Here is a 52,416-nt window from a genome sequence, read left to right as displayed (position 1 = left end):
CAAAAAGTGCTGCGGCAGAACGCCCATGCAAACACTCCTTGACGGAAAACTACTCTGGAAGAAAAAGGTCGGGCAGCTCAACTAACCTGACAACAGGCATCATCAAAACGGTACCGACTGTCAGATCAAGTCTGAACTACTACATCGACAAAGGTTGGCAAAGCCTGACGCACCGCCAACAAGAAGTTTTTACGCAGATTGCCGTGCCTGCCACAAGCCTCGAATGCAAGCTCTGTGGAAACGACATAGAGCCTTTTGAACTTGGCCTCGGTGGAAAATATTGTGGAGCGTGTGATAACCTAATGGCAAAGAACGATTAAGCCGCGTAAAAAGGAGATAAAATGCTCTATCTCACCGACGGAAATGAAAAAATTATAACAAGCTACACTGTATATGGGCATATGTATGATATTGGAGCCTACAATATTATACACTTAACACTCACGACAGATAAAGGGAACATAGCATTTGAATTGTGTTGTGATTCTAATACGGATTCAGCGACAGCCATGAATGCCATCATACAAGCTACATCTAGCGATATAGCATTTTCACTGTATAGTGAACGCAAATACATGTTTATATCGTCAGTCGATAGCATATCTGGCGACACGATTGATAGCTCATTAATATGCAAGGTGACCGGGTGTATGATACAGCCGACCTAAACAGTACATATTTTTCAAAATCCCGCATCCTGTAGAGTTCACGCTGGATGCGGGACTTCTTTACACTCCACCCGTACTCAAGCGTGTTGCTGCCCCTCATACACGCTGGCCGCAGCAGCCAGAAAGCCCGAGCGGGTCATGCCCGCGGCCCTGGCCTTGCGGTCGATCATCTCCAGCTTGTACTGGCTGAAGGACACGGCGATTTTTTTAATCTGCGCGTCCAGTTGGGGTGCCAGCACCGGGTGCAGCTCCGTGCCTTTGGGCAAATCGCCCATATCCAGCCTTGCAGCCTGTTCGTGCAATTTGACCATAGCCTCCGCTCTGGAACTCGGAATTGGAATGGGGTCGCCATCATCAGCCAGACATTCCAGATAACCAGCCAGAGCCTCAGCCGCCATGGAAAAAGCCTCTTCCAGACTGTCCCCCTGCGAATTGCAACCGGGCAAATCGGGGAAAAGCACGGCATACACGCCATCTACGGGGATAAAGCCCGCGTAATACACTGCCATGGTGTCCTCCTATTCGGATTCGATATACAGGGCATAGTGAGCTGCCAAGGGGTACCCCCCTCTAGCGCATGCTCACTCCTGATTGTTGTTCAATGCTTTTGAGCGTCCAGGGGTTCAAATCTCCCGGGTGGAACGGCACCTGCACCTTGCCCGGCTTGGCGGGGTGTTTGTAGTTCCGGTGGCTTGTCTTGCCTCCGGGCTGTTCCACCCAGCCATCCGCTTCCAGCCGTTTTTTCACTTCCTTTGGCTTCATGGTACCTCCCTGTTGAAAGTACAGTATATAAAAACTCCATACCTGTCAAGATTGGTATGGAATTTTTATATAAAATCACACACAGCGCACGGTCATCGTTGGTCAACTGCCCACCGAAATGGAATCCACGCCCCGGCGCTTGGCTTCTTTCACTGCTGCCCGCTTGGCCTCGGTGAAGGTTCCGGTATGGAAAAACATATCACCCTCTCCCATGTGAAAGGCCCAGGTTCCACAGCCCTTGGGGCACTTACGGTGCGCACAGATGTATTTGAAGTAGGACACCCTGACGCCGGAGAGAATGCTGCTCACCGTCATGACTACGCCCTCGCTTCCTTGCGGGCATACTTGACCAGAACGGGGTTGGTGCGGGTGGAAAGGCCGATCCAGTTGCCGTCCTTGTCATAGCCGCGGGCAGCCAGCTCGAATTCCATCATGGCCTGCATATCGACCTTGCCGTTGGCGACCGCACACAAAAAATCCTTGCTGAAGAAGCTCATGCCGCCGAAGTCGTGATCCAGAGAGAAGTTCAGTTCGGGGTTGACAATCTTATCGTATGACATGGCTAACTCATTGAATTAGTTGTGTTCCGTTGTGTTGAAGGGACTACAACTTAGCTTTCGCAACTGGTCAAATTCTTTGTTGAACTTTCCAAATCTTTCTTTTTCGGCTGCCTGCACAGCACGAACTTATCCAGCATGGCCATGAGGCTGCGGTGCCCGTCGCAGTGGCGCATATAGCCCGTAAATGACGCCACCCGGGCGCGGATGAAGTCCAGATCAATCTGCCCCGCGCCGTATCGGCGAGCCATACTCCTGAAGGAACGGCGGGCGCGGGCCACCGTGCGCTTGCGCGGGAGCACATGGCTTGTCCAGTGGCGATATCCACAAAGCGGATGGGCCAATGAATGGCATGTAGGCGCGTCCAAAAGGCATCATCATCGCTCTTCATCTTGGGCAGTTCGTTCGTCAGAAAGAAGAGCAGGTGGGTCTGCTCCCAGCTCGTCATCAATTTGTCGTTGATGCCGCGGGCCGTGATGATGGAACCGCCCGTCAAGTCCTTCAATTTGGACATGGCGATCTTCTGGCCGGACTCGGCCTCCGAGGCAAATGCTATCTTGGCACCGCGCAGGGCCATGATGTCCGGTTCCGGCTGCGAGCTGGAGCGTTGAAAACTCTGCTGCAACAGCATGGCCGTGGGTATCTTGATGGCCAGAGCGCCGCCGAGCACCTTGCGCACCACCTTCATCAAGGTGTCCTTCCCGTTTCGCCCCCGGGGGCCATGGAAAATTGCCCAGATGTGGTCTGGACGGCTTCCGAGCAGGCCATATCCCAGCAAACGAAGGATGTACTGCACCATCTCTTCGTCACCGTCGAAACTGGAGCGCAGGAACTCGAGAAAGGTGGGGCTTTTGTTCGCCAGCCCCTTCCACTCAGTAGGGCAAGCGTTCAGAATGAACTGTTCCGGTTTCCCCGGGGATTCCTCGCCAGTGCGCAGGTCGATGACACAGTTCGGGCAGGCCAGCAGGAACTCCTGTTTGTCGAGTTCCTCACCCTCGATGCAGAGCGGTTCGTCAATGGTGGCCGCGCAGTCCAGCAGATTTTCCCGGCCAGCCCGATCCCGCAGCACGTTGAGGCGCTTGCGCACCAGCTTGGCCATATCCGATCCGTCCTCGGCATCATCGCACTCCGTGAGGATGCGCTGATACTCCTCACAGATACGTTCGACCGCCGCCAGGGAACGCCGGGAATTGATGTCTTCCTTCCAGTGATTCTCGGCCCAGTGGAGCCAGCGGCCCCAGCGCTCAACAAAGACAAATTTCCCTCTGTGCATCTGCGCGTACAGGGTGGCATCGCCCACGCGATTGCCAAAAAGGCACGTTCTAAGAAAATCTATGGGGATTTTCTTTTCCTGCGGCTTATCGTGAGCGGGAGCTGAGGACTGTTCCTCATCAACCCGCGCCAATACTTGCTTTTTGATGTCGTCAGGGCTTTGGTTTTGATCGTTCATATGTCCTCCGCCTTGCTATGGGTTTTCCGGTTGCGAACCTGCGAGAGTCCGTTTGTCCGCCCGGATTTTCCGCAAAATCTGAATGAACTCCGGGATGCGCGCACCCTTGCCGCTGAAAATGGGCCGGAAGGACCCACAAGGCAGGAGGCGAACATGGGAGCATTTGGCTTGTCTCTTAGAGAGAGGGGTGGAAGGGGGGCGAGGGTCGCGCCTTCTGGGACGGGCTGCGCCCTAAAAAGGAAGCAGCCGCCATGCTCCCTGCTGACGGTCAACACGAACGCAAAGGACGCACGTTGAACGTAGAGGAGCCTGGCGGCTGCACAAACAGATACAAACCAAGGGTACTGGACGGAGCTTCCCTGAAAGGTGGGGCTATAGTGGGGCCAACGGTGGAATAGCAAAAAACAAAACGGGCTAAGAGAACTCGTAAATTCTCTTAACCCGTTGATTTTCTTATGGTGCGAAGGGGAGAACAGATTGTGAAGTCATCTATTTGTTTTTATTTGAATAAAAAATATTAAAAATTTTTATACCAACGTCCATACCAACAAACTGGATTTATTACCGGAGTTCGAATCTATTTCGGGCACCCCACTATGGTATTTTATAAGCCATTTTTGTCCATATACGTCTATTCTATCCCATTTTTCTGGAAGCTGCAAAGAGCCTTACCACTTGACTTGACACCTATTGATAGTACCATGAGTCATAAACAATAAACGCCGTAAAATCTTAGAAGCCATATTTGCCGGTTCGGTCAGCCCTGCCATTTCTTGGGCCGACATTGAGGGCGTATTCAAAGGGTACGGTGGTGTCATCAAAGAAGGGCGAGGTTCGCGAGTCTGGTTTATTTGGGAAAAACAGGTAGCCGTGTTCCACCGCCCTCACCCGTAGCCCACTACCGATAAGGGCGCGGTCAAATCAGTAAGACGCTTTTTTGCGAATATTAGGATTGAAGCCATGAATACACTCACCTATAAAGGCTATCAGGGACGTTTTGAATACGATTCTAATGCCGATATTTTCCACGGCGAAGTCCTGCATCTCAATGACGTCGTGACCTTTCAAGGCCGGTCCATTGATGAGCTGAAACAGACGCTTGCGGATTCCGTAGAGGATTATTTAGCGCTTTGTTCTGAAGTAGGCAAAGAACCTGAAAAGCCGTTTTCTGGCCGATTTAATATTAGGATTTCGCCAGAATTGCATCAAAAAATTGCAAAAAAGGCTGCCGATGCTGGGGTAAGTTTGAATAATTGGGTTCTTACCAAATTAGAACAAGGCGTTATTTAGGCACAAATGTCAGATCTCATCATACTCGCTTTTATTTAATTTTCACGTAGGAAGAATAGTATAATGTCAAACGAAATAATTTTTATATCGCCGGGCTGGTGGGAAGTGGGGGCCACGATAATTGCAGGTTTATTAACTGCATTTTCAACTTTTGGCGCAGTAATATATACTAATAACCGCACAAAAAAACAATTGAAAGAACAAGCAGATAATTTTGAAAAAGTACGTAAAGACGAATTTAAACAAAGTAAGTATGTGCTGATAAAAGTTTCTCTTATGTTGCAAACATTTAGCAACATACTTGATATATTAATAGTGAATAACGATTATAATAGAATATTACTTTTTTCAGGTGAAGATGGTTTTGATTTTTATGATGATTTTAATAAACTATCAAATCAAAAATGTAGAATTTTACAAATTGAGAATAATTCAGATGTAGGAATTAAAGATATTATTGCAACAACTAATACTGAGTTGAGGAATCTTGATACTGATTCAGTTTATAGATATTCCACAAAAAATGAAATAAGTTTCTTGCGTAGTTATGAAAAAATAATGATAAGACTAACAAACCAAGAACAATTCGAGAATATCATCGATATGAACAAAAACTCTATTCAAAGTTTATTAAATTTTATATGTAAAATTGAGTATTCGACTCTTGCTAATCAACGTATTACGTATGCCTATGAAATAGAAATACGTAATGATCGGCGTATTGAAATAAAGAAAGATGGAATTGAATCAATTGTTGATTTTGATGATGCAATAGATTTGAATACAAGTATTTTTAGAAATTTACAAGATAGTATTTCAGTAATAGATAGAAGTGATTATAGTTGGGAAAAAATGGGAAAGGCACAAATGAGAGGTATGATGACTCAATTTTCTCAACAATCTTCTCAAGAGATAAATACTAATACCACACAACCACATGATGAGCATAAATATTAAGATCGCTACAATATGTCGAGTTCCGAAGAAAACTGATGATGTAGACAGGCAAGAAAGGTAGTTTTCTGTGTCCATAATTGGCATGTTGGAGCGGTAGACAAAATTATTAGGTTATAATTGGGTCAGCGGTATCTGTTTTTATAATTGTTTTTTTAGTTTGTACTTGCCCCATCAGCTCTCCTCGAAACGCTCTGATCAGGATGGCCTTTTTCATCAGGTCGATCTGATTATACCTTGTCCGACCAAAAGGCAAAATCATGCGCTCTCTTGGAGCCGGTTTTGCCCGCGCCAAGCCGGTTCCGGCGTACCTGCCGTCGGCCTGCTGCTCCGGTTGCAGCCCTGCGTCGTGTCTTTGAACATGTACCGGGAGCGGCAAAAGGGACTTTGTAGGTACAGCCGTTTGTAGTTGACACTTGTTTTGTTAGTTAACTATGTAAAAATAAAAGGTAAAAAATTTTAAGAAATTTTTAATACCCTAAAATCTACCCGGCAGAAATTGGGATGAAAAAATACGTTCCAGAATGATATTGGTCTTTAAAGCCAGCCAATAAAATAGCTTGAACGCCCCACCAATAGAAACAGGTGAGGCGTTCAGGGGGTAGACCATATTTAGGATGTTAGAGACGTAACTGTAAGAGAGAGTATTAGCGCATGGATTCCGCCAACTCAGGATATTTTTTCATGAGTGGGGTGCATCTATAGCGGGTCGCCCAGAATATGGCCACGGTTGCCGCCACGAGACAGATCAGCGCTCCGAAGACGGAATAGTGAATTCCCATTTCGGATATAAACAATCCGCAAAGTGCTGTGCCGATAGCCGTGCCGGAGTTTGCCGAGGTCAGAAAAAGTCCGTTGGCGAACTCGGGCGCTTCAAAAGCGGCGTTGGCTATCATATACTGACTGTTATTGCTGGAAAGGCCGGTGAGGATGCCGAACAGCAGGACGATTCCCAGCATGGGGATAAAACTGTCTCCAAGAAGAAACAATGATGCCAGCACAACGGTCAGCGCGAAGGGGGTGAGCCTGATCGTCCAGTGAGCATCAACGGCAAGCAGTTTGCCTGCAAGGACATTTCCCACGATATTCGCCGCTCCATAGATGAAGAGAACAATGCTGATAATGGTAAACGGCAGTTGTGTAACGCTCTTGAGATAGTCCGAAAGATAGCTGAAAAAGCCGAATACGGCCCCGTTCGTGAAAACAACAGCGCTCACGGCATACCAGAGAACGGGTTTCTTCAGCACCCGCAATTGTTCCCCATAGGAAAGCCTGCCTGTCACCGGCATGGTCGGAATGCACACGAGGGTGGCCAAAAACACCATACCGTTCACGGCGGCAAAGAAAAACATTGCCATAGCGTAGGACGTTTCGCTGGCAATAAAGCTGGCGGCGGGAACTCCCAGCACCATCCCGGCGGAAACGCCGATGAAAACCTTTGCGACCGCTTTGGGCGCGTCTTCTTTGGCAACCGACGTGGCGGCTACAGTAAAGGCCATCGAAACATAGACCGGGTGGAATATCGCCGGGATAGCCCGTGAAACCAGCAGAACAGCAAAGCTCTCCGTAAACATGGAAACGACATTGCTGATGATGAACACGCCAAGGGCTGACAGCATGACCGTCTTTCGGTCAAATCGTGAAAAAAGCATGGGTGTGATCGGACCGCACACGGCGATCACCAAAGCGAAAACCGTCACCGTCCATCCCGCCTCCGGCACCGAGACCTGAAAAGTATCGGCGATCAGGGGCAACATGCCGATGACTCCCATTTCAGTATTCAGAATGCCGAAGACGCCAAAGGTCAGAATAAGGACAAGCAGGCCGCTGCCGCCTTCTGTCTTGTTATGCATATCAAACTCCTTTTTTCAAAAGTCCGCTTCAAAGTAGTTGTACGACTTGTTGGCGTCGTACTCCAAAGTGAGATAGTCTTTGTGGATTATCATAGCAAATACTTATATCAAATATGATGATATAAATTTTCACAATATTACTAACACAAGTATAGACATCCAATTATGCATAAAAAAAGCGAAACCGCAACAACATACGGTTTCGCTTCTAGAAAGGGCACAAGTCAGAATCTACAAATTGGACTTGAAGAAAGCCTCGATTTTATCGAAAGGAATGACATCTATCTTGTCATACAGGTCCGTATGACTGGCATTAGGAATAATCAGCAGTTCCTTGTTGTCGCCAGTGAGCTTCTTGAAGGCGTCTTCGCTGAAGTAGCGCGAATGGGCCTTTTCACCGTGGATGAGAAGCACCGCGTTGCGTATCTCGCCCGCGTAGGCCAGCAGCGGCATATTCATGAACGAGAGGGGAGAGGTGGCGTTCCACGCTCCGTTGGAATTGATGGAACGGGGATGGAAGCCGCGCTTGGTCTTGTAGTAGTCAAAGTAATCCTTGACGAACTGCGGTTCATTTCCCTTAAGGGAGGCGGGCAGCCCTGCCTGTGATGGAGCAATGGTTCCGGATTGCGCATCCTTGGTGCGCTGTTCGTTCAGCTGCCTGCGGGCCTCATAACGTGCATCGGCGTTCATGGCGTCAAAGTAGCCGTTGGCGTTGACGCGGCTCATGTCGTACATGGTGGAGGCGACCGTCGCCTTGATGCGGGTATCCATAGCCGCCGCATTCAGCCCCATGCCGCCGAAACCGCAGATGCCGATGATGCCGATGCGCCCCGCATCCACGTTCTCCAAGGTGGTAAGGAAATCCACAGCCGCGCTGAAATCTTCGGTATTGATGTCCGGGGACGCCACATGGCGCGGTTCGCCGCCGCTCTCTCCCGTGTAGGAGGCATCAAAGGCGAGCGTCAGAAAGCCGCGCTCGGCCATCGTCTGGGCATAGAACCCGGACGCCTGCTCCTTGACCGCGCCAAAGGGGCCGCTCACGGCGATGGCCGCCAGCTTGCCTTCGGCCCCCTTGGGCATGTAGAGGTCGCCCACAAGGGTGATGCCGTAGCGGTTGGTGAAAATCACCTTCCTGTGGTCAACCCTCTCGCTCTTCGGGAATATCTTGTCCCAGCTTTGTTCCAGCTTCATTTCTTTGCCGTCCTTCAGAATAATGGTGTCAGGTGTCCCGTTGGTCGCCGCCCATGCGCTGCCCGCAAGGGCAGTCATTCCCAGAAAAATCCCTGCCGCCACTTTCTTGCTCATGTTCATGGTATCTCCCCGGTTTTCAGATGGACCGGAAAAAAGGACGTTGGCCGCCTTCCTTCCGACGTTTTTTCCCGTTTACCCTGAGCAAGGAATCATGGCAAATACTTATATCAAATAGGATGATATAGATGTAAAGAATATCATTTTGCGAAAGAAGCGGAACCGTCCGGGGCAGGCCGGAACAAAAACGTCATACCGCCTTCAGGCTCTTCAGGAGGACGGCTCAGACCGTTTCTCCGAAAGCCGCCTGGACTTTCTGGAGAAATACCTCAGCGGCGGGGGAAAAGACCTGATACTTTTTCCAGACGATGTTCAACCCCGACTCCAGCCTGGGCTCCAGAAAGCGGAAACACAGATGACTGTGTTCCGAAGTGTTGACCAGCCCGTCCAGAGTGACGACATGGCCTACTCCGCTTTCGGCGAGGAGGGCTGCGTTATAGACGAGGTTGAGCGTCGCCACTACATCCAGCTTTTCAAAATCGTCCTTAAACCACTCGATGAATTCATTTTTTGCCGACGTGCGGCGGATGGCCTGCCGCGAAAGGATAAGCGGCTCGCCGAGCAAATCCTGTCTGGTGATTGCCTGCCGTGCGGCCAAGGGGCTGTCCTTGCGCGTGACGACCCCCCAGACGTCCTTTTCAGGCAGGTTGACGTAGTCGTATTTGGAGAGATCGGCGGGCTGGATCAGGACGCCGAAATCCAGCAGCCCCTTGTCCAGCCGTTCCGCCACGTCTTCCAGATTGCCGCTGTACAAGTGGATATGAATATTCGGGTAATCCTTCCGCAGCTCATGAATGACCTCGGCGACATGCCGCATGACGCGCGTTTCTCCGGCTCCGATGTGAACATCGCCTTCAACGCTTTCTTCCTTGACGGCAAACTCCGCTTCCGTCTTTTCAATCATGTCCACAACCTCTTCCGCGCGCTTGCGCAGGCGCATTCCGTCAGGCGTCAACGAAACGCTGTGGCTGTGCCGCACAAAAAGTTTGGTTCCCAGCTCTTCCTCAAGGTCTTTGATCTGCCGGGAAAGCGTCGGCTGCGTCACATGCAGAAAATTGGCCGCCCCCGTCACGCTCCCCTCTCTGGCAACCGCCAGAAAATACCGCAATACCCGTAACTCCATAGCGAGAGACCTCCCTGGCCGGATTGATCGTAGTTTCTTAAGAAATGCCTGTCAAGCATTTCATATTATTTGATATAAGTATTTGCTATTTATAAGGGGCAATCCTATTTTCCCATCAGACAGGAGGTGAAAGGGAGTGATTGATCCTCAATTTGCGGTGGACCGCAACCTGAACGATGCGGGATGCGATGAAACGACCCAAAAGGCTTTTCTGGAATTATGTGCTCTGAGAAAATGGAAAGAAGGAATCCATCTTCTCCAAAGGCATAGAATGACGCTGCTTGATGATGTTCATGAAGGCCAGAAGAAAATTGACGCCCTCGACTTTCTTCTCTTCAAGATGCGGCATGATGCCGATAGATAAAGCCCATAGTTCACAGAGATACCCTCTTACTCTGTTCAGCAAAACAAAACCATCATTTGAAGGATAGTGTTATGAATAAAACATTGATTGCGTACTTTTCCTATCAGGGGCACACCCATCAGCTGGCACAGCACATTCAGAAAGCCACAGACGGGACGTTGTTTGAAATCAAACCGGCTCAGGCATACCCGGACGATTACGATACCTGCGAGGCCCAGGCCAAAAAGGAAACCCGCGAAGGGTATCAGCCGGAACTGGCGGAAAAGTGCGACATCGCACCGTACAGTACGATTTTGCTCGGTACGCCCAACTGGTTCAATACGATGGCTCCGCCTGTCGCCGCCTTTCTGGCTGCCCATGATTTCACCGGGAAAACCATTCTTCTCTTCTGCACCAACGGCGGGGAAGGAATGGGCCATATCCTGAATGATATTAAAAAGTTGGCAAGCGGTGCCGCCGTAGGGGACGGCCTTGAGGTGTACGAAGGCGGTCTGACTGCCGCGGGGGAAAAAACCGCCGCGTGGCTGAAGAAAAACGGCCTGGGGAGGAAGTAATGAACGCCGTCATGAAGAGCCTGCTGGCGCACCGTTCCATCCGTTCCTATCAGGACAGGCCCGTTTCCGAGGAAGACCTGACCCAAATCATACAGGCCGTGCAGGCCGCTCCGAACTGGGTCAATGTGCAGCTTGTTTCGGTCATCGCCATTAAAGACGCTGAGCGGAGAAGTCACCTTTCCGTCTTGTGCGGCAATCAGAAACATATTGCCGAAGCTCCGGTTTTCCTTGTGTTCTGCGCCGATTATTATCGAACCTGGCTTGCCTGTAGAGCAAAAGGGCAATCCCTGGATACTGTTCTGGAAGATATGGATACCGTCCTTGTCGGCGCTCACGAAACGGGCATTGCCGTGGGAACAGCGGTTGCCGCAGCCGAATCTCTGGGGCTGGGAACCGTCGTCATCGGCGACATCCGTCAAAACCCGCTTGAAGTCATCGCCGAATTGGGCCTGCCTCCCTATGTTTTTCCTGTCCTTGGCCTTTGCATCGGCTATGCGGCGGAAGACCCCGGACTGAAACCCCGTCTGCCCATGCGGGCGATGTTCTTTGAGGAGCGGTACGATACCAACCTCGAAGACGCGCTGAAGTTCTATGACGCGCAGTATGCCGAATATCTTAAGATAAGACCTTTCAACAATCGCGTCGGTACCTGGACGGAGCTTGTCAGCGATTTCTACAGTACCCCATATCATTATGCCTATACGGAGGAAATGCTCCAGCGGCAACATTTCCTTGGAGGAGCGGCGTCCCCCGCGCAACGTTGAAGGTCATCGTCACAGGAGAATCATTATGGAAAAACGTATGGTTTTTTGGAATACGACGCCACGTCATACCCGGCGTGACGCATTGAAGGGGCTTGCCGGACTCGCCGTCGCCGTGGGGGTTCTTCCTCTTGCGCCTCTTGCTGCCGTTGCGGCTGATTCCTCCCGCAACATCCTCATCGCGTATTTTTCCCATACCGGCAATACCCGGACCGTGGCCGAGATGATCCATGCCGCCGTAGGCGGAGACATGTTTGAAATACGGGCTGCGGAACCCTATCCGTCCGAACATTCCGCTACGGAACGCAGGGCAAGAAAGGAATGGGAAGACAATGCGCGCCCGGCTCTGGCCATAGAATTTCCCGTCGATATGAGCGCCTATGACGCCATCTTCATAGGGTACCCGAACTGGTTCAGAACCACGCCCATGATTGTCCGTACCTTTCTTGAACAGTTCGGCTTTGCCGGGAAAACCCTCGTTCCCTTCTGCACGCATGGAGGGAATGGGCTTGCCGACTCTCCGCGCGATATAGCCCAAAGCTGCCCGCAGGCAACTCTTGTCGAGGGTTTTGCCGTCCGTGGTTCACGTGCGGCAAAGGCCCAGGATGATGTCCTGGCCTGGCTTCAGGAGAAAAACTTTCTGACCCGATAGACCGTTCCGTTTCTTTCCCCGCGACCTCAGACCACAAGATAATAAGGAGTGATAACCATGCGTATGAGCTTTCATTTTTACAATCCTACCCGGATAGTGTTCGGTTCCGGCACACTGAACGAACTTGGCAATCAGGCTTTGCCCGGCAAAAAGGCTCTGCTTCTGATGTCCTGCGGCAAGTCGGCAAAAGTGAGCGGTGCCTATGACCGCACACTGGAGCAACTGAAAAAGGCGGGCGTGGAAGTGGCCGAATTTGCCAAGGTCATGGAAAATCCCCTGAAAGATATGGTGATGGAAGGCGCGGCCTTTGCCAGAGATAACGGCTGCGACTTCATCGTCGCCCTGGGGGGCGGGGCCGTGCTGGATTCCGCAACGGCCATTTCCGCCATGGCGACCAACGAAGGCGACCTGTGGGACTATGTCTGCGGAGGCACGGGCAAGGGCAAACCGCTAAGCCGTCCCGGTCTGCCTGTGGTGACGATCACGCTTACGGCAGGAACGGCCTCGGAAATCAACTGCTGGGGCGTTATTTCCAATCCGAAAACTCAGGAAAAAATCGGTTTTGGCGATCCGATGCTCAATCCTGTTCTCGCCATTGTGGACCCGGAACTGATGAGGACGATTCCTGCGCGTTATACGGCATATCAGGGCTTTGATGCGCTGTTCCACAATACGGAAGTCATGATGTCCAACGGCGTGAATATCCTGAGCGAAACCATCGCACTGTCGGCCATCAGCAACATCGCCATGTACCTTCCCCGTGCGGTCAGAGATGGTCGTGATTTGGAAGCGAGGGAACATATCGCCTATGGCAGCACGATGGCGGGCATGACCATGCAGTTGACCAGCACAACCGCCCAGCACAGCATGGAACACTCCATGAGCGCCTACCACCATAATTTGCCTCATGGTGTGGGCCTGATCATGATTTCCAAAGCCTTCGCCGAATTTTTCATGGAACGTCATGCCTGTGACGCTCAATTTGTCAAAATGGCAAGAGCTATGGGTATGGAACATGCCGATAAGCCGCGAGATTTCATCACGGCCCTTGTCGGGTTGCAGGAAGCCTGCGGCGTCGCTGATTTGAAAATGAGCGACTACGGTTTTACGCCGGATGAGTTCATGACCTTGGCCAAAGGGGGGCGCTCCATGCAGGGAGGGCTGTTCGCGGCCAATCCCTGTGAAATGACTGATGAGGATTGCGCCGCTATCTTTGAAAAGTCCTATAGATAGCCTATCAACACGATTGGCGGACGTTTTGAGGGGCCTGTGCTCCAGCTCGAAAACGTCCGCCAAAAAATCAGAAGAGCATCATGAATATTCTGGTATTGAACGGAAGCCCTCGTCCCAAAGGCAATACGAAGCAAATGGTTGAAGCCTTCCGAGAGGGTGCCCTCGCATCCGGGCATCAGGTAAGCATCGTGGATGTCTGCCGTAAAAAAATCAATGGCTGTCTGGGATGCGAACATTGTCATACCAAGGTCCCCGGAGAATGTATTCAGAAGGATGATATGCAGAATGTCTACGCGCTTCTTCCGGATGCGGACATGCTCGTCTTGGCATCCCCTATCTATTATCACGGCCTTTCCGGACAGTTGAAATGCGCCATCGACCGTCTGTACTCCATCGCGTATCCGTCAAGACCGCCTCGTCTGAAAAAGATTGCCATGATTTTAAGCTCCGGTGACGCTGATATGTATGATGGTGCCCTCTTCTCTTTTCGCGGGGATTTTCTGGGTTTTCTCGGCTTGGAAAATATGGGTGTCTTTACGGCGCACGGGAAAGAGAACGGTTCCGCAAACAAGCTGCGTGAACTGAGAGACTTCGGATTGTCGTTAAAAGAAATAGGAAAGGAAGAATAAATATGGACATGGTTCCGTTGAACAATGGTGTGAACATGCCCATGCTGGGCCTCGGCACGTATGCGCTTCGCAGCGGGGATTGCGAACGCTGTGTGCTGGAAGCTCTTGAGCTGGGCTACCGTCTGTTTGATACGGCCCAGATGTACGGCAACGAGCGGGAGGTGGGGAACGCGCTCAGGCGCGGCGGCGTACCGCGCGGCGAGATGTTCGTCACCACGAAACTGTATCGGCCCAGCGCATCCTATGCGAGAGCGAAACAGGGCATTGAAGCCTCACTGAACGCCCTGCAACTCGACTTCATTGACCTGCTGCTGATTCATGAGCCGTACCGGGAAGCGGAAGAAATGTATCCCGCGCTGGAAGAGGCCTACCGGGCCGGGCGGCTCAGGGCCATAGGTGTTTCCAATTTCAACGCATCCCGCTACGAAGCGCTCCTGCGTGCCTGCACGGTGATTCCGGCGGTCAATCAGGTCGAGGCCCATATCTTCTTTCAGCAAAGGGGACTGCTTGAGGAAATGAAAAAACACGGTACGCACATGCAGGCCTGGAGCCCCTTTGCCGCCGGGAAAAACGATTTCTTCAGCAATCCCGTACTCCGTGCCCTCGGTCTCGCCCACAACAAGACTCCAGCGCAGATAGCCCTGAGGTATCTGGTCCAATTGGGCATTTCCGTGATTCCCAAATCGTCTCACCGGGAAAGGATGAGGGAAAACCTCGGCATCTTCGATTTTCAGCTGCCAGACGAGGACATGCAGCGGATACGCGCTTTGGACGGGGGAAAAACCCTGTTCGGCTGGTACTGAGCGAACGGAAGACATACCCCGTCCCCCTCATCAGGCAATCAGGAGGCCACATGCACCGACGCGATTTTCTCAAATTTCAGGCCGCTGCGGCGCTTTCCATCGGTGCTGCCGCGTTGAGCTTCCCGCCCCGGCTTCTGGCTGATGCTTCTCCCGATATCGCCGTGGTCAAGGGCGGCCCGGCGGCCGCGACCAGAGCCGCCGTGGAGCTGCTCGGCGGCATGTCGGCTTTCGTCAGGCCCGGCCAGAAGGTGGTCATCAAGCCCAATATGAGTTTTGCGGCGGATGTCGCCAGCGCAACCAATACTCATCCCGAAGTGGTGCGCGAACTTCTGGTCATGTGCCTGGAAGCCGGTGCGGGAACAGTCCGTATCCTTGACCACGCCTTCCAGAGCGGAACGCAGCCGCTTGAGCGATCGGGCATCCTTGACGCCTGCAACGGCGTAAGGAACGGCGTCTGCCACAACCTCACCCATGAACGCTATTATCAGGAAACCACGCTCAATGATGCAAGGGACATGAAAACCAACGCCGTCATGAACGACGTGTTGGACGCCGACGTGCTCATCGCCGCGCCTGTGGCGAAAACCAACACGTCCACGGGCGTCAGCCTGTCGCTCAAGGGCCAGATGGGATTGATTCTGGACCGTAATGTCATGCACTGGCGCTACGACCTTGACACGGCCATCGTCGATCTCGGTTTCAGGCTGAAGCCTGCGCTGGCGGTGATCGACGCATCCCGCGTCCTCAGCACCAACGGCCCTTATGGGCCGGGCAAGGTGCTGACGCCGGGAGAAATCATCGCCTCCGCCGACCCGGTCGCCGCCGACGCCATGACGGTCGCCTCGTATGAATGGTATGGCCGCCGTATCCAGCCGCGTCAGGTGGCTCATATCGCCCAGGCTCACGCACGAGGGCTGGGGCGCATGGATATTGAAAACATGCATGTCCGGCGTTTGAGCCTGTAACCGGAAAAAGGGCATCGTATGGGCGGCAAGTTGAGACGATTTGTGCAGGCGAGCTGTTTGGTTCTTTTTTGTCTGCTTCTGGGAACGGCTGAAACTGGGAGTTTTTTCGGTCTGCCGTCAGACCTTTTCCTGCGGCTTGATCCCCTTGTCGGTACGGCGATACCTCTGGTCACCCGAACCCTTATCCCGGCTCTTTTTCCCGCCGTGTTTACCATCCTGCTTGCCATATTGGCCGGGCGCATTTTCTGTGGCTGGCTCTGTCCGATGGGAGCGACGCTGGACATTTTCGGAGGTGCAGTTCGCCGCCTCCTGGGAAGGGGAAAAAGCGGTAAGCGCCACGTTTCGGCCCCTGTGCCGCGAAGCCTCAAATACCTTATGCTGGCCGTAATCCTGGCCGCCGCTCTCTGCGGAGTAAATCTTGCCTTCTGGGCAAGCCCCATTCCTCTGACGACACGGCTTTATGCGCTTGTCCTGCATCCGCTGGGGCTGGAGGGCATCGGTCAGGGCCTAGAAGCGGTCTCGCCGCTTCTGGAACGGGCTGGAGCGATCGATTGGTTATACTGGCACCCGGACACACGATATTTTTATACTTCATGGTTTGTAGGCGCATTCTGGTTTGCCCTCATCGTGCTGGAGAGCGCCAGGCCGCGTTTCTGGTGTCGCTGCCTCTGCCCGGCCGGGGCCTTGTTGGGGCTGTTTTCCCGGTTCGCATTCTGGAAGAGACATGTTTCGACAAACTGCACTTCCTGCGGGCGCTGCTCCGCACAATGCCCGGCGGGGATTCTGAAAGAAAATCCCGCGCTGTCGCAACCTTCCGAATGCCTGACCTGTCAGACATGTGTTTCCGCGTGTAGCCACAAGGCCGTTTCCTTCGGCTTTGGCAACAGCCCATCAGCATTCTCTTCCCCACATCACCCCATGCTTCCCGCGCGGAGAGCCTTCTGTGCGTCTCTTGCCGCCGGAGCGGCTCTTGCGGGTCTTTCCCATGCCGATGCCTTATGGCCATCAACGGCATCGGGAGGTCTGGTCAGGCCACCAGGCAGCCGCCCGGAAACGGACTTTCTAAACCGCTGTCTGCGCTGTGGGGAATGCATGAAAGCCTGTCCCACAGGAGGCTTGCAGCCGATCTGGTTTCAAGCCGGTTTTTCCGGGATGTTCACACCATTTCTTGACCCTCGTTCCGGCGCGTGCCGACCGGACTGCGCGGCCTGCGGGGCCGTTTGTCCGACGCAGGCCATACACGCCCTGCCGCTGGAAGAAAAGAAATGGGCCAAAACAGGCACCGCCGTCATTGACCGGAAAACCTGCCTCGCCTGGGCGGAAGACAGGCGCTGCATGGTGTGCAAAGAAAACTGCCCTTACGGCGCGGTGGATGTCGTCGTGCAGAAAGGACATAGAGCCCCGGTGCCGGTTGTTCATGAAAAACGCTGCTACGGATGCGGGTTCTGTGAAAAGCACTGCCCCAAATCTCCTCCGGCCATTGTGGTTGAGCCTGTGGGCGCGCTACGCCTGAACGATGCCTCCTTTGAAAAGACGGCCAAAGCGGCGGGGCTGGAGCTTGAACCCGGACAACATCAAGGGAGAACTGCTGAAAGTAATGAGGGAAAGCTGGGTATCCCTCCTGGTTTTTTGGAATAACCTATCCTAATCGTGAGAGAGAAAGGGAGAATAACAGCGTACCAAGCATTATAAAAAGTACCGCAATGCCCCCATTCTTCCACCACCCTCTCTTGGCTTCAGCGAACCTCTTTGCGGTCAAAGCACCACAAAATACTCCCCCCGCGAGACACAGCCCGCTGATAAGCCAGCCGGAGGGCATGTGCAGGACTGCCGCCAGAGGCATATCCCGCCCGGTGTCGATACGGAAGCCTGCCCAGAGCATCAGGCTCCCGTAGGCCAGCAGGCAAATCAGGGCAAGCAGCCACATCGGCACCAAGCTGTCGTATTGAATCTTTGAGGCAAGGTTTCGCGCCTCCTTCACCACGCTGGCGGTGAGTCGGGCTTGGGCTGCGGCAGTCTCCTTTTCGGCGGCAGCGGCCATGCCGTCCATGATGGCTCTGGACGCTCCGGCGATTTTTTCCGGCAATGCCTCATAGTAGACGCGCTGATATTCCATCGCGGCCAGCAGCGGCCAGAGGGCGTCATCCTCCCGAAGATGCAACCTGCTGCCGACCTCCCGCAAACGGGCCGCTTCCGCCTGGGACAATTCCCTGCCGCACGCCTTGCCGAGCTCAATCACGCTATCCATGCTCATGACGCTTCTCCCATAACGGATTCAAACATTTTCGCGCAGAGCGTCCGCCAACGCTGCAATTCCGCCCGTGTGCCGAAGGGCATTTCAGGCTGGGCGGCGCGGATGGACATGCGTTTGGAATAGAGCCAGTCGGCCACGCGACCGGCGACCGCCGGAAAGTCCAGCGTCATGCCGTTTTTCTCCACCGCTTCCCGCGCTTTGGAACTGTTATACATATCAAAACGCTGTGCCTCGCCAAAGTACAGATTCCGGCAGACATGGATGGACACGTCCGTGAACACTTCCTGAAAGGAATGCAGAAGCTCTATGGAATCGCGGTGCCGGTTGATTATCCAGAAAACAGTCAGCTCGCGTTGCATTTCCCGCAGAGCTTCCTTCATGATGTCCCCATAACTCGCTGTGCTGGTCTTGGTGCGGGCGGCGGCATTGATGACCACGGCGTAATCCGGGTAGTTCTGCACGCTGTCCAGCAACTCCGCCCACCCGTCGGCATCGTCCAGACTGTTCAGACGGCAGAGCAGATTCGGCAGGGCAAGGTCTTTGTGCGCCTTGAACACGTCCGGGTTGTCGGTATCGGTATCCACAAGCAGGATGTTCGCGTTCCTGTTGAGAAGATAGTCCACGAGGGCGAAGGAAAAGAGGCTCTTGCCGACGCCGCCCTTGCTGCCGCCCACATAGAAAACGCTGGCCTGGATGTTCATGATCAAAGCTCCGTATCGGGTCTGTCCGGCGTGTAGTAGGCCGGAGTTTGTTCCTGTGATTGAGACACGGCGGGAGGAGCCGCGACAGGTTTCACGGTTTCAGGCCGGGGCTTCGGCTCACGCTTTCGCGGCGTCGCCTTTTGGGGAAGCACCTTTGCCCGGATGACGGGCACCGGGATGGCCACGTTGCCCTGGGCCATGATTTCGGTCAGTTCCCGAAGCGTGTAGCCCTTCTCAAGCGCTTTCAGGATGTTGGCGTTGAGCAGTTCGGCGGCTTCCTCCCGCGTCTTGCCGAGATTTTTGTCCGGCAAGTCGTCAAGGATTTTCCGCATGGCATTGATGTCTTTCACCGGAATACGTTTGAACTTTCCCATGAGCGTCGCTCCCGCCTTACCGCATCCGCATACGCGGCTGACTCCGCTGTTCCCGCTCTATGCGCCGTTTTTCAAGGTCGCCAACAAGGTCTGCAAGCTGCTGTACACTTCGCTGACATCGGTGAACAATCGTTTCAAGGTGCGCAGTTCCGCCTGAAGCAGCATCTGTTTTTCCTCCTGCGTCTCCAGCCGTGTGCTGAATGCCGTCAATCGGGCGTTGCAGTTCTCCTCCATCCGTTTCAGACTTTGCATCAACATCCGTTCTGTTTCGGTCATGAATGGTATCCTCCGGAAGCTGGGGCAAAAGGAGGGCTTCCTCGTCAGGGAGCTGTTTCCATTTTGCCGGATAGCGTTTGATGTTGCAGGTGGCGCGCTTTTCAATGACGCGCTCAAAATCCTGTTGCAGACGGGCGACCATGCGTCGCGCCGTCTCCTTCTTCTTTTCTTCGGATTCGTTCTCCGGGGCGGCTTTGGGCGTCCATCCACTGGCGTAAAAGCCTCCCCTGAAGCGCATTTTCATGCCGCTGCCCGGGGCAATGACACTGATGTAGTCCCTGCCTTCGCGGTTGATGCGCAGCCCCTGTTCCTTCAGGGCGTTCAGAACATCTTCCCGGTCCCGGACAAGTCTCCGCGCCACTTTCTCCTTGAGAAAGGCATGAATGACCTCTTTGGCCCGGTCGCGGTCGCTTTCCATGATTTCCTTGCCCCATCTCGCCATTCGCGCCTTGAACAGGTCGGCCTTTTTCGGAAGCTCGTCCCGTGCCCGTGCCGGGTCGTCGGGACGCGCCCAGCCCTCGCGCCAGTTGAAGAGGTCGCGGAAGACGTCAAAGCCCTTGTGCCAGCCGGGCGGGCAGGCGTTGAAATCCTTGCCGCTGGAAAGTTCTAGTCGTGGAATGAGGAAATGCAGCTCATGGTGTCCGGCATGGGTATGCCGTACCCACAAAATATTTCTCTGGTCAGGTTCCAATCCGGCGAAGGCCACGCGCTCAAAGGCGTCCATGACTTCCTCTTCCTGTGCCTCGCTGATCTTCTCATCCGGGTGCCATGACAGAACGCCGGAAGTGAATTTCCATCGCCGCTCTATGCTGTCGATAAGCGCGCGGGTCATGGCGGGATCGCCGCGCAGCACCTGGGGCGGGGCTGTGTCTCTCCCCGGATAATCCGGGCGTACAAGATAGCGGCTGGGCTTGTCGCCTTCCCCGATGCCGTGCGGAAAGACTTTCATCAGCATGGCTTCGCCTCCGGTTCATCTTCCGTTGAGGCGCATGATGCGAACTCGATAATGCGCTGTTCGATGCCCGCCAGCGCCGTCAATACCTCCACGGCTTCCGCCGCCCGCTTATAGGTGTTGGCCCATTTCGCAAGTTGGTTGATGTTTGCACCGATGCGGGCCAGTTCTCGCAGTCGTCGTTTTTCTTCCGGCGTTTTCCGCAGGCGGACGCCAAGGCAGGTTTGGCGGATGTAGTCCGACATGCTCATGCCGTGCAGCCCGGCATTGAAGCGGAGAATGTCACGCTCCTCCGGGTACACGCGCAGGATGACGGCGGCGTTGCGGACGGGCTTGACGCGCTTCACCGCTTTCCCTGCCTTTGGGCTTTCCCGGGTTCGAAGGGGCAGCGCCCCTCGCCAGCCGTGCAGTATGACGCGGAGCGTCTATACGAAACGTAGGCTGGCCTTCGGAGATAATGCCGGACGAATGAACAGGCATCCGTGCGAAAACGAAGACGCATGATGCGGGCATCAGGAATGTGGCGGGTGCGTATCAGACGTGAAGCGGAGTTGTATCCGGCGTGCTGCTGATAGGTATGACGACGGCACCGGGTAAACATCCGGTTCACAAGAAGACGGTATGCGGCATGAGCCTGAACACCATACGAAACACCTCCGGCCAGTGTCCGGCTCAAAGTGTAGTCAGCATGGTGAGCGGGCCGGGGCGGGTCCATGAACGCATGACGGACGGTAACAGCGCATGTATCGGGAAAACTCTGTGGAGCATAAACCGGGGCGACCTTGTGTGTATCGTGTCCGCTACGTGTCTGTATAGGGGAGAGCCTTGAGAGGCGAGAAATGCCTTTCTGTTTTACGGTCTTGGTGTTCCTGAAGAACAAATTTCTTTTGGCGAGTCGCGGATATTCAGTCGAGCTGCGACAAGGCAACAGACGTTCACTATATCTCCGAAAGGAACCGGACTGCTGGATATCGCTATTCATGGCTGCCGTCCTTACCCACGCTTTCGATGAACGCCTTGATGTCTTCAACTCGCCAGACTGTTGTGCGAGGGCCAAGTTTCACGGGCTTGGGATAGCGACCGGTACGGCAGCCTTCCCACCAAGCGCTCTTGCTTATGGGAATCAGGGCGATGACTTGAGGAAGACGAAGAAAACCACACGAGGGGATTTTCGTATCAGATCGTGACATAAAAACTCTCCTGAATCTTGCTGAATTTCAGGAGAGTCTGGCACATGTCACAAGATTCCCGTGAGGGAATCGGACGGGAAAACGGCAGGAAAATCTAAAAAAGACGGGAAAACAGCAGACTGGTCATACCTTGAGTATGGAGTATGCATCCGCTTCCTTGAGGAGCATATCCATCAGATTGCGATAGGATTTTTCGTCCCTGTACTCTTTTTCCGCAAGCAGGCGGCCCACATGCGTCTTCCGGCCCTGTGGGGCTTTATGGCCTGCCTCGGATTTTTGGGGACCGCACCAGTACAGCAGAACGTAGGCGATCACCGCGAGGGGATACTTCTCTTTCATGGCGTCACGGACAGCCGTGTCGGGTCTTCCTTCCCAGATGGCGCCAGGAACGTAAAAAACGAGTTTTCCATCCTGTGGCGACCGTTCACATGTGGGAAGTACCGCCGCTTTATCAGCAACAGCCGATTCCGGCGGAGCTGCCCGTAAAACGGATTCCACAAGGGCGCGGGTGATGCCTTTTACTTCCCGGCGCAGGGGATAATGACGGAGATGCCTGATAGCGGAGTCTCTATCCACCATTATGGTATCGACAAAGTTATGCGCAATAAAGTGGTAGCTTGAAACGGGAATGGAACATACCGGCTTCTCAAACAGTGCCGAATCCGGTGAATACTGCTCGAAAATATTTTCTGTGTTCAGCCTATCCAGACTGTTGAACAGAAATTCTCGTTCCTTTGAAAATATGGACTCCATATCTTCATAGGACTCTTCAAGAATAGATGTCAGTCCCGGTTTCAGCACATTGACATGGATATTCAGGGAGAGCCTCCTGAAAAAGTCCATGATGTCATGGGCGAGCAGGTATGTTTGAAATCTTTTGAGCGACAGGTCCAGCTGAGGCAACGTCGGGCTTTCCATTTTGTAGACGGCCTGACGAGCATCCGCAAAAGCCCGCCAGAATGTCTCATGCGTCCTGTTCCATAACTCCACGGGAAACACGGCGTCGGGCCAAAGGGACTGAATAAGCTGTTCGACTTCATTGGCGGTCAGATCGTATGCCTGCCGTACCCTGCCCATGGATATTTTTTGCTGGTCTGACATGGGGAAAAAATAGCTCAAACATCGTAGCTGGACAATATGGAAACGGGCGGCACGAATTTTCATGGCAAAAACTCGTGCTGCCCGTTTAAATATGAAAGGCATTGCTCAGCTATACCACTCCCGGATTATATCCATGTCGTCGTAACCGGCCTGCCTCATACGCTCCTTTTCTTCTTCGCTCCAGCCGGTGTCGTTGCTCGTCACCTGGGCTTCTCCTTCTATTTTCCCAATGGAGATACAAACCTCACGATCGGACCTGGCCTTCTCTTTCATACTTCCTCCTTGCTTCTTTTCTGTTGTGTGTTGCGTAGTCTATCCAGATAATCCGCCCATGCCTGCATAAGACGACACCGTTCATCCATATATTCCGCGCGATTGTAGGCAAGGCGAACGGTGTCCGGCTCCTTGTGCGCAAGCTGCGCTTCAATAACATCCGCTCGGAAGCCAAGTTCATTGAGTCTTGTGCTGGCCATTGCCCGGAAGCCGTGCAGAGTCATGGTTTCCTTGCCATAGCCCATGCGCCGCAACGCGGCCAACGGCGCGGCATCGCTGATGGGAGTAGTGAGTGCGCGGGCGCTGGGGAAAAGCAGTTTTCCGTTGCCGGTATAGGCGTGAAGCTCATTCAGCAAGACCAGCACCTGTTTGGACAACGGCACCACATGCTCGCGCCGCATTTTCATGCGCGATGCCGGAATGATCCATGTGGCGTTTTTGAAGTCAAACTCGCTCCAGTGCGCAAGCCGCAATTCCGAAGGGCGAGTGAAAACGTAGGGCAGGATTTTCAGGCAATAGACAACGGAGGTATAGCCGACATAGGCATCAATATCCCGCAGAAGCTGGCCAATATCGTCCGGCAGGGTGACGGCGGCGAAATGCGTTGTCTGCACCGGCGTCAGGGCTTCGGTCAATCCCGCCGCCACATCATATTTCACGCGGCCTGTGATGCGGGCATAGCGCGTCACCTGTCCGCACAGACGCATGAGCTTGTGGGCTGTTTCGTGATGGCCGAGACGCTCGGAAGGCTGGACAACCTGCAAGAAGTCGGCAGGTTCAAGCTGAGTAATGGGCTTGCCGCCAATGGCCGGGAAAAGCGTGTTTTCCAGATAGCGGCGCAATTTCTTGGCGTGCTTTTCGGAGAGCGTCGGCTCGTACTTGGCGAACCACTCCCGTGCCACAAATTCAAAGGTATTCCGTTCTTCCCGCTCTTTTGCGAGTATGGCTTCTCTGGCCTGCTTTTTCTCCTCGCCGGGGTCAATCCCCTTGGCAAGTGATTCTCTGGCTTCATCGCGTCGATGGCGGGCATCTTTCAGGGAAACTGCCGGATATGCGCCAAAGCTTAAAAGTTTCTGCTTGCCCTCAAATCTGTAGGCCATGCGCCACAATTTGCTGCCTGTGGCCGTCACATGAAGGTACAGGCCGCCGCCGTCAGAAAGCTTTTGCACCTTGCCGTTGGCCTTGGCGTTCCGCACAGCGGCATCGGAAAGTTTCATGTTGGTATCCTCCAAAACAGTCCAAAAGTGTGCGGCAAAAACCAGAAAAATATACCTCCATCTGTTTGAATTCAAAGAAGATTTATAGAATGCTGGTATTTCGCCGTGCCGAAATGGCGTTGTGGTATTGGTACCTGCGAATCTACCAACGATTTTTGGGGGTGTCCACGTGGGTACTTGGTTTTTACTGGACAAAAAGAGAAGGCCGGAATCACGTTTTTATTAGTGATTCCGGCCTTCTATGGACTATTTTGGACTTCTTGTTGGTGCCGAAGGGGAGACTCGAACTCCCACTCCCTTGCGAGAACTAGACCCTGAACCTAGCGTGTCTACCAATTCCACCACTTCGGCGCGAAGATGTATTTAGCCTAAGCGGCACCGGCTGGCAAGTATTTTTTTCAAATCAGGCAAAAAAAATTTCCATGACTGCCGCAAATCCTTACGAGTCGCCAAAGTGCAGAAGACGAAAGAAATTCGGCGGCGCGCATGGAAGACGGAGGCACTCTGCAAACGGCAATCTCTGTCGCGTTTGACAGAGTTCGCATCTTGGGGATAGGGGAAGATCAGACACAAATCGTGCATCTTCGCACGGATAGCGCGCATTTCTATTTTCCAAAGGACATCCCATGCAAAAACTGCAAAAAGGTTTCTGGCACTATCTTGAGCTCTGGCGGGCGCTCTTTCCCCGCCGCCGTCCGTTGCGCTGGCGCGGCGACTGGCTGCAAAACGGCTATTGCCGCGACTGCCGTTACTGCTGCGGCCCGCAGGACTCCAACGTGCCCTTCCCCATGGCCCTGCTGCCGGGACAACTCCGCCCCAACCTCAGCGATGATTTCTACCTGCTCAACGCGGATACGGCCTATCTGGACGCCAGGGGCTGCAAGTCCGACACGGACCACGGCTGCCGCCTCATGCGCGCACAGCGGCCTGTGGCCTGTGGGCTGTTCCCGCTGGTGCTGGCCAACGGCGGTCTCTATCTCTATAAAACCTGTCCGGCCGTGATCTTTACGCCGCTGGACCGCCTGGCCGACCTGGGCCTGGAGGCCGCCCGCCGGCTGAGCGGTTTCAGCCTGGAGGATCTGCGCCACATCTCTCTGGAGCTTCCGCTCCGGACTCTGGCGGAGCATTATATCTCGCTGAACATCACGCTTTTTGACGAAAACGGCGTGGAACTGCGCCTGAATTGAAGGCGGGGCGGGCTTACCAACCGGGCAGAAATGTCCGGCTGGCATAGTCCTGCGGAATGCGCAAAAAATCAGCCAGCGGCAGGGCCAGATAGCGGGCCAGAAGGCATCTGTTCAGCCCGGCATGCCCAACCAGGACCAAAAGCCCCTCGGGATAGCGCGCCCGCCAGCGCTCCAGAGCCGCCAGGGCCCGTTGCTGCACCCGGACGAAACTTTCGCCGCCGGGCGGGCTGAAATGAGCGAGATCCCGGCCGCGCAAGGCGTACTGACCGGGAAAGGCCCGCTCCACCTCTGCGGGCGTCAGCCCTTCCCAGGCTCCCAGGCTGACTTCGCGCAGATTCGCGTCCGCATGCATAAGCAGGGGCCGCCCGGCAGCGGCGGCAAGGATAGCCGCCGTCTCCCGGCAACGGGACAAATCCGAACTCAACAGAGCAACAAGGCGCGGATCAGCCAGCACCGGCGCAAGGTCTACAGCCAGAGCCCGAATCTGGGCGCGCCCGGCTTTGCTCAACGGCAAATCGCGCGCCCCCACGAAGCGCCGTTCCGGGTTGGGCGGCAATGCGCCGTGGCGCACGAGCCAGAGGCCCCGCTCCGCCGTCACGCATCCCCCCCGCTGCTGTTCGGTCCGGCTTCCGGCTCCCCGTCTATGGCCTCGGGCAGGGCTCCAAGGGCCTGCCGGGCGATATCCGCCGGGGACCGTCCCACTTCGCGGGCCAGACGCGCCTCCAAGGCTCGGGCACGGCCCAGACGGCCCCGGATGGCCGCACAGGCGGCGGGATCGGCGGCATAGAGAGCCAGCTTCTGGCCGAAACGCCGCTCCAGCGGCACAAATTCCCGGCCGTAACAATACTTGTCCGCCAGATAGACCAGTTCGCGCTCAGTCAGTGGTGCGGTGTCGGGTACGCTCAGATCGCGATGATCCGCCACCAGCGCCGCGGCCACGGGCAGGCCCAGCTCCGCCAGAAAGCGGCCTCCGGCCTTCTCGTGCTCCGGCAGGCCCTTGCAGATATCGTGCAACAGCCCCCCGGCGCGGGCCAGCTCGGGATCCGGCCCGGTCCCGGTCCAGCCCCGCTCCACCCTGCTCTCACGCAGAGCCTGGGCCAGGGCAGCCGCCACGGCGCTCACAGCGCTGGCATGGCGCAAGCCGCGCTCAGGAACGCGGCACAGGCGCAGCAGACTCCAGGCTTCGGCGGGCCACAGCGCCTCCCGCGAGGCGGCCAGCCTCCGCAGACGGGCGTAATCCTCGGGCCGGTCCATATCTTCCAGAATAAAGGAATCCGCCACCGGCACAGACCGCCGGGGGAGCCCGGCCAGAGCAGCCCGCAGGCCGCCCTCGCCCTCCCCCCGCGCATGGGCCAGGATATGTTCCCGGCACGCGGCGGGCAGCAGCGGCGGATGGCCTTCCTTGCCCTCATAGGTGGGAATCAGTACGGAAGGTAATCCGGGCCGAGACTCATTTGCCGACGCGTCCAGCAGCGCCGCCAGGGTCAGAGAGCGGACCAGAGGCACGTCCACCGGATGCACGAAACAGGCGGCGCAGTCCTCAGGCACGGCACGCAGCCCGGCGCAGGCGGAGGAGAACATGCCCTCTTCCGGCCGGGGATTGCGGACGACGGTCAGTCCCAGTCCGCGCGCCGCCGCCTCCACCTCTGCCGCATGGAAACCGCTGACCAGCAGAATATCTTCCACGCCCGCGCCGCGATAACAGCGAACCAGTCCCTCCAAGGCGGAACACGGCGCGCCGCCGGACAAAAGGGGCAAAGGCAGCAAGGCCTTCACCGCTCTCATGCGTGATGCCCGGCCCGCCGCCAGCAGAATGGCGCATGCCTTCACGATCCCGCTCCTTCAGAAAAACGCGCCGCATCCAGCTGTTTCGCCCGTGACGCACCGCCGCCCTTGGCCGGATGAACCACACGCACTCCCTGCCCCGCGTCCATATCCAGCCGCCCCTGCAACGGCCCCAGACGCGGCAGAGGGCTGCCGCAACGGCAAGGCCCCGGCAGCAAACTCGCAAGGTCGCCGGTACGGTACCGGATCAGCGGCATGGCCTCGCGGTGGAGCGTGGTCAGCACCACTTCGCCCGTTTCTCCCCAAGGCAGCGGTCGCCCGTCGCGCGGGTCCACCACTTCCAGCAGGGCGTCCAGAGCCCGCAAATGATAGCCGTCGTGAGCCGGGCATTCCACGGCGCAGCCGAAGCCGCTTTCCGTCAGGCCGTAGTGATCCAGCAGCTCGCAGCTCCAGGCCACGCGCAGCCGTTGCTTCAGCTCCGGCTCAAGCCGGTCCGTGCTGGAAAGCACTCCGCGCAGGTCCGGCGGCGCGACCCGCGGAAAACTGCTCAGCAAGCCTTCCAACTGCGCGGGAGCGGCCACCAGAGCCTGGGGCCGGTGCTCCGCCAGCCAGTGGGCCCGCGAGGCATCCCCGGCGGGGCTCATGTCAACGGCTATAATTGAGGGCAGCCCCTCCACCAGGACGCCCGAGGGGCCCAAGGCTCCCCTCAGCAGGTCCGCCACGCCGTCGGGGCGCTCCGCCCCCGGCAGAAACACGGCCAAGCGCTCGCCCTCACGCACAAGTTGCCCCATGCCCACACGGAAAAAGTCGCGGGTGCGGTCCAGATCGCGCTCCGTAAAGGCCAGGCGCTTGGGCGCGCCCGTGGTGCCCGAGGTTTGCAGGCTGACCATGCGTTGGACGTCGCCCTGCGACACACAGCAAAAATCCCTCCAGTCACGCAGATGGGCGGCCGTGGTGAACGGCAGACGGGCCAGATCCTCGGGTTCGCGCATCTCCAGATCGCAACCGGCCAGATGCCGGGCGTAAAAGGCGCTGTGCCGCGCGGCATGGCGCAGAATACGGTTCAGGGCTTCGGTCCGCGCCGCGCGCAGTCGTACCGGAAGCGCCGCCATGCTTTCCGCGCCGCAGGCCTGGGCCAGCCAGCGGTCCATGGGATGAGGGCGAGGGCCGGAGCAGCGCCCGCAATTCACGCCCAGGCCCCGCTGTAGAGACGAGCGCCGTCGCGGGCCGTGAGATTGTGCAGGCAGAAAGGCACCAGCCGCCCGTCCGCCTGGACCACATGGATGCAGCAGCCGCGCACCCGCTCCAGATCCAGACTGCAGGCATCCTGAAAGGCCATGGCTGAAACGGTGAAACGCTGTTCCACCCCGGCCCGGTTCAGAAAGCGGCTGAAATCATCGGCAAGGTCCGGAAACCTCGCGCCGCCCGGCGTGTCCGTCTGCTCCCGTTCGGCTCCCTTCCAATGCAGGGCCACAAACCGCCTGGCCTTGCGCGCGCCTTCCGCCGCCGGAGGCGGCACGGGAGAGCAACAGGACTGCCCGGCCTGGGGCAGCCATTCCAGCGCGGTGCCGTCAACGCCTGTGCGGCGATAGGCCGCGCTGAAGGAACAGAGCGCATGCTCGCAGCCCGGCGGGTGAAAATGCTCCATCCGGACCAGTTCCGGCGCCTGCCGCACCAGCGCGGCCATAACTTCGGGCAGGGTCAGCCGGGGCGCGTCGCTCAAGGCCCAGGGATAACGGCCGAACGAGGACACCGGCTGAAAATGCACGCCGCGCACTGCGGGCCCCAATGTCAGAGCCAGGCGGAGCAAATCCCCCACTTCACCGTCGTTGACGTGGCGAGCCAGGGTGGCCACCAGCACCACGCCCAGACCGGCGGCGGCGCAGGCCTCCACGGCCCGACGCTTCAGGTCCAGGCAGGCTCTGCCGCGCAGGCTCTCGAACACGGCTTCGCGCACGCCGTCCCATTGCAGATACACGGAATCCAGACCCGCGTCCCGCAGCCGGGCGGCGTAGCCCGCGTCCCGTCCCAGACGCAGGCCGTTGGTATTCAGTTGCACCAGACCGAAGCCGCGCTCCCGCGCCAGCGCCACAATGGCGGGCAAATCCTCACGGATGGTGGGCTCCCCGCCGGAAATCTGCACATTGCAGGCCCCGGAGGCGGCTTTCAGACTGTCCAGTTGCGCGGCCAGCGCGGCCAAGGGAGGATCGGGCGGCAGGGCTCCCTCTGCGCTGCCCGCTCCGGCATAGCAAACCGGACAGGCCAGATCGCAACGCATGGTCACTTCCACCAGACCGGCGCAGGTGTGCTGGGCATGCAGGGGGCAGAGTCCGCAGTCAAAGGGGCAGCCCCGCGCCGCGGCAGTACGGGGTTCCTCCGGGTAGGAGGGACTTTTGGGCCGCGACCAGGACTCGAAAGACGGCGCATTCACAACGCCGGGCGTGTCCCCCTGTACATCGCCAAGACCGGATGCAACCCAGACCGGCACGCTGAACGCGCCGTGCTCCGGGCAGGTTTTGCGCAAAAAGACGCTCTGCTCCGCCCCCGCCGTTTCCGGCCGTTCGTACACGGCCTCAATGCGGCGCAGGCAGATGGGGCACAGGCTTTGCGTGCGGCGCAGAATCACGGCATCGACCCCGTCTGGACGGCGGTCAGATCCAGCTCATAATTCTGGGCCAGTTCCAGAATTTTTCCCCAGCATTCAGCCAGCAAATCGCCGCAGGCCACGGGATCAGGCGTTGTGCTTGTTCCGGCTTTGCCCGAAGCGGCTCCCAGGCCCGCCGCGATACAGCCGCAGCTGATGCCGCCGTAAGGACTCACGCGCTCGTAAAACCAGGCGGCATACTCATTAAGCAGAGGCGTGAGCATGGGATGGGCCGTCTCGTCGTCCGCGCCCTTGCCCGCGGCCAGAGCCAGGGCGCAGGCCCCGCCCGTCAGCAGGCCGCAGGGGCCGTCCGACTGGCCGATGCCGTGGCAGAGCCCTTGCATGGCGCGCACCAGATCGGGATTCTGCTGATCGCGCGCCTGCAACATGAGCAAGATCAGCAACTGGCTGCAACAATAGCCCTGGCGGACCATGGGCAACAATTCCAGCATGAGAGGATTCATGAGCCCTCCTTTTGCGCTATCCACAGGCCGTAGCCGACAGATCCCCGCCTCCCGCCGCAGGCGCAGCCGCCGCGCAGCCGTTCGGGCACGGCGTCGGCTCCGTACCAGAGCAGCCGGGCCGCCAGTTCCACCAGCGCCCGGCTGTGGTCCTCAAAACAATGCGGTACAAAACCGGCCCGGACAAGCAGGCCCTCCCAGACGGCACGCGAACGTGCCCCGGCCGGACAACCTGATTCCGGCGGAAGCGGGCTCACGCCCCCCTCCTCCACCATGTCTCCATGCAGGAAAAGATCGCTCAGCAGCAACGCGCCGCCGGGCCGCAAGATCCGACGGCAGCCGCGCAACGCGTCCAAAGGGTCAGGCAGGAGGGAAAGCACGCATTCGCAGAGCACGGCATCCACGCTGTTGTCGACCAGGGGGGGGCGGACGGCGTCCGCTCGCAAAAAAATCACGGCGGGGATGCGCGCCGCTCCGGCTGCCCGCTTCCCCCAAGCTGCATGCGCGCGCCTGTCCAGCCCCAGAGGGCGGTAGCCCAGTCCGGCCAGCAATTCCAGGCTCGCGCCCGGGCCACAGCCCAAGTCCAGCAGCCGCGCGCCCGGCGCAAGGCCGCAGTGGCGCGCGGCCAGTTCCAGAGCGCGCCGGGTCAGCTCCGGACCGCCCGGCCGCCAGAACTCGCCCGCCACGCGCTGAAAATCTTCCTGTTCCCAGAGGGGCTTCACTTGTCTTCCAGCAACGCTTCCACTTCCAGCATTTTGCCCTCGGCCAGGGATTTGGGCACCATGGTCAGCCCGCACTGCGGGCAACGCGGCAGAAAGACGTCAAAAGCGCTGTTCAGATAAAAGACCTGCACTTTGCCCTGCTCCAGCGGGCAGCCACAACGGCCGCACCGCCATTGGCCGCCGTCCGGCGGATAACTGGGTCCCATGGTCATGCGCTTGCACCTCCCTGCTCACAGCAATCCCGGCCGTCCCCCGCGTCGGAGCCGCCGGGACCACCGGGCCCACCGGAACCAGGCACGCGCATGCGGTGGCACCAGGCGTCGTACAGAACAAGCTCGCCGTTCTCCCGGCCGTATTCCACCCAAAAGGTCACCTGACGGGGCCGCCAGGAGCCCAACCGGTGCCCGTTTTCCTGATTTTCAAAGTATTGTCCGCAGGCCTCCACCCCGGCCACGGCCTCTTCCACGTCCAAGAGCAGAATGTGCTTCTCCTCCAGGCGGGCCAGCAAGTCCGGCGGCACATGCAGCGCGCCGGGGGCCGGTTCCGGAAGGTTTTCGCCCAGATAGTCGCGCAGCAGACGGCGGCGCAGGGCCGCCCGGTTAGCCCGGCGCGCCGACAGGCCGGGCCCTCTGCGGGTTCCTCTCCCGGCGCTTTCTCCCCCATCAGAGGCCGGGAAAAGCAGATCCAGCAAATGCCAGCATTCTTTGCCGTCCGCCACCAACCGGTCCCGGCACATGATGCAGGAGGCCAAGGCCGGATACGGCAGCTCGGCGGCACGGTGTTCGCTCATGGCTTGGGCCAGCTCGGGCTGCGCGCACCAGACCAGGCCGCCGTAACCGCAGCAGGCCGTGGTCGCGCCGGTCAGGCGCGGTTCCTCAAGGCGCGCGCCGCATTTCCGGGCCAGGCTGCGCACGGCTTCCAGCCAGGCCGCATCCCAACGGGCCGTGCAGGGATCGTGAATGGAAAAGACCCTCGGCAACGCGGCCCCGGCCCGGCCTGCCGCCTGTCCGCCCGCTTGTTCCGGCGGCAGAGGCAGACCGTCCAGCACCTCCCAGACGGACACGGGCCGCGCCTCGGGCAGAGCCAGACGCAGGGCGCTCAGACAGGAGGAGCAGGCCGCCATGATCCTGGGCCGCCCCAGAGCTTCCCATTCTTTCCGGATTTCCGCCGTGTGTTCCTTGAACAAAGCCTCGCGCCCGGCCCAGCGCGCCGGGATGCCGCAACAGGAAAGCAGCAGGGACACGCCGCTCTCCCCGTCCCGGTAAGGCAGGGCCGCGCGCAAAAAGGCATACAGCGCCGCAGTCTGCTCTCCGCGCGAAGCGGCCAGCTGGCAGCCGGGAAAAAACAGCCAGGACGCGCATGCGCCCTCGGGCAGCGCCACATCCGGCAAGGTCAGGGCGCATTCCGGACCGGAGGCGTTTTCCATGTCCTCCAGGGCGAATTCGTGGGCCGAGGGCGGCATGAAATCGCGCCGCACCATATCCTCGCGCGCCGCCAGGCAGAGCTCGGCCATGGAGAAATTTTCCGGGCACAATTCTTCGCACTGCCCGCAGAGCGCGCAGCCGTTGACCAGGGCATTGGCCGTGTGCAGGCCCTTGACGATGGAGGCGTTATTGTGGATCTGGCGGGCGTAAACGCGCGGGTAGCCTTTGTATTTCTGCAGATAGACGCATTCCCGCACGCAGATCAGGCACTGGCACTGCAGGCAGCGCCCGGCCTCCAGGGCCGCCTCTTCCGTGGCATAGACCGGGCCGGAGGGCTCCACCCGCGCCAGGGGGGCGATGCCGTCCAGGGGCGTGTGCAAGGGGCCCTGCACCTTTTCGCGCGCAGCCGTCAGCGATACCTTGCCCACCAGCCGTTCCAGGGTCTGAGCGGCACGGCGGCCCTGCCCGGCCTGCGCCGAAGCCGAGGCATGGACGTGTCCCGTGGGCGTCCGGCTGAGCCAGCCGGCGCAACAGATATTGTCGCGCCAGTACAAGGTCCGCGCGTCCACGCCATTCACGCCTTCCACGGCGTCCATGCCGCCGGGCGCATCCTCCGCCGGGGCCAGATTCGGGGCCGCGCCCGCGTCTATGAGCACGCCGTCGAACTCCGCCGCTGTCCGGGCCAGAAAATCCACGTTCAGCGCGGCGGGGTTGAACATTACCTTCTGGCGGCCCAGCAGTTCCCAATCGTCGGCCAAGGGATCATCCACGCCGTCCGGGCGCAAGGCCGGATACTGTTTCAGCAGAATGCGTTGTGCGTCCCCCTGATAAAAAACCGTCACCGGATAGCCCTTGCGCGAAAGATCCCAGGCCGCCGCCAGGCCCGCCAGGCCCGCGCCCAGCACGGCCAGGCTGAATTTTTTGCGCGGCATGGGCAGGGGGCGGCTCTGGGTGCCCACGGCACACGCGCAGGCATGCTCCAGGGCGTGGATGGCCAGGCTGCCGCCCAGGTCCAGCCGCAGGCAGACGTTTTCACAAGGATGATCGCAAATCCGGGCCAGAATACCCGGCAAAGGCAGATGGCGCTCCAAAATTTTCCGGGCTTCCGCCGGGCGGCCTTCGGCCATCCGGGCCATGAAGGCCCGCACATCCAGATTGAAGGGGCAGGCCGCCTGACAATGCGGCGGGCTCTCCTGGGTACAGCGGGCCTCGATTTCGTGCAGACGGGTCTGATCCATTTTCCCGGCCTCAGTATGTGGACATTGGAAATTTCACGCGCGGGAGACTCCCGGCGCGGGGCGGAACCTGTTCGCAAGTATGGCACGGCGGGGATTTACACGCAAATCCCCGCCGCGCGGTCCACAACGAATAAACGAACAAGGGGGAGGTTGCCCCTCCCCCTGTTTGCAGATTGTCTTACTTGGGCATGGCCTCCAGCACCTTTTCCGGATAGGCGGGCAGGTGCGTGATGCGCGCGCCGCAGGCATTGTAGATGGCGTTGATGATGGCCGGATGCGGCGCGGTGAGGGGCATTTCGCCCACGCCCGACGCGCCGTGCGGGCCGTCCTTGCGCGGAGTCTTCACATAGACAATTTCCATTTCGTCGGGAATCATCTGGATGGAAGGAATGCCCGCGCCGACCATGGTGCTCTGCTTCTTGATGTCCTCATAATCCTCGGACAGGGCCAAGCCCACGCCCTGGGCCAGGCCGCCGTAAATCTGGCCGTCCACGATCAACTGGTTGCAGAGTTCGCCGATGTCAGCCACGCAGGTGAGCTTTTCCACCTGAGTTTTGCCGGTAGCCTTTTCCACGGCCACTTCGGCCATGAACAGGCCGTACATATAGCAGGCAAAGGGGCTGCCCTGGCCGTTGGCGTCGCAGTCCTTGGCCGGGGCGGACCACTTGCCGTCATAGCGCAGCGGACGGCCTTCGGCCTTCATGCCCGCGTAGTCCAGGAAGCCGCCGGCGGGTTTGCGCATGCCCTCCATGAGCATTTCGCAGGCCACACGAATGGCGTTGCCCGTGACCACCTGCGAGCGCGAACCACCGGCCGGGCCGGAGTTGGGAGTTTTGCTGGTGTCGTTCATGACCAGGCGGATTTTCTCCGCCGGGATGCGCATCGGACGCAGGGCTTCATGCGCCGTGCCCAGAGCGCCGGAATCCGCGCCCTGGCCGTGATCCTCCCAGGAGGAGCCCACGGTCACGCCGCCGTCCTCATTGAGTTCCACCCAGGCCTCGGAGGTGTCCGGGCCGTCCAGGCCCGCGCCGTACACGCCCAGAGCCACGCCCACGCCGCGTTTGACTTCGGGGGTGGAAAGATCCTTGGCGCGTTTCTTGGCGGCTTCATACTTGGGACGCATGATGTCGAACATCTCCGGCAGGCTCATGACTTCGGGGGTCTGGCCCGTGGGCGTGGTGTCGCCTTCCTTGTAGCAGTTGAGGGCGCGCAGCTCAAAGGGGTCCATACCCAGCTTCTCGGCCAGCATGTCCATGAGCACTTCGGAGGGGAATTCGCTTTCCGGCGCGCCGTAGCCGCGGAAGGCCGCGCCCCAGCAGTGGTTGGTGCAGACCGTGCGGCCTTTGCCCCGGATGTTGGGGATGCCGTAGCCCGCGCCGATGTACTGCGCGCCGCGCAGGGTCAGCAGGTCGCCGAATTCCGAATACGGGCCGTGGTCCACGGACCAGTCCGTTTCCATGGCCAGGATTTTGCCCTGCTTGTTGGCGGCAAAGCGCATGGTGGTCCAGAAAGGCGAGCGCTTGCCGGTGTACTGCTGCTGTTGTTCATAGTTGTAGCGCAGATGGCAGGGACGGCCCGTGGCCATGACGGCCACGCCCAGCAGGGCTTCCATGGTGGGGCTGAACTTGTAACCGAAGGTGCCGCCCGTGGTGTTCTGCACCATGACCAGATCCTTGGGGAATTCCAAGCCCAGGCCGGGCGCGATCATCAGAGCGTGCAGATGAATGCCCACGGATTTGGAGTGGATGACCACCTGGCCCTGATCATTGATATACGCATAGCCCACGTCCGGCTCAATGGGCAGATGGGGCTGGCGCTGGGTATAGAAGCTGCCTTCCGCCACCACGTTGCCGGGGTCGTCGAAGAAAGGTTGGGTCTCCCCGCCCTTGGCTTCATTCTGGTCGTAATAGACGTTGGGCGTGCCGGGATGGATTTCAATGGCGTCCGGGGCCATGGCTTCGGGCGCGCTCATGTATTCGGGCAACAGCTCCAGGTCGAATTTAACCTTCTCCGCCGCGGCGCGGGCATTGGCCTCGCTGTCGGCGCAGACGATGGCCAGGGCGTCGCCGTACTGGAATACCTTGGTATCATTAAGAATAGGCCGTTCCCAGCCGTCGCCCTTGTTGGTGGGGAAGGTGATCAGGCCGGTGATGCGGTTTTTGCCCTTGACGTCCTTATGGGTCAGCACGCGATACACGCCGGGCATCTTTTCGGCTTCCGAGGTGTCGATGCCCTTGATGATGGCATGGGAAACCTTGGCCTGGGCCAGGGCCAGATGCAGGGTGTCGGGCGGCATGCGGTAGGCGGCGTCGGCGCCGAATTCCGCCACGCCCGTGACCTTGGCCACGGCGCTGGGCCGGGGCAGGCGCGAACCCCAGATGCGGCCGTCGGCGGGCATCTTGAACTGGATGTCCTCCAGAGTTTTTTCGCCGCGCATCACGGCCGCCGCGTCCATGACCGCGTCCACCAGCGGTTTGTAGCCGGTGCAGCGGCAGATATTGTGGTGTTTCTGGAACCAGTCGCGCACGTCCTCACGGCTGGGATTGGGATTTTCATCCAGCAGCCCCTTGGCCGACACGATAAAGCCCGGCGTGCAGAAACCGCACTGGGCCGCGCCGTGGAAAATCCAGGAATGCTGCAACGGATGCAGGCAGGTGGGCGTACCGATGCCCTCCAGAGTGGTGACGGCGGCGTTTTCCGGCACACGGCGCATTTTGGTGATGCAGGAGCGCACCACCTTGCCGTCCAGAATCACGGTACAGGCGCCGCACTGGCCCTTGCCGCAGCCCACCTTGACGCTGGTCAACTGCAACTGCCCGCGCAGCACGTCAACCAGGGTGTCGTCGGGGTTGACCAGCAATCGTCTGGGAATGCCATTGACCACAAGCGTTTTTGTTTCCATGTGCGACTCCTTGGTAATGTATGGATATCCGTGCCGGAGCGGCCAATCCGCCCCGGACTTCATTTGCCGAAAGGACAGACGGGATAGCGGCACTCCGGACAGACGGAACAGAAGCCGCCGTGTCCCAGCACGGCCACGTCTTCCGCCGTCACGTCAAGCCCGGCCAGCAGGCGCGGCACCAGCAGATCGAAGATGCTCGCCTTGTGGTACATGACGCAGCCCGGCAGGCCCAGCACCGGCACGCGACCCTTGGGCGTGCGGACATAGGCCAGCAGGAACATGGCCCCGGGATAAACCGGCGCGCCGTAGCTGACCACCTCCGCGCCCGCCGCGCGGATGGCCGCCGGGGTGCGGTCGTCAGGGTCCACCGACATGCCGCCGGTGACCACCACCATGTCCGCGCCCTGTTGCAGAAAGGCGGCAATGGCCGACGCGGTCATCTCCACATCGTCGCTGGTCAGGGTCTGGCCCATGACGCTGCTGCCCAGGCCCGCGAATTTTTTGCGCAGCACCGGGCCGAAGCCGTCCTGAATACGTCCGTAAAACACTTCGCTGCCCGTGGTGACCATGCCCACCTGGAAACGGCGCAGGGGCAGCACCTCCACCACCGGAGAACCGACCATGCCCTCAAGGGCGCGCAGCTTTTCGTCGCCAATGAGCAGCGGCACCACGCGGGTGCCCGCCACGTCCCGGCCCTTGTCCACTTTTTGCAAGCTGTGCAGCGTTGCCAGGGTGATTTCGCCCAGGCTGTTGATGCGGCTGAGCGCGGCCACATCCACCCGCAGCAGGCCGTCACAGGCGGCGGAAAAATTGATCCGCCCTTCCTTGGGCTCGCTGAGCAGGATGTTGGCCCCGGCCGTGATCGCGGCAATGCGGGCCGCCGCCTCGTTTTCATGCACCATGCCCGGCTGGGGCTCGAACACGAAGAGGTGCTCCTTGCCCACTTCCAGCAATACGGGAATGTCTTCTTGCCGCACCACATGGCCTTTGCGGAAGACCGGCCCCTTGCTCTGCCCCGGCACGATGCGGGTAATGTCGTGACAAAGCACGCTGCCCACGGCATCGCGCACATCAATGGTTTTCATGGCCGCCGCTTTCGACATGGCGTCTCCCAAGCCTGGATAAGAGACAATTGCCGTCTCAATGTTTTTTCACAAATATTTCCCGCGTTGCCGGGATGTTGCGAAGGCAATTTCATTGAAGTTGTAAATATTTCTGAGCTATGCTTTTACCAACATATTACCAATCCCGCCATAATATGCAAAATAAAAAATGGGCATTTACAAATCGTGGATATTTTAACATCTTGTCTTATAATACTTTTTTCTATCTATTTCCTCTCTTTTTACTGAAAACGTGACTATTGGCGAAAGAAGGGAGCGCGGCGGCTCCGTTTTCCCGCGCAGGGCAACGGATGAGGGCGGGAATTGACAGGAGCCCTTTTTCCTGCAAGAGGAAACAGAAAAACACGCTGCCGCCCCTTGGCGGCACGGCGTACGGTACGGCGTCTTGTCGCAAGCCGGGCCGCAAGCCGGAGAACTTGCCATGCACAGATTCTTTTGTCGTCCGTCCCGGCCCCGGCGGCCGTCCATGCCGGTTTTTGCCCGGATTCTGGCTCTGGCCCTGCCCGTGGGCTTTCTTTTGACCGGCTGCGGCCTTTTCTCCGACACGCCCCCGCCCCCGGCATATCAGCCCGGCCCGGTGGAAGCCTATCTGATTTCCGCCTCCGCCGGGGAATCCACTACCCTGGACGACCCGGCCTTCGGCAAGAACGTCCGCGTCACCCTGGACGACGCTTTTACCTCGGCCAAGGGCGAGGAATGCAAACGGGCCACCGTGCTGGCCGGGCAGAAAGAGGCCGAAGTGGTGGTCATCTGCCGGGACGGCGAGGGGCAGTGGCGGATGGCGCCCCGTGTCTGGGGACAAGGCATCGACACGCCCTGACTGAAAGGACGATTTTTGCCTTCTGGACTGCGTCAGAAGGCGATTGCGGCCCAAACCTGTACCAAAGAGTACTATTCCTGAGCCGCAATCGCCTTCTTCCTTGCCGGAAAACAAAAAGCGTCCTTTCAGGTTGTCGCGCAATACAGCTCTGCGCCGCGTTCACGCCGCGCGGCCCGTATCAACACAAGGCGTGATCACAATCATGTTCAAATCATTCCGCTTCGTTCTCGCCCTTCTTCTCGTTGGCCTCGCCTGCGGCACCGCCCGAGCCGCTGACAGCGTGCAGCCCTACGGGGCCAATCTTTTTCAGGGCAATTTCGCCAAAGGCCAGGAAAACGGCGCGGTGGCCCCCGGCGACCGCGTGGTGCTGCGCCTCTGGGGCGGCGGCCTGAATGTGGACGGCACCTTCACTGTGGACGCGCAAGGCCGCATTGATCTGCCGGAAGTGGGCTCCCTGCCCGTGGCGGGACTGGCCCACGACAAGCTGGTGGACGATCTGCGCAGCAAGCTGGCGGCCACCGGCCATGCCGACACCCAGGTTTATGTGGCTCCGCTGGACGCCCGGCCCGTTTCCATTTTCGTGACCGGCGGCGTGGCCAAGCCCGGCCGTTACGCGGGCTCGCCCAATGACCCTGTGCTCAGTTTTCTGGACAAGGCCGGAGGCATTGATCCGGTGCGCGGCAGTTACCGGGCCGTGAACCTGATCCGCGACGGCAAGACCATCAACAGCCTGGACCTCTATCCTTTTGTGCGCCGGGGCGAGCTGCCCTCCGTGCGCCTGCTGGAAGGCGACACCCTGGTGGTGGGCGACAAGGGCCCGACGATCACGGCCACGGGCACGGTGCGCAACGCCGCGCGTTTTGAGTTTCTCAAGGGCCGGGCCACGGGCGCGGCGCTCATGGAACTGGCCGAACCTGAACGCCAGGCCTCGCACATTTCCCTCAGCGGCACGCGCAACGGCGCACCCTACAGCACCTATCTGCCGCTCAAGGAATTGCGCCATCTCAACCTGGAGGACGGCGACCGCGTGCAGTTCATGGCCGACGCCACGGGCAACACCATGATGATCGAAGTTCAGGGCGCGGTGCGCGGCACGTCGCGTTTTCCGGTGCGCCGGGGCGCGCGCCTCAAGGACGTGCAGAACTTCATCGCCGTGGAGCCGGGGCGGGCCAATATCAAGGCCATGTACATCAAGCGCAAAAGCGTGGCCGCGCGGCAGAAGAAAGCCATTGCCGACTCCCTGCGCCGCCTGGAGGAAACCGCGCTCACGGCCTCGTCGTCCAGCTCCGAGGAATCACAGATCCGGGCCAAGGAAGCGGAGATGATCGCCAAATTCGTGGAACGGGCCAAGAGCGTGGAGCCCGAGGGCGTGGTGGTGCTGGACAACGGCGCGGACAGCGGCAAGCTGGTGCTGGAGGACGGCGACGTCATCGTGATCCCCGGCAAGAGCGACGTGGTGCTGGTCAGCGGCGAGGTCATGGTGCCCCAGGCCATGCTCTGGAACGAAGACAAGGATCTTCGGGATTACATCAAGGGAGCCGGCGGCTACAGCAACCGGGCCGACCGGGATCATGTGCTGGTCATGCACCAGAACGGCTCGGTTTCCCAGAACGGCGACGCCATCCGCTCCGGCGACCAGATCCTGGTGCTGCCCAAGGTGGAATCCAAGAATATGCAGGCCGTCAAGGACATTTCCCAGGTGCTCATGCAGGTGGCCGTGTCCACCGGCGCGGTGCTCGGCCTGCCGTTCCTGCAATAATCCTCCATTTGACGCAACAACGGCGCGCTCTTTTGGTAAAGAGCGCGCCGTTGCAGTTATAAAAAAAATCCTTACACCGTCAGGTCAAGGGCTCCGGGCAGCGCACCGGCTTGAGTCGCGGAGGTTCCGGCAGCCTCGACCGGCGCTGCCGCCGGGGATTCCCCGGCAACGGCGGCAATGCTCTCCGCGCCGCCGGGATCGGATGCCGTGGCTGCAATCGGCTGCGTCCCGCCGTCGGTACGGCCTTGCGCGGGCTTGGCAGTCGCATCAGGCGTTACGGCGGCAGACGCATCCTGTTCCTCCACGGAAGACTCCGAAGCAGCCTTCCGCTCGTCCGAACCGTTCAGAATTTCCTCGGTCTTTTCTTCCAGACGTTTTTTGATCTCATCCAGAGTATCCTGAGACTTTTCAGTCACATTCTGCCGCATGTCCAGCTGCATCCGGCGAGCGGCTTTCTGTCCCTCAAGAACCCTGCGGCTCATACTCGCGCCATTGGGGTCAGCAGCCATACAGGCCGCCATGCCCGCGAGAAGCACGCTGTCCTGGCGGTTGGCCATCCGGCCGCGCGCCTCGGCGGCGATCTGCCGGGCTTTGCTGTATTTGGATTCCTGGCTGTCGGTGGAAACGAAATTCCCGGCCATGACATTGATGCCGTCCACGCCCATACCGCGCCTCCTTTCTCCTCTCCCGCGCCGCAAACGGCGGGCCGCCGCACTACTCTCCTTCTCTCTTATCGTCCCGCTCTCCGAAAAGTTTAGCCGCGCCCCATTCTTTAGGCTCAGCGCAATGTTATCCAAGCGAGACGCGGCCTGTGCGGATAGCCTGCCTTTCAAAAGGAGATGCCATGTCCGCCCGTTATCTCAGCCACTGTTGCGCGCTCTGCGCCGTCGTGCTCTGGTCCTCGGCGTATGTCTTCACCAAGGTGGCGCTGGCTTCGTTCACGCCCGCGACTCTTGCCTTTCTGCGGTGCGCCGTGGCTGCCCTTGCCCTGCTCTGCCTGGCCGCGCGGCGCGCAAAGGGTTCCTGCCGCGCGCGGGACTGGCCCGTATTCCTGCTTTCCGGCGTTCTGGGCTTTTCCCTGTATCTCTGGCTGTTCAACACGGGACAGGCCGGTCTGACCGCCGCCACGAGCTGCGTTCTGATCTCCACCGCGCCCTTGATCACGGCGGTCATGGCGGCCGCGCTGCTGCATGAAAGGCTGCGTCCCTCGGGCTGGCTCGCTCTGGCTCTGGCCTTTGCCGGAGTCCTGATTCTTATGCTCTGGGACGGAACGCTTTCCCTCAATGACGGAATTTTCTGGTCTCTGGGAGCAGCCGTCTGCATCAGCGGCTACAATCTGCTCCAACGGCGCCATGCCGGGCGCTGCGGTACGCTGACGCTGACCGCCTGGAGCTTCGCCTGTGCCGCGCTGACGCTCAGCCCTTTCGCGCCCGAGGCCGTGCGCCGGTTCTGCCTCGCGCCCTGGACGCACTGTTGCGCGGTTGTTTTTCTGGGCCTTTTTCCCAGCGCCCTGGCCTATCTGCTCTGGGCCAAGGCCCTGTCCCTGGCGAAAAGCGCCGGTGCGGCGGCCGCCTATATGTTTCTGACCCCGCTCTTTTCCCTTCTGCTGGGCTATGCCGTTCTGGCCGAGGTGCCGGGGCCGGGGACCTTCGCGGGCGGGGCCGTGATTCTGGCCGGGCTGGCTTTGTTCCAGCGCGTGCGAAACTGACCGCCGGTCAGCCCCAATTCTCCCAGAAGACGCAGGCCTCGCGATAAGCCTTGGGGCTGACGCCCAGCGCCCGCTTGAAGCAGCGGTCCAGATGGCTCTGATCGCAAAAGCCGAGCCGGGCGGCCAGATCGGCAATGGACGGCGCGTGCGCGAGCAGATGACGGGCCGCGCGGACCCGGCTTTGCACAAGATACTTATGCGGCGTGAGCCCCAGTTCCCGCCTGAAGCGGCGGATAAAATGAAAGGGGCTGAGGGCATCCGCGGCGGGGTCGGCGTCCGCGCCTTCCTCCTCCGGGAGCTCAAAATGCCGCAACGATGCGCTAACGGCGGGGTGCAGCGGCGGCCGCCCGTCCCTGACCGGCATCCCCGTCTCCGGAAGCAGAGCATCCAGTCCGGTCAGCAGCGCGCCCGCGTCCTCCGGGCGCAGCAGGCCCTTTTCCCGCAGCAGGCCGCAATATTCCGCGCAGACGCGTTCAAGCGCCTCCCGGCGCAGGGCCGCGCAACGTCGCAGGTCAATGCAGAGGGAAACACAGTCAAAGCCGTCGCTGTAGGCCGGACTGTGCGGCTCATGCCGCGCCACGGCATACACGCTGCCGCGCGGGTAAACACATTCCGTCCGGCCCCGCCGCAGGCAGACCACGCCGCGCCGTACCAAGGTCAGGGTACAGGCCGCCACATGGGTGTGCTCCGGGTAACGCAGGGCCGAGCCCCTGGAAAAGACCATCTCCAGCCCGGCTTCGCGGGCGATATGAAAAGACAGTTCCGGCTGACGCATTTTTCCTCTTGTTTCATGCGATGCGGCACCCCGTGCCGCCGCTCTTGTCAGGCCGGGGCCCCCCGCCTATCATGGGCTATCGGGCGTCTCTGCCCGCAAAGGAGTTTATAATGCTGCAATTTACTGTTGATAAAGACAAATGCGTTTCCTGCGGCGCCTGCGCCGAGGATTGCCTGCCCCAGGCCATTCAGATGCTGGATCAATACCCCGTTATCCCCAATGAGGACCGCTGCATGCGCTGTCTGCACTGTCTGACGGTCTGTCCCGTGGGGGCCATTTCCATTCTGGGGCACAGCCCGGCGGAAAGCAAAGTCCTCAAAGGGAATCTGCCCGCGCCGGAACAGGTGGCGACCCTGATGAAGGGCCGCCGCTCCGTGCGCCGCTACATCCGGAAAGACGTGGACCCCATGCTGCTCCGCCGAGTGCTGGACGCGGCGGCGCACGCGCCCACGGGCGTCAACGCGCGCAAGCTCTGGGTGACGGTCATTGACGATCTTGAGGTCATGGATGACTTCCGACGCGAAGCCTACCAGCGTCTGGAGAATCTGGTACGGGAAAACCGTATGCCGGAAAATCCGCGCCGCCGGTTTTTCACCACCGCGCCGGAGCTCTGGCGCAACGGCCTGGACCCCATTTTCCGGCAGGCACCCCACTGCATTCTGGTTTCCAATGCCGTGGACGCGCCCTGCCGGGAACAGGATTCGCTGATCTATCTTTCGTACTTTGAGCTCATGGCCCAGAGCGCCGGTCTGGGCACGGTCTGGTGCGGCCTGCTCTACTGGTGTCTGCGGCTGGTGCTGCCGGAACTGCTGCCCCGGCTGGGCATTCCGGAGACGCATGAACTGGGTTACGCCATGCTTTTCGGCGCTCCGGCGGTGCACTATCTGCGCACGGCGGAACGAGGTCCGGCCGCAATCCATCGTGTGACCCGGACCGACCGCTGAGCGGACCGCCGGTAGCCGGACTCGCGCACGGCGTCTGGTACCGTGTAACGTTTAAGCGTCACACGGTATCAGACGGACGTCCACCTTTTCCCCCAGCACCTTGTGCAGCAGTTTGCGGCTGCGCTCCATTTCGCGCAATTCCATGGGGCAGGCGGCCACGGTTTTGATGTGGAGCTCCAGTTTCTTGCCCCGGCGTTGAAATTCCGCCGCGCGCACCAACTGGCAATGGGTTTTGTCCAGGCGTTCGGCCAGAGTCAGAAAAAGGGAAAGAATCCGCACCGCATCCTGCCGGGCCGGAGCGAGTTGCGCGAAAATCTCAGATTTGGGCGAAGCCCGCTTGCGGTGAAAATAAACCGTGGCCGCCAGCACATCGATTTCCTCATCCGTGAAGCCCAGCAGTTCCTTGTTCCGGATCAGATAATGGCTGTGGGCATGGTGGTTCTCAAAAGAAATGAAAATGCCCACGTCATGCAGCAGGCCCGCGTAACGCAGAAGTTCCCGACGGCCCTTGCCGCCTTTGTGCAGCCCCAGGCGGGCGGCGCTGTCAAAAAGCATCAGGGCCAGATCGGCCACGTGCCGGGAGTGGCGCTCCTCAAAGCGGCAGAGGCGGCCCAGTTGCAGCACGCTCTGCTCCCGCGTGGGGATGCCCTCGGGAAAAACGTCGGGCCGGGTCCGCATCAGATAGTCCAGCAAAATGCCGTTTTGCAGGCTGCGGTTGCTGACGCTGATGCTCTCCACGCCCAGCTCTTCCATCAGGGTCTGGACAATGGCCGCTCCGGCCACGATGACGTCGGCCCGTTTGGGATTGATGCCCGGCAGAGCCCGGCGCTCCTCCAGAGTGCAATTTCGGATTCTGTCCGCCAGGGGCAACAATTTGTCATAGGTCAGAAAGCGCGCTTCCGGCGCTTTTTTGCCCAGTCCAGGCTGGTCGGCGGCAGCGGCCATGGCTGCCAGGTTCTGGATGGTGCCGGAACTGCCCACGGCCTCAGCCAGGTCATAGCCTCCAATGCGCTTGACCGCATGCAGCAGTTGATTGCGGATGGCGTCCTGCACCTGGCGGTAACGCGCCACTGATACCGGGCCGTCGTCCGCGCCGAAAAACTGGTTGCTCAGGCGCACGCAGCCCACTTTCACGGAATCCAGATTGGAGAAATTGTGGGAATTGCCTACAATCAACTCCGTGCTGCCGCCGCCTATGTCGATGAACAGCCGGTTTTCCTCGCTGTATTCCAGGCCGCTGGCCACGCCCAAGTAGATCAGGCGCGCCTCCTCCCGTCCGGAAATGACGGTAAAGGTCAGGCCCGTATGTTCCCGGACCCGCTTGAGAAAAGCCGGGGCGTTCTCCGCGTCGCGCACGGCGGCCGTGGCGCAGGCCACGATCTCCGTAACGCCGTAAGCCGAACACATCCCGGCCATGCCCCGAAGCACATGGACAGTGCGCTGCATGGCCTCCTCGCGCAGGCGGCCGTGCAGAAATACGCCCTCGCCCAGGCGGACCATATGTTTGACCTGATTGAGCACCGTGCAGGAGGCGTTGACCGGCCCCACCCGCACCAGCATCAGGCGCACGGAGTTGCTGCCCAGGTCGAAAATACCCAGCACCTTGCCGGGCTGAGCGGCGGCTCCGGGGGATTCGCCCCTTCCCGCTGACCCGGCGGGAACGGCGGCACGGGCCGGGGGCTTCATTGCGGCAGGCATGAACAGCGCAGCTCCCTGCCGAATTCGGCTTCGAAAAGGTCGCCCTTGACCTTGGCCCGGCGCATTTCCTCCGGGCAGGGGGCTTTGGCTTGCAGGCATAATTCCACGCGTTTTTTTCCGATCCGGGCGCTGACATCCTCCACCAGGCCCTGACGGCTGTAATCCAGGGCGTCGGCCAGGCGCAGCAACGCGGCCAAGCGCAGCACGCATTTCCGCTCATCCTTGCTCAACGCGGCAAAACGCCGATGCCGGGGTGAAGGCCAGGCCCGCCGGTGATAGCGTGCCAGCAGGGCCACCAAGGGACGTTCCGCCTCATCCGGCACCAGGGCCGGATCCGTTTCAATAAGCCGCATGCTGGTTTTATGGTGCTTTTTCCGGCCCTCCACCCAACCGATATCGTGCAGGCGGGCGGCGGCGCGCAGGCGATCTTCCCATGGAGCGCCCAGCTTGTGCAGCGGCGCAAGTTCGCGGAAAAGCGCGACGGCAAGGCGCTCCACCTGGCGGCCGTGAACCAGAGCCCCGGTGTAGACCGGATCGTCGGGCAGGCTGGGCTCATAGGCCATGTCCACCGGCGTGGCCGGGCAGTGCGCGGCAACGCCGTCCCCGGGCTTCGGCGTCTTGGCCGCCGGGGCCTTTGCGGCGGCTTTCGGCGCGCTTTCAGCGGCCGGGGCCGATGTGGCCTTGGCCGTACCGCCACCTTTGGCACAGGAAGGCCGTTTTTTGGCCGGGGGCGCGGGTTTGGCTGGTGTGGCCGCCGAAGCCGGCGTTTTGCTTTCGTCGTTGTCTTTTTTCATAATTTTTTCGGCGTTAGAGGGTGTCGTCATAAGCTGTGTTTTCGTGTTATATCAAAGAGAAAGAACCTGTTAAGGCTGCTGTCCTGAGCCGTTATGCGAGGCACTGTACAATTCTATCAGGCTCTCCTGAGAATTGACAAGTTTGTCCTTTTTTCCGGGTTTGATGCGGAGATACTCGCCGTCGGCAAGCATTCTGTAGCACTGCACCGTGTCTTTCAAATGCAGTTTCAGAATGGTATTGCGAAGATAGTCGCGCAGCTCCTTGTCCAGAACCGGCGTCAGAACTTCCACGCGGCGGTTGAGATTGCGCGGCATCAGGTCGGCGCTGCCCATGTACAGTTCGTCCGCGCCGTTATTGCAGAACCAGTAGATGCGCGGATGTTCGAGAAAACGCCCCACCACGGAGGTGACGTCGATATTCTCGCTCACCCCCGGCAGGCCCGGCCTGAGGCAGCAGATGCCGCGCACCTGCAGGTCAATGCGCACCCCGGCCTGCGATGCGCGGTACAACGCGCGGATCAGCCCTTCGTCCACCAGGTGATTGCATTTGATAATGATCTGACCGTTGCCGTGCTCCCGCTGATGCTCGATTTCGCGCTCAATGCGCGAGAGCAGGCCCTGGCGCATATTGACCGGCGAGACCAGAAGGCGCTGGTAGCGCTCATGCACGGCGTAGCCGGTCATGTAGTTGAAAAGATCCGTCATATCCGCGCAGATCTGCGGATCAGCCGTGAGCAGGCCCATGTCCGTATAAATCCGGGCGGTGGAGGGATTGTAATTGCCCGTGCCGATATGCGCGTAGCAGGCCAGGCCGCGTCCCTCCCTGCGTACCACCAGGCAGAGTTTGGCGTGGATCTTCATGCCCTTGAGGCCATAGACCACGTTGACGCCCGCATCCTCCAGCTCCTCGGCCCAGGTGATGTTGCGCTCCTCGTCGAAACGGGCCTTCAGTTCCACCACGGCCGTGACCTGTTTGCCGCGCCTCCGGGCCTCCATGAGCGCACCCACGATAGGCGAATTGGCGCCTACCCGGTAGAGGGTCTGCTTGATGGCCATCACGTCCGGGTCCTCGCCGGCCTGGCGGATGAATTCCAGCACGGCGCAGAAACTGTCGTAAGGATGGTAGAGCAGCCTGTCCCTAGCGCGGATGGCCGGAAACATGCTTTCCATGCCGCAGATGTCGGGCTGACGGGGATGCTGCGGCGGCAACTTGAGGCCGGGCCTGTCCACGCCGTAAAACGGCAGCATCTGGGAAAAGGCCAGGGGGCCCCGGATCTTGTAAATCTGGAACGGCCGCACCTCCAGATGCCGCGCCAGAAAATCCACCAGCATGCGGTTCACCCCGCTGGCGAACTCCAGGCGCACCACATCGCCGAAGCGGCGCTGGTCCACCAGATCCCTGATGGCTTCCAGCAGGTCGTCGGCTTCTTCCTCGGCAAGTTCCAGGTCCGTATTGCGGGTGATCCGGAACAGGCCGCAGGCCAGAATTTTATTGCCGTAAAACAGGGTTTCCAGATACTGGCGGATCAGATCCTCCAGCAGAATCACATCCGTGTCGCGCAGATTGCTGGACAGGCCGAGGCAGACATAATCCTTGGCCGCCTTGGTGCGCGGCACGAAGACGAAGCGTGAGACATTGCTGGGGCAGCGCAGCCGGGCAAAGCGGATGGTATTGTCCGGGCACTGGAGTTGAACGATAAAGTTGACGCTCAGATTGGAAATGGTGGGAAAGGGATGGGCCGGGTCAATAGCCTGGGGCGTCAGCACCGGATAGACTTCGGTGTGGAAGAAATCATCCAGAAATTTACGCTGTTTTTCCGTGAGCTGGCTGTAGCGCCGGAAGCGCACGCCTTTTTTAGCCAACAGGCGTGAAAGCTCTTTCCAGTGCTTGTAGGCCGTTTCCTGCAGGGCCAGAACCCGCTTGCGGATTTCCGCCAGCTGGCGGGCCGGGCGCAGCTTGTCAGGCGTGCCGCAGGGCAGGCCGTTTTTGTGCTGCTGCACGATGCCCGCCACCCGGACCATGAAAAATTCGTCCAGGTTGTTGTGAAAGATAGCCAGAAATTTCAACTGCTCCAGCAGCGGAAAGCGCGAATCCAGCGCCTGATCAAGCACCCTGGCGTTGAATTTCAGCCAGCTCAGTTCGCGGTTCAGATACAAATCCGGGCAGCTCAGATCTTCAATCGCCGCGGCGCGGCACCCCGCGTGGCCATCATCAACCTCGACGGGTCCGGTTGCAGCGGCATCCTTGGGCATATGATCTCCTCAGTGCGTGTTGGACAGGCACGATCCGGGTTCGGCCCCGCCCGTTATGATCCGCTTGTTCAGCGTCTGATTGCGAAAATTTCGAGCGTATTCCTGCTCCCAATTTTCGCAGGAACGTCCAGCGAAAAAAACATGGTTTTTCGCTGAGTCACGGCGGTTGCGCCGCCGCAACACCTTACGGATTTTGGGTGTCTGATTTTTCACATCAGGCACCAGCATACAGCACACAGGACAACAGACAAGAAACTAACGGTGACATTTCCGTGACATTTTCCGGGACGGCTCACCGGCCGCCGATCACACGCCAGGCGATGCCCCAATCCTCGGGTTCGGGCACATGCACCTCTTCCCAGGCAAAGGGCGTGGGCCGCCGCGTCACACCAAAATACAAGGGGCCTTCGGACTCTTCAACCTCGCTCCAGGGTTCGCCCTGGGGAAATTGCAGATTATAGGCCGCCACATTCTCCAGGCGGCTTTTGTCCACAATGACCGGAGGCTCAATCACCACATTTTCCCATTGGCCGCTCAGCAGACGCAAATAGCGCCAACTGCCGCCTTTGATCTCCACATTGCGCAAATCCAGGCGCCGGGTGACCTCCCCGGCCTTGCTGCCCAGCACCGGCGAGGCCAGGGTAATGTCCCGCGCTTCCAGGTTGCCGCCGCCCAGCGACAAATGAGCCGGAGCCGGGTCACGGTGCAGGACATAGATTTTGCCTTTGCCCAGGGCATGCGCGCTGTTGCCCGCCCCGCCCTTGCCGGTGGAATACAGATTATGGACCAGATAGCCCTTGACCGTGCTGAGCACCTCCGCACCGGACAGGCTGGAGTCGCGCACCACCAACTCGGCGGCCCCCAGGCGGGAATCGGCGACAGTGCAGTTCTGCATGAAAATGGCGTCGCAATAGACTGAAAAGCGGCTGAAAATACTGTTGCGCGCAATCAGGAAACTTTTATTTTTTTCAGCCATGTGGATTTTGATCTTGCCGCCGCTGATCTGCGAATCTTCCACACAAATCCGCAGCTCCTGGCCGGACAGCAACAGCCCGTAGTTTTCCTCGGGCACGATATCGGTCATTTTCTTGAACGACACCTTGCCGCCCGCTCCCCGAAGTTCAGCCAGGCGAACTCTGTACAAACGGCTTTGTTCAAAAAGCACGTCCTTCATGGACGAGCCCTCGAAAGTGGTCAGTACGAGCGTGCCGTCGGCATTCTTCCCCGACTCCAGAGCGCAATTCCTGAACACCACGTTTTCAAATACGGAATGGCTCAGATCGACTCGCAAAAAACGGCGGTTTTCAAAAATAATGTTGCGGAAGCGCGCTCCACCCGCGACCACGTCTTCAAACACCATATCCCGGATGACCGTATCCGCCAGATGCAGGTCGTACAGGCGGACGCCCACAAAGGTATGCCCGCTGAGCTGTTTATCCGTGCCGGAAAGGCGTATCTCCGCGCCGACGGCTTGGCTGAAAAAAATGATGAACGCCGCCAGAATGAAACCGAAACGGCGCATAGCGCGCAACATAGGGTCTCCTCCATCCATAGGTTCCGCCCGCCCCGGACTGCAATACTCTTTTTAAGACAGAATAATAATTTATCTGATCGCAGGGTAGCTGTCCACAGCGGCAGCCGCCGTTTTCGCGGTAAAACGGCCCGACAGGGGATGACGGAAAAGGAAAAAGAGCAGAAAAACAGTCCGCACCACACAACCTGCAAACAAAGAATTCCCCGGCAGGCACTGCCGGGGGAACTGAGGGAACAAGACGATTACGGCTTACAGAAACGGAGCATAACACCAACGTTCTTTTCCCCGCGCATACTACGCGGTGCTGTTATGCAATATTTGATAGCAGAGCGTTCCAAAGTAAAAATACGCCAACGAGGCCGCGGGAACGGCCTTGCGCTACGAGCGTCAGCTGCCGGGGGCTATGCCGCCTTACGGATGGCGACAACAGGGACGGCTGTAAGCGCAATGTATTTGCGCTGTTGCCTCTCCCGTCAGCGAGTTTTCGAACAAATCGTGTCTCAGCGCCGGAAATAGGAAATGATTTCACGAAGATCATCCGCAAATAACGAAAGGTATTCAAAAAAGCTCTGTTTGCGCAACAGCATGCCGGTCATATCCGCAAGCAGCTTGGCATCCACCTCTGGAGGCGAGAAAGGCAGCGTACCGGAACCGCCGGGCAAAGGAGCTTCCCCGTTGCCTCTGATAAGCCGGAATGAAGCCTGGGCGCGTTCCACAAAGTCCTGGGGCACACTGTCGTCCTCGGCGAGAGGTACGCCGGGTCGGGCGCGCATATCCGGCTCACGATAATCGACAATAATTTTAAGCTTGTTTTTCTTGGTCAGAAAAATCATCCGGTAGGCAAGGCTTCCACGGCTCCAGGGCTCGGATTCGCGCGCATTGAACCAGGGGTCGTTCTCCGCCGTGGGCAGCACCGTGGTGCCCGTGCCCTCAAGCTCATCATAACGCAGGTTGACATGATGCAGACCAACCACGCCGGTAACCGCATCCGACGCCCAAGAGAGCGTTCCCGAGGTAAAAGCCAGAATAACGATCATTCGGGCGGGCGGGCACGCCGCATCTCCGGCACCGTTGGCATACAGGCCGTACCAGAGATTTGCCGGATAGGTTCTCATGATCCTGGCGCTCAGCCTGGGAAAAATCCTGGTCCGACGGGCATCAAGCAGATCGAAATCCTCACGGCAACGCACGGCAAGCGAAGGCGCATAGGCGGAAATCAGCATATCGTCCGCCGACACAACGCGCCGGGCCTTGGCCAGCTTGTAAATAATGGCAGCCAGGCACACGAACGGGACCAGCAGAATGAGTACGAGACGCGCCATACAGCCTCCTTGCAACGAATGAGAGGCCACGCCTCGCCTATCGGCTCGGCGTGAAGAGTTGCACAGCAAAGCACACGTTTTTCCTGTGCCCACGCCGCCTGCGGCGATGCGCATCCCCTCGCGGGTTTGCTACATGTGTCGCCCAATGCGGCACCAGATTGTTCCTGTAATTCGGGCTTGCCTGGAAAACCAAAGAAAGTCAACGAGACGGGGGACATGATCCGCGTTGCCCGCCCTTGTGATATGGTACTAAAATGCCGCAGACGACGCTGCCGGGCGTCTTTTCAGGAGACAAACAGAGGCCCTACGCAACTCCGCTGCAAGCCGCCGCTGGCAGCATTCCAAACAGGCTGTTACGGTTTTTTTTCAATCCGCTGCAATACGCCGTTCTGAATGTAAAAAATATGACTATACCGCTTCGGAGGGCTCTCTCCCGGCGTGGGTTTCGAAAGCGGCCGCACATGCATGATTATCATTTTTCCCGCAGTGGCCCTGCTCACTTTCATGCAGTAATTGAAATCTCCTATTCCCTCGCGCTCCAGTTCCGCGCGTACCATATTCTCAGCCTTTCGAATTTCCTCCTTGCCCGGCAAATCGGCACTAAGATCCTTGTCAAATTCAATAACAATCGTGCCCATCAGGCAATCGTCTTCATCCGGCGGCAAAATGCGCAGGCGCTGAAAAGCGGCAACGGGCACGCCGATAACGGCCAAAAGGCAAAAAAGAGCGCAGGCAAAGAGTAAGGCGCGCATCGGCCTGAATCCTCCGAAAGCACTGTCTGGAGGCGTGCGCCGGACTTCCGGCTGTTTAGCAAGGAACATATAAGCGCGATATCTGATCATCGTGTGGCTGTCCACCCCGCATAAGGCGGGGGGAGGGGCACGTACCGAAGGAAGGAAGGAAGGAAGGAAGGAAGGAAGGAAGGAAGGAAGGAGCAGTGGGTAGTGGGGAGGGGAGCTCCGGCGGGGGGAGCGCCGGATACGAGAAGCCCCCCTTGCGCTGAGAGCGGCGAGGGGGGCTTCCGAGCAATTTTTGGCAGCGGCCTACTTTCCCACATG

52 protein-coding genes and 1 tRNA gene are annotated in these 52,416 nt (G+C 58.8%); 17 read left to right on the top strand and 36 right to left on the bottom strand.

The features are described from left to right. Nucleotides 1–320, top strand: a 320-nt coding sequence (locus KH208_RS04885; RefSeq protein ID WP_291434332.1) for a hypothetical protein, incomplete at its 5' end; no start/stop codon positions are given. Between the two features lie 425 nt (nucleotides 321–745). On the opposite strand, the gene KH208_RS04880 is transcribed toward KH208_RS04885, so the two are convergent. From KH208_RS04880 to KH208_RS04860, 5 genes are all read right to left on the bottom strand, one after another. Continuing rightward, nucleotides 746–1,177: a type II toxin-antitoxin system HicB family antitoxin gene (locus KH208_RS04880; RefSeq protein WP_291434331.1), complete on the bottom strand. Its 432-nt coding sequence runs from the start codon at nucleotides 1,175–1,177 to the stop codon at nucleotides 746–748. Nucleotides 1,178–1,238: 61 nt separating this feature from the next. Further along, nucleotides 1,239–1,430: a type II toxin-antitoxin system HicA family toxin gene (locus tag KH208_RS04875; RefSeq protein ID WP_291434329.1), complete on the bottom strand. Its 192-nt coding sequence runs from the start codon at nucleotides 1,428–1,430 to the stop codon at nucleotides 1,239–1,241. A 102-nt stretch (nucleotides 1,431–1,532) separates the two neighbouring features. Beyond that, entirely contained in the window at nucleotides 1,533–1,745 is a 213-nt protein-coding gene (locus KH208_RS04870; protein ID WP_291434327.1) for a hypothetical protein, read from the bottom strand. A gap of 2 nt (nucleotides 1,746–1,747) precedes the next feature. Next, entirely contained in the window at nucleotides 1,748–1,990 is a 243-nt protein-coding gene (locus KH208_RS04865; protein ID WP_291434325.1) for a hypothetical protein, read from the bottom strand. A gap of 67 nt (nucleotides 1,991–2,057) precedes the next feature. Then, a complete protein-coding gene (locus KH208_RS04860; RefSeq protein ID WP_291434323.1) occupies nucleotides 2,058–3,437 on the bottom strand; it encodes a phage/plasmid primase, P4 family in 1,380 nt (459 codons plus the stop codon). 960 nt (nucleotides 3,438–4,397) lie between these two features. On the opposite strand from KH208_RS04860, the gene KH208_RS04855 reads away from it, so the two are divergent. Together KH208_RS04855 and KH208_RS04850 are read left to right on the top strand one after the other, a co-directional pair. Then, complete coding sequence (locus KH208_RS04855) at nucleotides 4,398–4,727, top strand: type II toxin-antitoxin system HicB family antitoxin (RefSeq protein WP_029435715.1); 330 nt, start codon at nucleotides 4,398–4,400, stop codon at nucleotides 4,725–4,727. Nucleotides 4,728–4,790: 63 nt separating this feature from the next. Beyond that, nucleotides 4,791–5,684 (top strand): hypothetical protein, encoded by an 894-nt coding sequence (locus tag KH208_RS04850; protein WP_291434319.1) that lies wholly within the window; start codon nucleotides 4,791–4,793, stop codon nucleotides 5,682–5,684. Nucleotides 5,685–6,328: 644 nt separating this feature from the next. On the opposite strand, the gene KH208_RS04845 is transcribed toward KH208_RS04850, so the two are convergent. The 3 genes from KH208_RS04845 to KH208_RS04835 form a co-directional block, all read right to left on the bottom strand. After that, entirely contained in the window at nucleotides 6,329–7,534 is a 1,206-nt protein-coding gene (locus KH208_RS04845) for an MFS transporter (RefSeq protein WP_291434317.1), read from the bottom strand. 231 nt (nucleotides 7,535–7,765) lie between these two features. Beyond that, nucleotides 7,766–8,839, bottom strand: coding sequence for an alpha/beta hydrolase (locus KH208_RS04840; RefSeq protein ID WP_291434315.1), 1,074 nt, complete (start codon nucleotides 8,837–8,839; stop codon nucleotides 7,766–7,768). Between the two features lie 226 nt (nucleotides 8,840–9,065). After that, nucleotides 9,066–9,965: a LysR family transcriptional regulator gene (locus KH208_RS04835; protein WP_291434313.1), complete on the bottom strand. Its 900-nt coding sequence runs from the start codon at nucleotides 9,963–9,965 to the stop codon at nucleotides 9,066–9,068. Between the two features lie 136 nt (nucleotides 9,966–10,101). Between KH208_RS04835 and KH208_RS04830 the strand changes: the two genes are divergently transcribed. The 9 genes from KH208_RS04830 to KH208_RS04790 all read left to right on the top strand — a co-directional run bounded on the left by KH208_RS04830 (nucleotide 10,102) and on the right by KH208_RS04790 (nucleotide 17,564). Next, a complete protein-coding gene (locus KH208_RS04830; RefSeq protein ID WP_291434311.1) occupies nucleotides 10,102–10,329 on the top strand; it encodes a hypothetical protein in 228 nt (75 codons plus the stop codon). Nucleotides 10,330–10,400: 71 nt separating this feature from the next. Next, complete coding sequence (locus KH208_RS04825) at nucleotides 10,401–10,883, top strand: flavodoxin (protein WP_291434309.1); 483 nt, start codon at nucleotides 10,401–10,403, stop codon at nucleotides 10,881–10,883. Beyond that, nucleotides 10,883–11,647: an NADPH-dependent oxidoreductase gene (locus KH208_RS04820; protein ID WP_291434307.1), complete on the top strand. Its 765-nt coding sequence runs from the start codon at nucleotides 10,883–10,885 to the stop codon at nucleotides 11,645–11,647. Before KH208_RS04825 ends, KH208_RS04820 begins: the two co-directional genes overlap by 1 nt. Before the next feature lie 25 nt (nucleotides 11,648–11,672). Beyond that, nucleotides 11,673–12,296 (top strand): flavodoxin, encoded by a 624-nt coding sequence (locus KH208_RS04815; RefSeq protein ID WP_291434305.1) that lies wholly within the window; start codon nucleotides 11,673–11,675, stop codon nucleotides 12,294–12,296. A 96-nt stretch (nucleotides 12,297–12,392) separates the two neighbouring features. Continuing rightward, entirely contained in the window at nucleotides 12,393–13,529 is a 1,137-nt protein-coding gene (locus KH208_RS04810) for an iron-containing alcohol dehydrogenase (protein WP_291434304.1), read from the top strand. A gap of 80 nt (nucleotides 13,530–13,609) precedes the next feature. Continuing rightward, nucleotides 13,610–14,158, top strand: coding sequence for a flavodoxin family protein (locus tag KH208_RS04805; protein ID WP_291434303.1), 549 nt, complete (start codon nucleotides 13,610–13,612; stop codon nucleotides 14,156–14,158). A 2-nt stretch (nucleotides 14,159–14,160) separates the two neighbouring features. Next, nucleotides 14,161–14,961 carry an aldo/keto reductase gene (locus KH208_RS04800; protein ID WP_291434302.1) on the top strand — a complete coding sequence of 267 codons (801 nt, stop codon included), beginning with the start codon at nucleotides 14,161–14,163 and terminating at the stop codon, nucleotides 14,959–14,961. A 50-nt stretch (nucleotides 14,962–15,011) separates the two neighbouring features. Next, nucleotides 15,012–15,926, top strand: coding sequence for a DUF362 domain-containing protein (locus KH208_RS04795; protein WP_291434301.1), 915 nt, complete (start codon nucleotides 15,012–15,014; stop codon nucleotides 15,924–15,926). An 18-nt stretch (nucleotides 15,927–15,944) separates the two neighbouring features. Next, the gene (locus KH208_RS04790) at nucleotides 15,945–17,564 is read left to right on the top strand and encodes a 4Fe-4S dicluster domain-containing protein (RefSeq protein ID WP_291434300.1); all 1,620 of its coding nucleotides are present in this window, start codon (nucleotides 15,945–15,947) and stop codon (nucleotides 17,562–17,564) included. Between the two features lies 1 nt (nucleotide 17,565). Here the strand turns inward: KH208_RS04790 and KH208_RS04785 are convergent, their stop codons facing one another. From KH208_RS04785 to KH208_RS04740, 10 genes are all read right to left on the bottom strand, one after another. Further along, nucleotides 17,566–18,180, bottom strand: a complete 615-nt coding sequence (locus tag KH208_RS04785; RefSeq protein ID WP_278732195.1) for a hypothetical protein — start codon at nucleotides 18,178–18,180, stop codon at nucleotides 17,566–17,568. Then, nucleotides 18,177–18,881 carry a protein mobD gene (locus tag KH208_RS04780; protein ID WP_291434299.1) on the bottom strand — a complete coding sequence of 235 codons (705 nt, stop codon included), beginning with the start codon at nucleotides 18,879–18,881 and terminating at the stop codon, nucleotides 18,177–18,179. The genes KH208_RS04785 and KH208_RS04780 overlap by 4 nt, the downstream gene beginning before the upstream one ends. Nucleotides 18,882–18,883: 2 nt before the next feature. Continuing rightward, on the bottom strand, nucleotides 18,884–19,255 hold the full coding sequence (locus KH208_RS04775) for a hypothetical protein (protein WP_278732193.1): 372 nt from the start codon (nucleotides 19,253–19,255) through the stop codon (nucleotides 18,884–18,886). Nucleotides 19,256–19,271: 16 nt separating this feature from the next. After that, nucleotides 19,272–20,363 carry a relaxase/mobilization nuclease domain-containing protein gene (locus KH208_RS04770; protein ID WP_291434298.1) on the bottom strand — a complete coding sequence of 364 codons (1,092 nt, stop codon included), beginning with the start codon at nucleotides 20,361–20,363 and terminating at the stop codon, nucleotides 19,272–19,274. Between the two features lie 116 nt (nucleotides 20,364–20,479). Further along, nucleotides 20,480–20,830, bottom strand: a complete 351-nt coding sequence (gene mobC / locus KH208_RS04765) for a plasmid mobilization relaxosome protein MobC (RefSeq protein ID WP_278732189.1) — start codon at nucleotides 20,828–20,830, stop codon at nucleotides 20,480–20,482. Between the two features lie 627 nt (nucleotides 20,831–21,457). Further along, entirely contained in the window at nucleotides 21,458–21,673 is a 216-nt protein-coding gene (locus KH208_RS04760) for an AlpA family transcriptional regulator (RefSeq protein ID WP_005029518.1), read from the bottom strand. Between the two features lie 123 nt (nucleotides 21,674–21,796). After that, nucleotides 21,797–22,837: a hypothetical protein gene (locus KH208_RS04755; RefSeq protein ID WP_291434295.1), complete on the bottom strand. Its 1,041-nt coding sequence runs from the start codon at nucleotides 22,835–22,837 to the stop codon at nucleotides 21,797–21,799. A gap of 42 nt (nucleotides 22,838–22,879) precedes the next feature. Next, a complete protein-coding gene (locus tag KH208_RS04750; RefSeq protein WP_169739150.1) occupies nucleotides 22,880–23,047 on the bottom strand; it encodes a hypothetical protein in 168 nt (55 codons plus the stop codon). Next, nucleotides 23,044–24,264 (bottom strand): integrase arm-type DNA-binding domain-containing protein, encoded by a 1,221-nt coding sequence (locus KH208_RS04745; protein ID WP_291434290.1) that lies wholly within the window; start codon nucleotides 24,262–24,264, stop codon nucleotides 23,044–23,046. The genes KH208_RS04750 and KH208_RS04745 overlap by 4 nt, the downstream gene beginning before the upstream one ends. 264 nt (nucleotides 24,265–24,528) lie before the next feature. After that, nucleotides 24,529–24,615, bottom strand: a tRNA-Leu gene (locus KH208_RS04740). A gap of 275 nt (nucleotides 24,616–24,890) precedes the next feature. Between KH208_RS04740 and KH208_RS04735 the strand changes: the two genes are divergently transcribed. Next, on the top strand, nucleotides 24,891–25,451 hold the full coding sequence (locus tag KH208_RS04735) for a hypothetical protein (RefSeq protein WP_291434289.1): 561 nt from the start codon (nucleotides 24,891–24,893) through the stop codon (nucleotides 25,449–25,451). Nucleotides 25,452–25,464: 13 nt separating this feature from the next. On the opposite strand, the gene KH208_RS04730 is transcribed toward KH208_RS04735, so the two are convergent. From KH208_RS04730 to KH208_RS04685, 10 genes are all read right to left on the bottom strand, one after another. After that, nucleotides 25,465–26,049, bottom strand: a complete 585-nt coding sequence (locus KH208_RS04730; RefSeq protein ID WP_291434287.1) for a histidine phosphatase family protein — start codon at nucleotides 26,047–26,049, stop codon at nucleotides 25,465–25,467. Next, on the bottom strand, nucleotides 26,046–27,281 hold the full coding sequence (locus tag KH208_RS04725; protein ID WP_291434285.1) for a DVU_1551 family NTP transferase: 1,236 nt from the start codon (nucleotides 27,279–27,281) through the stop codon (nucleotides 26,046–26,048). The genes KH208_RS04730 and KH208_RS04725 overlap by 4 nt, the downstream gene beginning before the upstream one ends. Beyond that, nucleotides 27,278–28,387, bottom strand: a complete 1,110-nt coding sequence (locus KH208_RS04720; RefSeq protein ID WP_291434283.1) for a DVU_1553 family AMP-dependent CoA ligase — start codon at nucleotides 28,385–28,387, stop codon at nucleotides 27,278–27,280. The genes KH208_RS04725 and KH208_RS04720 overlap by 4 nt, the downstream gene beginning before the upstream one ends. Nucleotides 28,388–28,422: 35 nt before the next feature. Next, the gene (trsS, locus tag KH208_RS04715; RefSeq protein ID WP_291434281.1) at nucleotides 28,423–29,862 is read right to left on the bottom strand and encodes a radical SAM (seleno)protein TrsS; all 1,440 of its coding nucleotides are present in this window, start codon (nucleotides 29,860–29,862) and stop codon (nucleotides 28,423–28,425) included. Beyond that, entirely contained in the window at nucleotides 29,859–30,344 is a 486-nt protein-coding gene (locus KH208_RS04710; RefSeq protein WP_291434279.1) for a DVU_1555 family C-GCAxxG-C-C protein, read from the bottom strand. The genes trsS and KH208_RS04710 overlap by 4 nt, the downstream gene beginning before the upstream one ends. Continuing rightward, nucleotides 30,341–31,063, bottom strand: a complete 723-nt coding sequence (trsM, locus tag KH208_RS04705; RefSeq protein WP_291434278.1) for a DVU_1556 family methyltransferase — start codon at nucleotides 31,061–31,063, stop codon at nucleotides 30,341–30,343. Before trsM ends, KH208_RS04710 begins: the two co-directional genes overlap by 4 nt. Further along, complete coding sequence (locus KH208_RS04700) at nucleotides 31,060–31,275, bottom strand: DVU_1557 family redox protein (protein WP_287701518.1); 216 nt, start codon at nucleotides 31,273–31,275, stop codon at nucleotides 31,060–31,062. Before KH208_RS04700 ends, trsM begins: the two co-directional genes overlap by 4 nt. Then, on the bottom strand, nucleotides 31,272–33,725 hold the full coding sequence (locus tag KH208_RS04695) for a pyridine nucleotide-disulfide oxidoreductase/dicluster-binding protein (protein WP_291434275.1): 2,454 nt from the start codon (nucleotides 33,723–33,725) through the stop codon (nucleotides 31,272–31,274). Before KH208_RS04695 ends, KH208_RS04700 begins: the two co-directional genes overlap by 4 nt. Nucleotides 33,726–33,903: 178 nt before the next feature. Further along, the gene (locus KH208_RS04690) at nucleotides 33,904–36,627 is read right to left on the bottom strand and encodes a molybdopterin-dependent aldehyde oxidoreductase (RefSeq protein ID WP_062251656.1); all 2,724 of its coding nucleotides are present in this window, start codon (nucleotides 36,625–36,627) and stop codon (nucleotides 33,904–33,906) included. Between the two features lie 59 nt (nucleotides 36,628–36,686). After that, the gene (locus KH208_RS04685) at nucleotides 36,687–37,712 is read right to left on the bottom strand and encodes a molybdopterin-binding protein (RefSeq protein WP_367114938.1); all 1,026 of its coding nucleotides are present in this window, start codon (nucleotides 37,710–37,712) and stop codon (nucleotides 36,687–36,689) included. Between the two features lie 460 nt (nucleotides 37,713–38,172). On the opposite strand from KH208_RS04685, the gene KH208_RS04680 reads away from it, so the two are divergent. Together KH208_RS04680 and KH208_RS04675 are read left to right on the top strand one after the other, a co-directional pair. Further along, on the top strand, nucleotides 38,173–38,571 hold the full coding sequence (locus KH208_RS04680) for a DVU3141 family protein (protein ID WP_291434271.1): 399 nt from the start codon (nucleotides 38,173–38,175) through the stop codon (nucleotides 38,569–38,571). Nucleotides 38,572–38,773: 202 nt separating this feature from the next. Next, the gene (locus KH208_RS04675; RefSeq protein WP_291434268.1) at nucleotides 38,774–40,330 is read left to right on the top strand and encodes a polysaccharide biosynthesis/export family protein; all 1,557 of its coding nucleotides are present in this window, start codon (nucleotides 38,774–38,776) and stop codon (nucleotides 40,328–40,330) included. A 71-nt stretch (nucleotides 40,331–40,401) separates the two neighbouring features. On the opposite strand, the gene KH208_RS04670 is transcribed toward KH208_RS04675, so the two are convergent. After that, the gene (locus KH208_RS04670; RefSeq protein ID WP_291434266.1) at nucleotides 40,402–40,995 is read right to left on the bottom strand and encodes a hypothetical protein; all 594 of its coding nucleotides are present in this window, start codon (nucleotides 40,993–40,995) and stop codon (nucleotides 40,402–40,404) included. Between the two features lie 179 nt (nucleotides 40,996–41,174). On the opposite strand from KH208_RS04670, the gene KH208_RS04665 reads away from it, so the two are divergent. Next, complete coding sequence (locus tag KH208_RS04665; protein WP_291434264.1) at nucleotides 41,175–42,038, top strand: DMT family transporter; 864 nt, start codon at nucleotides 41,175–41,177, stop codon at nucleotides 42,036–42,038. Nucleotides 42,039–42,045: 7 nt separating this feature from the next. On the opposite strand, the gene KH208_RS04660 is transcribed toward KH208_RS04665, so the two are convergent. After that, entirely contained in the window at nucleotides 42,046–42,813 is a 768-nt protein-coding gene (locus KH208_RS04660) for an AraC family transcriptional regulator (protein WP_291434262.1), read from the bottom strand. 110 nt (nucleotides 42,814–42,923) lie between these two features. Between KH208_RS04660 and KH208_RS04655 the strand changes: the two genes are divergently transcribed. Next, entirely contained in the window at nucleotides 42,924–43,757 is an 834-nt protein-coding gene (locus KH208_RS04655) for a nitroreductase family protein (RefSeq protein ID WP_291434261.1), read from the top strand. A 51-nt stretch (nucleotides 43,758–43,808) separates the two neighbouring features. Here the strand turns inward: KH208_RS04655 and KH208_RS04650 are convergent, their stop codons facing one another. The 6 genes from KH208_RS04650 to KH208_RS04625 all read right to left on the bottom strand — a co-directional run bounded on the left by KH208_RS04650 (nucleotide 43,809) and on the right by KH208_RS04625 (nucleotide 52,200). After that, complete coding sequence (locus KH208_RS04650) at nucleotides 43,809–45,455, bottom strand: Ppx/GppA phosphatase family protein (RefSeq protein WP_291434260.1); 1,647 nt, start codon at nucleotides 45,453–45,455, stop codon at nucleotides 43,809–43,811. Next, nucleotides 45,440–46,249 carry an HD domain-containing protein gene (locus KH208_RS04645; protein ID WP_291434258.1) on the bottom strand — a complete coding sequence of 270 codons (810 nt, stop codon included), beginning with the start codon at nucleotides 46,247–46,249 and terminating at the stop codon, nucleotides 45,440–45,442. Before KH208_RS04645 ends, KH208_RS04650 begins: the two co-directional genes overlap by 16 nt. Nucleotides 46,250–46,318: 69 nt before the next feature. Next, nucleotides 46,319–48,502 (bottom strand): polyphosphate kinase 1, encoded by a 2,184-nt coding sequence (gene ppk1 / locus KH208_RS04640; protein WP_291434256.1) that lies wholly within the window; start codon nucleotides 48,500–48,502, stop codon nucleotides 46,319–46,321. A gap of 292 nt (nucleotides 48,503–48,794) precedes the next feature. Continuing rightward, nucleotides 48,795–50,036, bottom strand: coding sequence for a glycoprotein (locus tag KH208_RS04635; protein WP_291434254.1), 1,242 nt, complete (start codon nucleotides 50,034–50,036; stop codon nucleotides 48,795–48,797). Nucleotides 50,037–50,536: 500 nt separating this feature from the next. Further along, entirely contained in the window at nucleotides 50,537–51,358 is an 822-nt protein-coding gene (locus KH208_RS04630) for a DUF4851 domain-containing protein (RefSeq protein WP_291434252.1), read from the bottom strand. A gap of 353 nt (nucleotides 51,359–51,711) precedes the next feature. Further along, a complete protein-coding gene (locus tag KH208_RS04625) occupies nucleotides 51,712–52,200 on the bottom strand; it encodes a hypothetical protein (RefSeq protein ID WP_291434250.1) in 489 nt (162 codons plus the stop codon). Nucleotides 52,201–52,416 lie beyond the last annotated feature (216 nt).

Source organism: Desulfovibrio sp. (assembly GCF_018379785.1).
Taxonomy (GTDB): domain Bacteria; phylum Desulfobacterota; class Desulfovibrionia; order Desulfovibrionales; family Desulfovibrionaceae; genus Desulfovibrio.
Note: the sequence above shows the minus strand (reverse complement) of the source record. Positions and strands in the feature narration are given on the sequence as shown.

Coding starts and splice junctions, on each gene's coding strand:
- KH208_RS04825 (WP_291434309.1), top strand. CDS start 10,401: ATGAATAAAACATTGATTGCGTACTTTTCCTATCAGGGGCACACCCAT.
- KH208_RS04650 (WP_291434260.1), bottom strand. CDS start 45,455: ATGCCTGCCGCAATGAAGCCCCCGGCCCGTGCCGCCGTTCCCGCCGGG.
- KH208_RS04655 (WP_291434261.1), top strand. CDS start 42,924: ATGCTGCAATTTACTGTTGATAAAGACAAATGCGTTTCCTGCGGCGCC.
- KH208_RS04865 (WP_291434325.1), bottom strand. CDS start 1,990: ATGTCATACGATAAGATTGTCAACCCCGAACTGAACTTCTCTCTGGAT.
- KH208_RS04675 (WP_291434268.1), top strand. CDS start 38,774: ATGTTCAAATCATTCCGCTTCGTTCTCGCCCTTCTTCTCGTTGGCCTC.
- KH208_RS04820 (WP_291434307.1), top strand. CDS start 10,883: ATGAACGCCGTCATGAAGAGCCTGCTGGCGCACCGTTCCATCCGTTCC.
- KH208_RS04720 (WP_291434283.1), bottom strand. CDS start 28,387: ATGGACCGCTGGCTGGCCCAGGCCTGCGGCGCGGAAAGCATGGCGGCG.
- KH208_RS04750 (WP_169739150.1), bottom strand. CDS start 23,047: ATGAAAGAGAAGGCCAGGTCCGATCGTGAGGTTTGTATCTCCATTGGG.
- KH208_RS04880 (WP_291434331.1), bottom strand. CDS start 1,177: ATGGCAGTGTATTACGCGGGCTTTATCCCCGTAGATGGCGTGTATGCC.
- KH208_RS04680 (WP_291434271.1), top strand. CDS start 38,173: ATGCACAGATTCTTTTGTCGTCCGTCCCGGCCCCGGCGGCCGTCCATG.
- KH208_RS04690 (WP_062251656.1), bottom strand. CDS start 36,627: ATGGAAACAAAAACGCTTGTGGTCAATGGCATTCCCAGACGATTGCTG.
- KH208_RS04685 (WP_367114938.1), bottom strand. CDS start 37,712: ATGAAAACCATTGATGTGCGCGATGCCGTGGGCAGCGTGCTTTGTCAC.
- KH208_RS04855 (WP_029435715.1), top strand. CDS start 4,398: ATGAATACACTCACCTATAAAGGCTATCAGGGACGTTTTGAATACGAT.
- KH208_RS04735 (WP_291434289.1), top strand. CDS start 24,891: ATGCAAAAACTGCAAAAAGGTTTCTGGCACTATCTTGAGCTCTGGCGG.
- KH208_RS04645 (WP_291434258.1), bottom strand. CDS start 46,249: ATGAAAAAAGACAACGACGAAAGCAAAACGCCGGCTTCGGCGGCCACA.
- KH208_RS04875 (WP_291434329.1), bottom strand. CDS start 1,430: ATGAAGCCAAAGGAAGTGAAAAAACGGCTGGAAGCGGATGGCTGGGTG.
- KH208_RS04755 (WP_291434295.1), bottom strand. CDS start 22,837: ATGAAAATTCGTGCCGCCCGTTTCCATATTGTCCAGCTACGATGTTTG.
- KH208_RS04860 (WP_291434323.1), bottom strand. CDS start 3,437: ATGAACGATCAAAACCAAAGCCCTGACGACATCAAAAAGCAAGTATTG.
- KH208_RS04710 (WP_291434279.1), bottom strand. CDS start 30,344: ATGAATCCTCTCATGCTGGAATTGTTGCCCATGGTCCGCCAGGGCTAT.
- KH208_RS04700 (WP_287701518.1), bottom strand. CDS start 31,275: ATGACCATGGGACCCAGTTATCCGCCGGACGGCGGCCAATGGCGGTGC.
- KH208_RS04815 (WP_291434305.1), top strand. CDS start 11,673: ATGGAAAAACGTATGGTTTTTTGGAATACGACGCCACGTCATACCCGG.
- KH208_RS04670 (WP_291434266.1), bottom strand. CDS start 40,995: ATGGGCGTGGACGGCATCAATGTCATGGCCGGGAATTTCGTTTCCACC.
- KH208_RS04790 (WP_291434300.1), top strand. CDS start 15,945: ATGGGCGGCAAGTTGAGACGATTTGTGCAGGCGAGCTGTTTGGTTCTT.
- KH208_RS04635 (WP_291434254.1), bottom strand. CDS start 50,036: ATGTTGCGCGCTATGCGCCGTTTCGGTTTCATTCTGGCGGCGTTCATC.
- KH208_RS04785 (WP_278732195.1), bottom strand. CDS start 18,180: ATGAGCATGGATAGCGTGATTGAGCTCGGCAAGGCGTGCGGCAGGGAA.
- KH208_RS04695 (WP_291434275.1), bottom strand. CDS start 33,725: ATGGATCAGACCCGTCTGCACGAAATCGAGGCCCGCTGTACCCAGGAG.
- KH208_RS04660 (WP_291434262.1), bottom strand. CDS start 42,813: ATGCGTCAGCCGGAACTGTCTTTTCATATCGCCCGCGAAGCCGGGCTG.
- KH208_RS04835 (WP_291434313.1), bottom strand. CDS start 9,965: ATGGAGTTACGGGTATTGCGGTATTTTCTGGCGGTTGCCAGAGAGGGG.
- KH208_RS04805 (WP_291434303.1), top strand. CDS start 13,610: ATGAATATTCTGGTATTGAACGGAAGCCCTCGTCCCAAAGGCAATACG.
- KH208_RS04840 (WP_291434315.1), bottom strand. CDS start 8,839: ATGAGCAAGAAAGTGGCGGCAGGGATTTTTCTGGGAATGACTGCCCTT.
- KH208_RS04745 (WP_291434290.1), bottom strand. CDS start 24,264: ATGAAACTTTCCGATGCCGCTGTGCGGAACGCCAAGGCCAACGGCAAG.
- KH208_RS04630 (WP_291434252.1), bottom strand. CDS start 51,358: ATGGCGCGTCTCGTACTCATTCTGCTGGTCCCGTTCGTGTGCCTGGCT.
- KH208_RS04770 (WP_291434298.1), bottom strand. CDS start 20,363: ATGACCCGCGCGCTTATCGACAGCATAGAGCGGCGATGGAAATTCACT.
- KH208_RS04780 (WP_291434299.1), bottom strand. CDS start 18,881: ATGAACATCCAGGCCAGCGTTTTCTATGTGGGCGGCAGCAAGGGCGGC.
- KH208_RS04870 (WP_291434327.1), bottom strand. CDS start 1,745: ATGACGGTGAGCAGCATTCTCTCCGGCGTCAGGGTGTCCTACTTCAAA.
- KH208_RS04665 (WP_291434264.1), top strand. CDS start 41,175: ATGTCCGCCCGTTATCTCAGCCACTGTTGCGCGCTCTGCGCCGTCGTG.
- KH208_RS04850 (WP_291434319.1), top strand. CDS start 4,791: ATGTCAAACGAAATAATTTTTATATCGCCGGGCTGGTGGGAAGTGGGG.
- KH208_RS04775 (WP_278732193.1), bottom strand. CDS start 19,255: ATGGGAAAGTTCAAACGTATTCCGGTGAAAGACATCAATGCCATGCGG.
- KH208_RS04795 (WP_291434301.1), top strand. CDS start 15,012: ATGCACCGACGCGATTTTCTCAAATTTCAGGCCGCTGCGGCGCTTTCC.
- KH208_RS04800 (WP_291434302.1), top strand. CDS start 14,161: ATGGACATGGTTCCGTTGAACAATGGTGTGAACATGCCCATGCTGGGC.
- KH208_RS04845 (WP_291434317.1), bottom strand. CDS start 7,534: ATGCATAACAAGACAGAAGGCGGCAGCGGCCTGCTTGTCCTTATTCTG.
- KH208_RS04625 (WP_291434250.1), bottom strand. CDS start 52,200: ATGATCAGATATCGCGCTTATATGTTCCTTGCTAAACAGCCGGAAGTC.
- ppk1 (WP_291434256.1), bottom strand. CDS start 48,502: ATGCCCAAGGATGCCGCTGCAACCGGACCCGTCGAGGTTGATGATGGC.
- KH208_RS04760 (WP_005029518.1), bottom strand. CDS start 21,673: ATGTCACGATCTGATACGAAAATCCCCTCGTGTGGTTTTCTTCGTCTT.